The 57,671-nt window shown below is 34.1% G+C and carries 44 protein-coding genes, 1 other RNA gene and 2 pseudogenes (1 of these 47 running past the window's edge); 34 read left to right on the top strand and 13 right to left on the bottom strand.

The window, feature by feature from the left end:
• A protein-coding gene (locus LS81_RS05270) for a dynamin family protein (protein ID WP_052096567.1) crosses the window boundary here: on the bottom strand, positions 1-1,331 show its 5' portion. The gene continues 715 nt to the left of window position 1, outside the view; 1,331 of the gene's 2,046 nt are visible here — the first part of the coding sequence; it begins with the start codon at positions 1,329-1,331; the stop codon falls past the left edge of the window.
• A 592-nt stretch (positions 1,332-1,923) separates the two neighbouring features.
• Between LS81_RS05270 and hemJ the strand changes: the two genes are divergently transcribed.
• From hemJ to LS81_RS05195, 15 genes are all read left to right on the top strand, one after another.
• Entirely contained in the window at positions 1,924-2,361 is a 438-nt protein-coding gene (hemJ, locus tag LS81_RS05265) for a protoporphyrinogen oxidase HemJ (protein WP_034346727.1), read from the top strand.
• A 482-nt stretch (positions 2,362-2,843) separates the two neighbouring features.
• Positions 2,844-6,035 (top strand): DNA polymerase I, encoded by a 3,192-nt coding sequence (gene polA / locus LS81_RS05260; RefSeq protein WP_034346725.1) that lies wholly within the window; start codon positions 2,844-2,846, stop codon positions 6,033-6,035.
• Between the two features lie 237 nt (positions 6,036-6,272).
• Entirely contained in the window at positions 6,273-7,259 is a 987-nt protein-coding gene (gene hemC, locus LS81_RS05255; RefSeq protein ID WP_034346724.1) for a hydroxymethylbilane synthase, read from the top strand.
• Positions 7,260-7,275: 16 nt separating this feature from the next.
• Positions 7,276-7,839, top strand: coding sequence for a CvpA family protein (locus tag LS81_RS05250; RefSeq protein WP_052096566.1), 564 nt, complete (start codon positions 7,276-7,278; stop codon positions 7,837-7,839).
• A 17-nt stretch (positions 7,840-7,856) separates the two neighbouring features.
• Positions 7,857-9,377: a lysine--tRNA ligase gene (gene lysS / locus LS81_RS05245; protein ID WP_034346722.1), complete on the top strand. Its 1,521-nt coding sequence runs from the start codon at positions 7,857-7,859 to the stop codon at positions 9,375-9,377.
• The gene (locus LS81_RS05240) at positions 9,374-10,624 is read left to right on the top strand and encodes a serine hydroxymethyltransferase (RefSeq protein WP_034346721.1); all 1,251 of its coding nucleotides are present in this window, start codon (positions 9,374-9,376) and stop codon (positions 10,622-10,624) included. The genes lysS and LS81_RS05240 overlap by 4 nt, the downstream gene beginning before the upstream one ends.
• 120 nt (positions 10,625-10,744) lie before the next feature.
• Positions 10,745-11,284, top strand: a complete 540-nt coding sequence (locus LS81_RS05235; protein ID WP_034346720.1) for a DUF1882 domain-containing protein — start codon at positions 10,745-10,747, stop codon at positions 11,282-11,284.
• Positions 11,285-11,321: 37 nt separating this feature from the next.
• Positions 11,322-12,398, top strand: a complete 1,077-nt coding sequence (locus LS81_RS05230) for an SPOR domain-containing protein (protein ID WP_104696441.1) — start codon at positions 11,322-11,324, stop codon at positions 12,396-12,398.
• Positions 12,399-12,410: 12 nt separating this feature from the next.
• Positions 12,411-14,270: an ATP-dependent DNA helicase RecG gene (gene recG / locus LS81_RS05225; protein ID WP_034346717.1), complete on the top strand. Its 1,860-nt coding sequence runs from the start codon at positions 12,411-12,413 to the stop codon at positions 14,268-14,270.
• A 150-nt stretch (positions 14,271-14,420) separates the two neighbouring features.
• Complete coding sequence (locus LS81_RS05220; protein ID WP_034316666.1) at positions 14,421-14,990, top strand: hypothetical protein; 570 nt, start codon at positions 14,421-14,423, stop codon at positions 14,988-14,990.
• Positions 14,991-15,295: 305 nt separating this feature from the next.
• Complete coding sequence (locus tag LS81_RS05215; RefSeq protein ID WP_034346715.1) at positions 15,296-16,717, top strand: nicotinamide phosphoribosyltransferase domain-containing protein; 1,422 nt, start codon at positions 15,296-15,298, stop codon at positions 16,715-16,717.
• A gap of 14 nt (positions 16,718-16,731) precedes the next feature.
• Positions 16,732-16,968, top strand: coding sequence for an RNA recognition motif domain-containing protein (locus tag LS81_RS05210; protein ID WP_034346713.1), 237 nt, complete (start codon positions 16,732-16,734; stop codon positions 16,966-16,968).
• A gap of 388 nt (positions 16,969-17,356) precedes the next feature.
• On the top strand, positions 17,357-17,929 hold the full coding sequence (locus tag LS81_RS05205; protein ID WP_034346712.1) for a hypothetical protein: 573 nt from the start codon (positions 17,357-17,359) through the stop codon (positions 17,927-17,929).
• 218 nt (positions 17,930-18,147) lie between these two features.
• Positions 18,148-18,990 (top strand): metal ABC transporter permease, encoded by an 843-nt coding sequence (locus LS81_RS05200; protein WP_052096565.1) that lies wholly within the window; start codon positions 18,148-18,150, stop codon positions 18,988-18,990.
• Positions 18,991-18,992: 2 nt separating this feature from the next.
• Complete coding sequence (locus tag LS81_RS05195; protein ID WP_034346710.1) at positions 18,993-19,241, top strand: hypothetical protein; 249 nt, start codon at positions 18,993-18,995, stop codon at positions 19,239-19,241.
• Positions 19,242-19,343: 102 nt separating this feature from the next.
• Here LS81_RS05195 and LS81_RS05190 read toward each other — a convergent pair whose 3' ends face one another.
• From LS81_RS05190 to LS81_RS11900, 3 genes are all read right to left on the bottom strand, one after another.
• Entirely contained in the window at positions 19,344-20,138 is a 795-nt protein-coding gene (locus tag LS81_RS05190; RefSeq protein ID WP_034346709.1) for a ferritin-like domain-containing protein, read from the bottom strand.
• Positions 20,139-20,311: 173 nt separating this feature from the next.
• A complete protein-coding gene (locus tag LS81_RS11255) occupies positions 20,312-20,464 on the bottom strand; it encodes a hypothetical protein (protein ID WP_158659395.1) in 153 nt (50 codons plus the stop codon).
• Positions 20,465-20,834: 370 nt separating this feature from the next.
• Positions 20,835-21,362, bottom strand: a complete 528-nt coding sequence (locus tag LS81_RS11900; protein WP_034346707.1) for a P-loop NTPase family protein — start codon at positions 21,360-21,362, stop codon at positions 20,835-20,837.
• A 60-nt stretch (positions 21,363-21,422) separates the two neighbouring features.
• Here LS81_RS11900 and LS81_RS05180 point away from each other — a divergent pair, with 60 nt between their 5' ends.
• The 4 genes from LS81_RS05180 (at position 21,423) to LS81_RS05165 (ending at position 26,393) form a co-directional block, all read left to right on the top strand.
• Complete coding sequence (locus tag LS81_RS05180; protein ID WP_034346706.1) at positions 21,423-21,797, top strand: fluoride efflux transporter FluC; 375 nt, start codon at positions 21,423-21,425, stop codon at positions 21,795-21,797.
• Between the two features lie 796 nt (positions 21,798-22,593).
• On the top strand, positions 22,594-23,829 hold the full coding sequence (locus LS81_RS05175) for an ABC transporter permease (protein ID WP_034346704.1): 1,236 nt from the start codon (positions 22,594-22,596) through the stop codon (positions 23,827-23,829).
• 98 nt (positions 23,830-23,927) lie between these two features.
• Positions 23,928-25,358, top strand: coding sequence for a response regulator (locus tag LS81_RS05170; protein WP_034346703.1), 1,431 nt, complete (start codon positions 23,928-23,930; stop codon positions 25,356-25,358).
• A gap of 417 nt (positions 25,359-25,775) precedes the next feature.
• Complete coding sequence (locus LS81_RS05165; RefSeq protein ID WP_034346702.1) at positions 25,776-26,393, top strand: hypothetical protein; 618 nt, start codon at positions 25,776-25,778, stop codon at positions 26,391-26,393.
• Positions 26,394-27,011: 618 nt separating this feature from the next.
• On the opposite strand, the gene LS81_RS05160 is transcribed toward LS81_RS05165, so the two are convergent.
• Positions 27,012-28,556: a flagellin A gene (locus LS81_RS05160; protein ID WP_034316636.1), complete on the bottom strand. Its 1,545-nt coding sequence runs from the start codon at positions 28,554-28,556 to the stop codon at positions 27,012-27,014.
• 809 nt (positions 28,557-29,365) lie between these two features.
• Between LS81_RS05160 and aspA the strand changes: the two genes are divergently transcribed.
• The 4 genes and pseudogenes from aspA (at position 29,366) to ruvA (ending at position 33,653) form a co-directional block, all read left to right on the top strand.
• Positions 29,366-30,805, top strand: coding sequence for an aspartate ammonia-lyase (gene aspA / locus LS81_RS05155; protein WP_034346700.1), 1,440 nt, complete (start codon positions 29,366-29,368; stop codon positions 30,803-30,805).
• Between the two features lie 337 nt (positions 30,806-31,142).
• A pseudogene (locus LS81_RS12415) lies at positions 31,143-31,907 on the top strand (anaerobic C4-dicarboxylate transporter family protein); the annotation flags it as partial.
• 402 nt (positions 31,908-32,309) lie between these two features.
• A pseudogene (locus LS81_RS12410) lies at positions 32,310-32,885 on the top strand (anaerobic C4-dicarboxylate transporter family protein); the annotation flags it as partial.
• A 198-nt stretch (positions 32,886-33,083) separates the two neighbouring features.
• A complete protein-coding gene (gene ruvA, locus LS81_RS05145) occupies positions 33,084-33,653 on the top strand; it encodes a Holliday junction branch migration protein RuvA (RefSeq protein WP_034346699.1) in 570 nt (189 codons plus the stop codon).
• Between the two features lie 315 nt (positions 33,654-33,968).
• Here ruvA and gpmI read toward each other — a convergent pair whose 3' ends face one another.
• The 5 genes from gpmI to LS81_RS05120 form a co-directional block, all read right to left on the bottom strand.
• On the bottom strand, positions 33,969-35,501 hold the full coding sequence (gene gpmI, locus LS81_RS05140) for a 2,3-bisphosphoglycerate-independent phosphoglycerate mutase (RefSeq protein ID WP_034346698.1): 1,533 nt from the start codon (positions 35,499-35,501) through the stop codon (positions 33,969-33,971).
• A 322-nt stretch (positions 35,502-35,823) separates the two neighbouring features.
• Positions 35,824-37,374, bottom strand: coding sequence for a flagellin A (locus LS81_RS05135; RefSeq protein ID WP_104696444.1), 1,551 nt, complete (start codon positions 37,372-37,374; stop codon positions 35,824-35,826).
• Between the two features lie 272 nt (positions 37,375-37,646).
• Positions 37,647-39,677 carry an FUSC family protein gene (locus LS81_RS05130; protein ID WP_237022202.1) on the bottom strand — a complete coding sequence of 677 codons (2,031 nt, stop codon included), beginning with the start codon at positions 39,675-39,677 and terminating at the stop codon, positions 37,647-37,649.
• A 198-nt stretch (positions 39,678-39,875) separates the two neighbouring features.
• Positions 39,876-40,505, bottom strand: a complete 630-nt coding sequence (locus LS81_RS05125) for an NUDIX domain-containing protein (RefSeq protein WP_081955892.1) — start codon at positions 40,503-40,505, stop codon at positions 39,876-39,878.
• A 20-nt stretch (positions 40,506-40,525) separates the two neighbouring features.
• Positions 40,526-41,857: a peptidoglycan DD-metalloendopeptidase family protein gene (locus tag LS81_RS05120; RefSeq protein WP_034345134.1), complete on the bottom strand. Its 1,332-nt coding sequence runs from the start codon at positions 41,855-41,857 to the stop codon at positions 40,526-40,528.
• 185 nt (positions 41,858-42,042) lie between these two features.
• Here LS81_RS05120 and LS81_RS11250 point away from each other — a divergent pair, with 185 nt between their 5' ends.
• The 6 genes from LS81_RS11250 (at position 42,043) to LS81_RS05095 (ending at position 47,625) form a co-directional block, all read left to right on the top strand.
• Positions 42,043-42,210, top strand: a complete 168-nt coding sequence (locus LS81_RS11250) for a hypothetical protein (RefSeq protein WP_158659190.1) — start codon at positions 42,043-42,045, stop codon at positions 42,208-42,210.
• Between the two features lie 62 nt (positions 42,211-42,272).
• A complete protein-coding gene (locus tag LS81_RS05115; RefSeq protein WP_034320610.1) occupies positions 42,273-42,521 on the top strand; it encodes a flagellar biosynthesis anti-sigma factor FlgM in 249 nt (82 codons plus the stop codon).
• 268 nt (positions 42,522-42,789) lie between these two features.
• On the top strand, positions 42,790-43,230 hold the full coding sequence (locus LS81_RS05110; protein ID WP_034345131.1) for a hypothetical protein: 441 nt from the start codon (positions 42,790-42,792) through the stop codon (positions 43,228-43,230).
• 10 nt (positions 43,231-43,240) lie between these two features.
• Entirely contained in the window at positions 43,241-45,061 is a 1,821-nt protein-coding gene (gene flgK, locus LS81_RS05105) for a flagellar hook-associated protein FlgK (RefSeq protein ID WP_034345128.1), read from the top strand.
• 26 nt (positions 45,062-45,087) lie between these two features.
• Positions 45,088-46,344, top strand: a complete 1,257-nt coding sequence (locus LS81_RS05100) for a glycosyltransferase (RefSeq protein ID WP_052096478.1) — start codon at positions 45,088-45,090, stop codon at positions 46,342-46,344.
• A 24-nt stretch (positions 46,345-46,368) separates the two neighbouring features.
• Complete coding sequence (locus LS81_RS05095; RefSeq protein WP_034345127.1) at positions 46,369-47,625, top strand: glycosyltransferase; 1,257 nt, start codon at positions 46,369-46,371, stop codon at positions 47,623-47,625.
• Between the two features lie 148 nt (positions 47,626-47,773).
• Here the strand turns inward: LS81_RS05095 and ssrA are convergent.
• Positions 47,774-48,141: a transfer-messenger RNA gene (ssrA, locus tag LS81_RS05090) on the bottom strand.
• Between the two features lie 521 nt (positions 48,142-48,662).
• Between ssrA and LS81_RS05085 the strand changes: the two genes are divergently transcribed.
• Entirely contained in the window at positions 48,663-50,015 is a 1,353-nt protein-coding gene (locus tag LS81_RS05085) for a TolC family protein (RefSeq protein ID WP_034345125.1), read from the top strand.
• 514 nt (positions 50,016-50,529) lie between these two features.
• Positions 50,530-51,264, top strand: coding sequence for an AzlC family ABC transporter permease (locus LS81_RS05080; protein ID WP_052096477.1), 735 nt, complete (start codon positions 50,530-50,532; stop codon positions 51,262-51,264).
• A 309-nt stretch (positions 51,265-51,573) separates the two neighbouring features.
• On the opposite strand, the gene LS81_RS05075 is transcribed toward LS81_RS05080, so the two are convergent.
• Entirely contained in the window at positions 51,574-52,227 is a 654-nt protein-coding gene (locus tag LS81_RS05075; protein WP_034345121.1) for a metallophosphoesterase family protein, read from the bottom strand.
• A gap of 71 nt (positions 52,228-52,298) precedes the next feature.
• Positions 52,299-53,498: a phospholipase A gene (locus LS81_RS05070; RefSeq protein ID WP_034345117.1), complete on the bottom strand. Its 1,200-nt coding sequence runs from the start codon at positions 53,496-53,498 to the stop codon at positions 52,299-52,301.
• Positions 53,499-53,835: 337 nt separating this feature from the next.
• Between LS81_RS05070 and LS81_RS05065 the strand changes: the two genes are divergently transcribed.
• The 3 genes from LS81_RS05065 to LS81_RS05055 form a co-directional block, all read left to right on the top strand.
• The gene (locus tag LS81_RS05065; RefSeq protein WP_034345114.1) at positions 53,836-54,381 is read left to right on the top strand and encodes a hypothetical protein; all 546 of its coding nucleotides are present in this window, start codon (positions 53,836-53,838) and stop codon (positions 54,379-54,381) included.
• 81 nt (positions 54,382-54,462) lie between these two features.
• Positions 54,463-56,361, top strand: a complete 1,899-nt coding sequence (der, locus tag LS81_RS05060; RefSeq protein WP_052096476.1) for a ribosome biogenesis GTPase Der — start codon at positions 54,463-54,465, stop codon at positions 56,359-56,361.
• A gap of 134 nt (positions 56,362-56,495) precedes the next feature.
• Positions 56,496-57,671, top strand: a 1,176-nt coding sequence (locus LS81_RS05055) for a cache domain-containing protein (protein ID WP_201798949.1), incomplete at its 3' end; no start/stop codon positions are given.

Genomic DNA, 57,671 nt, shown 5'->3' with positions numbered 1-57,671 from the left:
GTTTGTGTAATATGTGATTTCATACCAATAAAGTTCTTTGTCTCACGCACAATTTCAACAGGCTTTAACTCAAAACTATTAAAGATTTTTTGTGCTATAGAATCAAATTGTATTTCTAGGCTCCCAAAAAGCTTATGGAAGCTTTTTTCTAAATCGCTTTGCAGAGCATTAAAATTGAGTTTTTGCGTGAATACATTAAGTAGCGAATACAGCTCTTTATATGCTAGATTTATCTTGTGTAGCTTCCATTTCTCCCGCACGATAAGAGTGCGTAACTCACGTAAGATTCTATATTCTTTGGCCTGAATAGCTTTTGGACGGATAATATTATAAATAAAATCTAAAACTGCGCTGATATTAGAATCTTCAAAGAGCTCTTGTGCTACCTTATTGTCGGTTTGCAGATTATACCTCGTATGTTTATGTTGAGATTCTGCGTTGCAGTTTGATAAAATGCCTACATTAAAGAACGCATTATCTTTATTATCGTTTTGAGTGATATTGATAGAATCAAGTGCTTGTTTTGCTGAGATCGCAATCACTTCTTCAAAGAAGCCTTCAAATGCTCGTTTTGCATATTCTATGCTCGTTTTAATTTCTTCTGCATTTTTTAATCTATCTTTTTGATTCAATACGCAGAGGCTTTTGTGTGCATACCTTTTTACATGATTTTGTAATATTTCTTTTTCACTATTTTTACCAACATTATCAATAAGTGTAAGCCAAATAATACCATCAACAGATTCTAAAATCGCATTTGTAGTTTCTGTATCGCTTTCATTTTGTGAATTAAACCCTGGTGTATCAAGGAAACTAACCTCCTTTAAAAGTTCCAAAGGCACAAATAGCTTATAATATGAAATTTTTAAATTCTCCACCTCATCGACTTCGCTTAAATAATTGATAGGTTTATTTACAATTGTGTTGTTTTTATAATGAATCTCAAGCCCAACTTCTTCACCATAAGTAATCTCACACACTTTTGCAGTAACGGGTGTAATGCCACTAGGCAATATCTCTTTTCCCAAGAGAGCATTTAAAAAAGTGCTTTTTCCGCTGCTAAACTGCCCTATAATAGCTACTTTCATAGGCTTATCAATATCTTGCAAAAGACGATCTATAGTGTTTTTATTTTGTGAGCTTAAAGGTGCACTTTGTGTGAGTGCATATCGTGTTTGTATGACTAATGGATAGAGTGGGTTATTGCTTTGTGAATCTTGCATTTTTGCTTGTAAGCATTCTTGTATAAAACTCTCAAACAAAGAATCATCAAGGGCTATATTATTTATATTAAGATTTTTGTTATTTGGAATGTGCTGTGCGTCGCTCATAATCATGCCTTATGTCTAATTTCCATCTAAATTTCATTGCAATTTTATCAAAAGTTTTTGGTTTTTACTGGGTTTGCTTGTGTTTTATAACTCATTGAGAATCTACCTCATTGTATTTTGATATAATAGATCATTTATTTTTTAGGAGATGTAATGGATATGTTACCCTAGTATAGATAGTGTAGATCGAGAAGAATGTGTCATAACAAGAGATTATAGTGCCAAAAAGATCTCTTAATCTTTGGTGATACAAGATAGATTCTATATAGAAATTCGTTTTATCAGTTTATCTCAATGTTGATATCACAGAATCTGTTGTATCATATCTTGAGCATATGTGAGCCCAAAGCCAATAAGATCAAGCAATTACCTTTTAAAATTCTAATTATTTAGACATACAACTTCCATATATTTACTTTTAGCTAGAGCAAAAGTCTTACTTTTACTTCATTAGATTAGTGTGAAAAAGTTTATAATCATGTTAGAGTAGGTTTTATATTTTCTAATGATTGCTTCTTAATCTAAACCTTAAACTTTTAGGATAGAATAGGCTAATTAAAAACTTTTATGTGCCAAAGAGAGAAGGGAGACTATGCTACAAGACTATTATGACTATATCAAGGTATTTCATATAGCTTCTGTCATTACGTGGATGGCTATGCTGTTTTATTTGCCACGTTTGTTTGTCTATCATGCAGAGCAGTATAACAATGTTGCATTTAGAAATGTTGTGGAGTTGCAGGAGAAGAGGTTGTATTATGCTATTGGCTATCCAGCTATGATTGCTGTTTTAATCAGTGGCTCTTTGATTACATTGGCTGTGCCTGGGATTATGAAAAGTGGTGGTTGGATACATGCAAAGTTCACACTTGTTTTGTTGCTTTTAGTGTATCATTTTTGTTGTGGATTCTATCGTAAAAAGCTTTTAGAATCATGTTATAAAAGTGGGCGATTTTTCCGAATTTTCAATGAGATTCCAACATTATTTATGCTTATTATTGTATATCTTGTTGTGTTAAAACCTTTTTAGATTCTAAATTCCATTCTAATAAGTAATTTTTAAACAAGATTATTTAGGGATATGCCATAAATTATAAGCATATAAGCTTCCTTTATGGCTAATAGCTCATCTAGCTATATCTTCTATTTTTTAATAGATATTCAAACCCAATGTATAATATAAGAAAATATTGTTGGCCACGAGCATATGCAAAAAGTAAGAATTTTTTAGTAAGGCTGTGAGATAAGTAAAAACCAGCAACACACCTAAAAAATTATGTTATATAACACCAGATTCAATTTGATTCTTAAACTTAAAGCTCATGAGATTAAAGGCAAATATCAAGTTACAAGCCCATAAGTTACCATCATTTGATAAAGTGCTTTAAAAACTCATATTTTCATTTATGCTATAATTTAGCTCCGTAGCAATAAAGTCTTACATTATGAAGCATGGATTTACAATCATATGCATCATGATTTCACATTGCAATCTCATACAAAAGGAATGATATGCAAACCAATAATCTAGAAGTTATTCTTGTTGATACTTTTGGCTTCTTTTTTCGTAGCTATTATGCACTGCCACCATTGCATAATTCAAAGCATTTTCCAACTTCACTACTCACAGGTTTTGCAACACTTATTTTTAATCTCTATAAAGAACATAAAAATTCATGTATTATTTTTACACTTGAGGGCAGTGGGATAAATAGACGAAAAGAGTTTTATCCCCAATATAAAGCGAACAGAAAAGAAGCCCCACAAGATCTTTTATTGCAACTACCAGTCGCAATAACATGGCTAGAAAAAATGGGCTTACCCACACTCTCACTACAAGGTTATGAAGCTGATGACTGCATAGCAACCCTTGCTACACTTGCAAAAAAAGATGGCTTCAATGTGCAAATCATCAGCCATGATAAGGACTTATATCAGCTTATTAACGATGGAATCCACATCTTTGATTACGCCAAAAAGCAACCAATCACACAAAAAGAATGTTATGAAAAGTTTGGGGTTTTACCGCATGATTTTATTATGTATCAAAGTATTGTTGGGGATTCTAGTGATAATGTGCCTGGTATTAAGGGTATTGGTCCAAAAGGTGCACAAAATATTCTAACGCATTTTAAAAGCCTAGAAACTTTATATGATACCATAGAGCAAGACTATGAAAGAGTGGTATCACTGCTTGGCAAACGCACAGCAGGACTTATAAAAGAACATAAGGATGAAGCCTTTATAAGCAGGACACTTGTAACCTTATGCACAGATTTATTGCAAGATTATGATTTTTTAAGCAAGAAAAATGAGTTTGAATCTTCACCTTTACTTGCCATTAAAGACGAATTAGAGTCTTATGAGCTACAAAGAATTTTACAAAAAATATTACCAAAACACACGCAGCATAATAATACACAACATACAAACAACACACCTTCAATAATGGATACAAAGAATCTAGATTCTTTAAAAAATACTGACAAAAATACTGCGGCAACAATTACAGATAATTGCCTAGATTATAAAGACTTTGAAGCAAGGAATTATACTAAGAATAATCATGCAACTACAACAATAAATCTCCAAGCAAATGAGGTGGCACAAAATTTAGCAGAGCCAACTTTTCATTACACCCCACATTTAATCACAGATTCTAAAGAGCTTTTTGAATTATTAGAATCTATTCCACAAGAAGGTTTGGTTGCATTTGACTGCGAAACGAATGGATTGGATGTTAGAGTGGCAGACATGGTTGGATTTAGCTTTTGCTTTGATATGAAAAATGCCTATTATGTGCCATTTTTGCATGGTGGGATACAAAGAGAAAGAGGATTGCACACTGCAAAAGAACAAGCACAAAACCTCTTTAATATAACATCACAAACACAACTCTCACTATTTGATAATGTATGCACTGATGAAAACTCACAAGGCACCACACATGACAATTTAGATTCTAAAACATCCACACTCTCTACAAATTCACAACAAAATCTAACTTCTTGTGTTAGTCATGCTAAAGAGTGCAAACCATCTCATCTAGATTCCAATAAAGATTTCTCACTTTTTTCAGACACCCCATGTAAAAGTGATCTAGATTCCACACATACAAATAAGACAAAACAAATCTCACAAAGTGATGCAAAAAAAGCATTAGAAATACTCTTTAAACACCAACTTGTAGGTCATAATATTAAGTTTGATCTACATATAGCATGGCATAATTTTGGTATAAAACCCACGCATATTCCGCACGACTCCATGTTACTTGCATGGCTTGATGATCCAAGTCAAAGTGTAAGCTTAGACAATCTTATGAAAAAGCATTTCAATCACACCATGATAGCATTTAGCGATGTTGTTCCTAAGAAAGCAACCTTTGATTCTATTGATATTGAACTTGCTAGTCGCTATGCTGCAGAGGATGCTGCTGCTACATTGCAACTTTATTATTATCTAAAAAATACCCTTCATTCACAATTATTTCAATTGGCTAAAGATTTAGAGTTTCCTTTCATACATACACTCTGTGCTATGGAAGATTCTGGTATTGCTATAGATCATACATATTTTAAAAATCTAAAAACTACCTTTAGTCATACCCTGCAACAATTACAACAAACAATCTATGAAAAAGCTGGAGTATCCTTTAATCTTAATTCACCAAAACAGGTGGCAGAAATCTTATTTGATACATTAAAGCTTGATGCAAAACGCAAGGGAAAAAGCGGTTATAGCACCGATGAAACAACATTACTTGCTCTAAAAGATTCTCATCCAGTTATACCCTTATTACTTGAATACAGAGAGGTTTTCAAGCTTTTTAGCACCTATATTGAGCCTATATTGAAACTAGGCAAAAATGAGAATAGAATCTATACAACATTTTTGCAAACAGGGACCAACACAGGCAGACTAAGCTCAAAATCTCCAAATCTTCAAAACATCCCCGTGCGTAGCGAGATAGGAAGAAGTATTCGCAAAGGTTTTGTAAGTAGGGATGGTTATAAACTTTTAAGCCTTGATTACTCACAAATAGAGTTGCGATTATTGGCACATTTTAGTTGTGATAAAGTGCTTTTAGAATCTTTTCATCATAATGCGGATATCCATGCAGAAACCGCGAAATTGCTTTTCAAAGACACTCAAAATAAAGATTTTTCACTTTTACGAAGCATTGCAAAATCTATTAATTTCGGTTTAATTTATGGTATGGGTGCAAGAAAGCTATCACAAACTCTAAGTATCACACAAAATGAAGCAAAACACTATATTGAAAACTATTTTGCTACATTTCCAAGCGTAAAGCAATTTTTAGAATCACAAAAAGATGCTATTTTGACAAAGGGATATAGCATGACTTTACTAGGACGGAAAAGGTATTTTGATTTTTTTAATGCAACTGAATTTATGCGTGCAAATTTTTTACGCGAGGGTGTGAATACGATTTTTCAAGGCAGTGCTGCCGACTTAATAAAACTTAGCATGAATGAGATTTATAAGCAAATAGTCATGTTATATAATGGCAATTGTTCTATGCTTTTACAAGTGCATGATGAATTGATTTTTGAAGTCAAAGAGGATATTGCAGAATCTCTAGCCAAAAAAATTAAGGATATTATGGAAAATATCTACACCTTAAATGTGCCTCTTGTGTGTAATCTATCTATAGGAAACACTTGGGCAGAACTCAAATGATGATTTTTGTAAGATGCTTAAATTCTATGTGCAAATCACAAGCATTTAAATACGCAAGATTAAAACCTTCTCTTCATTCTTGAAAGATTCTTGCAACATATACGCATATAAACCTAACTTACAGCACTACTCTTTATATCAAGATTGTAAGGCAATGGCTTTATTTTTGATTTTTAGCAAAAACACTTATTTTTAAAAATTATGTATTATAATATGCGTTTTATTTGGGAGGATAGTATGATAGCACAACGATATAGCGATGTGGTGCAAGAAAAACCCCTTGTGCTTGGCACACGTGGCTCTCTCTTGGCTTTGTGGCAGGCAAATCACATCAAAGAAAAATTAGAACTGCTTGGCTTTCAAGTTGTGCTCAAAGCTATCAAAACAAAAGGTGATAAAATCCTTGATGCACCACTTGCAAAAATAGGTGGCAAAGGACTTTTTACAAAAGAACTAGAAGCTGAACTACTAAGTGGTGAGATTGACTTTGCTGTGCATTCACTAAAAGATGTTCCAATTGCTATTCCACCACAATTAATGCTTGTTTCCATTACACAAAGAGAAGATGCAAGAGATTGCTTTGTGAGTGAAAAATATGCTGATATCGCCTCATTACCGCAAGGTGCAAAAGTAGGGACAACATCGCTTCGTCGTAGTATGCAACTTAAACGTATAAGGCAAGACTTAGACACCCAAAGCTTGAGGGGTAATGTGCAAACAAGGCTAGAAAAATTACGTCAAGGTGAATTTGATGCAATTATTTTGGCTAGTGCAGGATTAAATCGTCTCGATTTAAAAGATGAAATTGGATTTATCTCGCATCTACAAACCGATCAATTTGTCCCTGCTATGGGACAAGGCTCTCTTGGCATTGAGTGTAGAGATCCTAAATATTCATCAGATTTTAGAGATCAGGCTATTATGAAGGTTTTAGAATCACTACATGATTCTAAAAGTGCATTATGTTGCAATATTGAAAGAGCTTTTATACAATTACTTAATGGCGGTTGTCAGTCCCCTATTGGCGTACATGCGCAAATTCTTGATTCAAAAGAAATTCAGATTCAATGCATCGTTGGCAACCTAGAGGCAACACAAGTCCTTACTGAAATGCGAATATGCAATAAAGGTGAGGTTGAATATGCGATTCAAGATATGATTAATACATTAAAGAAAAATGGTGTTATGGCTATTTTAGACGAAGTTCATACGAATTTAAGTTAGAGGGTTGGGGATATATATGGAGACAAAGCATTATGTAGATATTTGCGTTGTTATTATTGTTGCAGTGCTCGGTTTGCGTGGGCTTAAAAATGGGCTTATCCATGAAATTATGGGTGTTATTGGTATTGTGCTTGGAATCTACTTTGCCTCGCGATATTGTGTGGAAGGAGCACGTTATATTGAACTTGCAGGATTAAGCTTTGAGAACAAACATGTATTATTTATGCTTACTTTTATTCTCATTCTTGCATGTGTATGGATTGGCTTTCTTGTTCTTGGTGTGATTATTGCACGTTTTGTTGTGATTTTGCCAGAGATTGCGGTTATAAATTATTTTGGCGGTTATGTATTTTCGGCATTAAAGTATTTTGTGATTTTATGTGTTATTGTATATGGACTTACACAGGTTGGCTTCTTAAAAGAACCCATTAAAAACTTAACGGAAGGTTCAAAAAGCTATCCTATAATGTATGAAGTTGCCGAAAAGATTATGAATATAGAAACCTTAAAAGACTTGCAGAAGCAATATATGCAAGTTGAAGAAACAGCTACAGAAGCCGTGAAGAATATAATAAAATAGTTTTAAAAGGAGAATATATGTTTAATAATGTCTATATTCAACAAAGAATTGAAAAAGCACAAGCATTAAGAACTCAAGATCTCAATCCATACCGCAATGACTGCAAAGTAACCTGCGATAACAAAAGCTTTTTAGAGCAATTTGATACACTAAAAAATATAGAATCTGATGAGAAAAAAGATGAAAATTCTAAGGTATGGGTAAAAGGTAGAGTAAAGTTTCTACGTCTTATGGGTAAAGCAAGCTTTATAAAAATTGAAGATGAATATGCAATTTTGCAGATTTATTTTTCACAAAATGAATTAGGTGAGCTTTTTAAGATTCTAAAGAAAAATTTAGAGGTTGGTGACATTGTAAATGTATATGGGTTTCCTTTTGTTACAAAAACAGGGGAGCTTAGCCTACATGCACTCGAATTTAAGATTCTAACAAAATCTATTGTGCCATTACCAGAGAAATTTCATGGACTAAGTGACATAGAGTTGCGTTATAGGCAACGATATTTGGATTTAATCGTTAATCGTGAGGTAAGAGAGACTTTTCGTATGCGTAGTGCAATAGTTTCTCATGTGCGTAAATTCTTTGAGGGCAAGGGATTCTTAGAGGTTGAAACGCCTATGCTGCACCCAATTCCTGGTGGGGCGAATGCACGTCCCTTTATCACTCATCACAACGCTCTTGACGTGGAGAGATACTTACGCATTGCTCCAGAGTTATATTTAAAACGATTGGTTGTAGGTGGTTTTGAAGCAGTATTTGAGATTAATAGAAATTTCCGTAACGAGGGTATAGATCATAGTCATAATCCAGAATTTAGCATGATTGAATTTTACTGGGCATATCATACCTATGAAGATCTCATTATGCTCACTAAAGAGCTATTCTATTATTTATTGGAATCCTTAGGACTACCAAAGCAGCTACCTTTTGGCGATATGCTCATAGACTTTACACAATTTAATGTCATAACTTATAGAGAATCTTTAGTAAAAATAGGCAAGATTCCACAAGAAATTGTTGAAAATGCGGATAAACTATGTGAGTTTTTAAAACAAAATGATATTAAGATAGCACCAAATCTAAGCCATGATAAGTTGTTAAGCGAAGCGTTTGATAACTTCGTAGAATCCAAACTTATTAATCCAACGTTTATCACAGAATACCCCATTGAAATTAGTCCACTTGCAAGACGAAATGACATAAATGCAAATATTGCCGATAGATTTGAATTTTTTATTGGTGGTCGAGAGCTTGCCAATGGCTTTTCAGAACTCAATGATCCTCTCGATCAACTTGAGCGTTTTAAGGCACAGGTAGCCGAAAAAGAAAAGGGCGATGAAGAAGCGCAGTATATGGATGAAGATTATGTGTGGGCATTGGGGCATGGCATGCCACCCACTGCAGGTGAAGGTATTGGTATTGATAGGCTTGTTATGCTTTTGACAAACAATAAATCTATCAAAGATGTGCTTTTATTCCCTGCAATGAAACCAGTGAGTGAAAATTATAATTCTATTACAAAAGAGGAGCAAATATGAGTTACGCAATGCAGACAGCAGATTCCGAAGTTTTTTCTTTAATACAAAAAGAATTGCAACGACAAAATGAACATTTAGAAATGATTGCTAGTGAAAACTACACTTTTCCAAGTGTCATGGAGGCAATGGGTAGTATTTTGACAAATAAATATGCAGAGGGTTATCCAGGTAAAAGATATTATGGTGGTTGTGAGTTTGTAGATTCTATAGAATCTCTAGCGATTGAACGTGCAAAAAAACTTTTTGGCTGTAAATTCGCTAATGTACAACCACACTCAGGTAGTCAGGCAAATGCAGCAATTTATGGTGCACTACTGAAGCCTTATGACAAGATTTTAGGTATGGATTTAAGTCATGGTGGACATTTAACGCATGGTGCAAAAGTTAGCATGAGCGGCAAAATGTATCAAAGCTTTTTCTATGGTGTTGAACTCGATGGCTACATTAATTATGATAAAGTTATGGAATATGCAAAAGTTGTAAAACCAAATATTATCGTGTGTGGTTTTTCTGCTTATACTCGCACACTTGATTTTGCCAAGTTTAGAGAAATTGCAGATTCTGTAGGTGCTATTCTTATGGCTGACATTGCACATGTGGCAGGACTTGTTGTGGCAGGAGAATATCCAAACCCATTCCCATATTGCGATATTGTTAGCACAACAACACACAAAACATTACGTGGTCCTAGAGGTGGTGTAATTTTGACCAATAATGAAGAAATTGCACAAAAAATTGATAAAATGGTGTTTCCGGGTATGCAAGGTGGTCCACTTATGCATGTTATCGCAGGAAAAGCTATTGGTTTTGGTGAAAACTTAAAACCAGAGTGGAAAACATATGCAAAGCAGGTGAAAGCAAATATTAAAGTCCTAGCAGATGTTCTAGTTAATTCTGGTTTTGATTTAGTTAGTGGTGGTACAGATAATCACTTAGTGCTTATGAGTTTCCTAAATAAAAATTTTAGTGGTAAAGATGCAGATATTGCATTAGGTAATGCGGGTATCACTGTCAATAAAAACACAGTGCCAGGAGAAACTCGTTCACCATTTGTAACAAGTGGCGTTAGAATCGGATCACCCGCACTCACTGCAAGAGGCATGAAAGAAAAAGAGTTTGAATGGATAGCCAATAAGATTGCAGAGATATTAAACGATATCAATAATACTGCACTGCAGCAAAAGATAAAAGCTGAGATCGCAGAGCTTGGCAAGGAATTTCTTGTTTATGACAAGGCAATCTTTTAATTGCATCTAGTTGCAAGGAAAAATTTCGTTGTTATTGCAACTTTATAATGCAAAACTTGCTTAAAGCATGTTACAATTACATGCTTAGATGAAGTAGTTAAACGTAATGAGGAATAGCAAATGACCGAAATGGAACTTAAGTTAATAAAAATTGACACACGCTATTACTATACAAAAGCGAAGGGCTTAGGACAGAAATTCACTCATAATGGGCGCATATTCTATGATAAGTTCGAGCGGGTAGATTCTATGCTTACTTCTCAAGTGATACAAGCACATTTTCGCAAGGAGATTATTGTCGCACATTCCCTTATATTGCGTGGCAATAAGGTAGAAAATATTGTGTTTGATTATAACGGCAGAGATCCGCAGAGATTCTATCATAGAGCACAACTTATGTTGCGTGATGAAGGTTTTATCAACTTTACGGCTTATCATACAAAGACGCCTGGACATTTGCACTTGTACATACATAAGGGACATACAGATTTGGAAGAAGGGAAACGACTAGCAAAGAATCTTTCTATGAAACTTGCATCAAAATGTCCTATTGAATGGCGTATGTTTCCAACCAATGATGTCCCACCGCAGTTTAATATCCTAGCATTGCCTTACGAGGTTTATGCAAAAGAACGTGGTGCATGGGCAAGACATATGTAATATTATGGGATTTAGAATATAATTAAGGACTGGTAAAATGAAGGACAATAATAAACCTGTTAATGATATTTTTCAAAGCGATAGCGGAAATAAAAATAAAACAAAAACGCTACTACTTTTAACTATTGTGGCCATTATCTTAATATCTGTATTTTTGATCATTGCATGGGTGATGACTAGAGATAATCCATTGCAGGACATGCAAAATCAAAATAAGGGTGAATCTACACTGAATGAGCCAAAAAGTGCAACATTACCTTATGCACATAACTTAGATTCTCAAAACCCACTAAATCTAGGTACAAATAAAGCTTCACTACAGCTACAAGAAGATGAAAGTCAAATAAATAACCCAATGTCAAATGTTCCGCCACTAGGCGTACCTGCGACAAATTTTGCTTCTATGTCTGCAACTGATACAAAACCATCAGGAAACGATGATCTTGAAAATGATGCACGTTTTCAGGCAGCCATAAGAGATCTTGAAAAACAACACAACGATAAGAAAAATACAGAATCTAAAAAGCTCGAACCTACAAAACCAGATCCTCTAAAGCAAAAAGAGGGAGTGGCAACTAAGCCAAAGGATTCTGAAAAAACAGATAATAAGAAACAAAATGATAACATCATACCAAAACCTCAAAATAATATGCATCCTCAAGCACCATCAAAAGATCTTGAAAAACAACACAATGATAAGAAAAATACAGAATCTAAAAAGCTCGAACCTACAAAACCAGATCCTCTAAAGCAAAAAGAAGGAGTGTCAACTAAGCCAAAGGATTCTGAAAAAACAGATAATAAGAAACAAAATGATAACATCATACCAAAACCTCAAAATAATGTCATCAGTGCAAATCAAGGTAAAGCACCAGAGCAAGGATATTATTTACAAGTTGGTGTTTTCACCCAAACTCCAGCACAAAGTTTTTTAAATAAGATTGCAAAATATAATTATCGGGTGTTGAAAACAGAGGAAGATGGTGTTGCAAAATCAAAATACCTAATCGGTCCATATATATCAAAGAATAAAGCTAAAGAAGCTGAACAAAAAGTGCGAGAAGAAGTAGAATCAAAAGCTAATGTAATCTTTTATCAAAGACAGGCGAAATAAGAGGGAATCTATTTGCATGCTCTACTTTCTTATTGTTTAGAGAATATTCCAAAATCCTATGATACAACCTACCCTATCACTGAGCTTAAGCAGGGTGAGCGGGGTGTACTCGAAGTTATTATAGAACAGAAGCGGTTGCATAATAATATCCTTTTTATAGAATCTTTTTGCAAGGGTTTTGATTCTATTATACGCATCATTATCTTTAATGCACGTCCATATCACGCACAAATATTTCGAGAGAAAAAAACTCTTTTTGTGTTAGGCACACTTGAATTTCAGTACGATAGAGTGATGAATATACAAATCCCTACTCTTGTAAATCCAAAGATTCCAACAAAAACCCATGCAATTACCATGCAATTTAAAACACGCATGACAAAAAGCATAGAATTACAAAAGCATATCACAAAAGAAGCCCTTGCAAACACACACATACCAAAGCATTATAGTGATAAAATTTATAGTATTTTTCACCCTGATTACGAATTTTTCAAACAATATAATAAAGAAAAAGCTTTACCAAAAAGTTTTCAAGACGCTTTAAAGTTTATTGAGATCTTTGACTATACGCAAAGATTGCGTAAAAAGAAAACACAATTTCGCTCAAAATTTCGTTGTCATGGTGATTTAGAATCTTTCTTGTCTTCTCTACCCTTTACCCTGACAAATGCACAGATGCAAGCCATAAAAACCATACAAGAAGATCTAAAAAGCCAGATTGCATGTAGACGTATTGTCATGGGTGATGTGGGTTGTGGGAAAACAATGGTGATTCTAGCAAGTGTTGTTTTGGCTTATCCACAGAAGTCAATGCTTATGGCACCAACTACCATTCTTGCTAAGCAACTCTTTGAGGAAGCAAAAAAGTATCTGCCAAAACATATAAACATAAGCTATATTGCTTCAAGTAATCCAAAAGAGAGAAAAAACCCGTTACAAGGTGATTTTATCATAGGTACACATGCACTGTTGTATAGAGATGGGGATTTACGGGATTTTGCTTTAGTAATGACAGACGAACAACACAGATTTGGCACTAATGCAAGAAACAAGTTAGAGCAAATGCTAGAAGGAAAAGATGAGTATGGTCGCACAAAACCGCACAATATACAATTTTCAGCCACGCCAATTCCACGCACAATGGCAATGCTAAAAAACAATGTAATCTCCTTTTCATTTATCAAAGAATTGCCATTTAAAAAAGATATTGATACAAGAATTATTGATAAAAATGGCTTCAAGAAACTCTTAGAACACATACAAATAGAACTTACAAAGGGTCATCAAATCGCAATCATTTATCCACGCATTGAAGAAGCTGATGAAAGCAGCGAAAAACCCATAAAAGATTCTCGTTATGCACCTATTCCATACATGTCATTAAAAGATGCTGAAAGCTACTGGACAAAACACTTTCCACGCGTATTTAGTACGCATGGCAAAGATAAGGAAAAAGAAGAAGTGTTGGAACAATTTGCAAATACAGAGAGTGCGATACTTCTTGCTACAACCATGATTGAAGTTGGAATTTCTTTGCCAAAATTAAGCATTGTTGTCATTGTCGGAGCAGAGCGACTAGGACTTGCAAGTCTACATCAACTTCGCGGTCGTGTAAGTCGCAATGGCTTGAAGGGATATTGTTATCTCTACACACATCAAACACAAAATGAAAGGTTGATACGCTTTTCAAAAACTTTGAGTGGCTTTGATATTGCAGAACTTGACTTAAAATATCGCAATAGTGGGGATTTGCTCGATGGAATTTTACAAAGTGGAGCGCAATTTAGGTATTTTGACTTTTCAACAGATAGTAAGTTTTTAGAGGAGGCAAATACTCTGCTTAACACACTAGAATTAAAACGTAACTAGGATGAAATATTGGGCGTCATAGCATAATCTTTACCAGTAGAAAGCAGAAGAAAAGTTATGCCTAATTTTTATTAGCTATTGACTAGTTATTAAAATTATCCTAAAATTCATGCCTACTCTATGGAGTATTTTTTAAAAAAGGGTTAAGTTATGAAGAAAATTATGTTAACTACATTATATGCATGTTCGACTATACTTTTTGCAGCAGGCATTAATATAAACACAGCTAAACTAGAATTTGAAGGCTATAAAACACCTGATATGGTCGGAACCAAAGGTAGTTTTAAAAAGGTTAAGTATAATTTAGGAAAAAATAACAGCACTATTACTGGGCAACTGCAGGGTGCTAGAGCTATAATTTCTCCTAATGATATTGATATGGGGGATGATGTAATTACTACTAATATAATTGAGACATTTTTTAAGGTGTTAAACTCTAAACGTAACTTCAGCGTAGAATTTAAAAATATTACAGAAGGCAATAATATAGGAAGTATTAATGCGATTTTAACTATTGATAAAGAAAGCGTAACATTTCCTCTATTTTATTCTATAGAAGATACGAAAAATGGTAAATTTATTGCTAGAGGGAGATTAAGCTTAGATGGTTTTAGTAATGCACAAAAAGCTCTAAAAGCATTAAGTGAAGTCGCTCCTGGTCATATGAATTTGAGTTGGCCAATTGTTGATGTTGTTTTTAGTGCTGATATGAGCAAGTAATCTGAAAAGACAATAATTATCAATGTATTCATAATGGTGATCAAAACTAAGCGTTACAAAAAAGGCGAGTTTTGATCTCACCACAAAAGTTGTGATAAACAAGAAATCAAAATTTAACTGCAGTTTATGACAACAGACAATAAAAAACGAATTTTTTAGCTAATCTATATTTTAAATGAGTTTTGAATAAAGATTGAGAAATTAAGCATTGCGATATTCTCATGCATGAGGCCTATTTGGGTCATCAATAAATTGAATATGTGGTTATAATTAAAACCCTACCCTAAGATAGACAAGGAGTTTTTATGCACTATCCCCAATTACTTTTTATTTCCGATTGCTACAAATACACGCATGCGGCAATGTATCCGAAAAACGTAGATGAAGTATATAGTCTGCTTTATTGTAGGAAGCCTCGTTTATCTCTAGAATCTTTAAATGGACATATAGTAGCGTTTGGTATGCGACAAGCCATAAACAAACTCAAATCTTTATACAGTGAGTTTATACAATGGGATAAAAAAAAGTTAGAAGATGGGCTAAAGTTGCTCTATGCAGATTTTATGAAACTTAATCCTAATGACGATTCTTATAAATTTCTCATTGATAAATGGCTTGCATTACCAGAAGTTATGCCAATTACCTTTCGAGCAGTCCCAGAGGGAACATTTATAGCAAATGACACACCTATTATCTCAATTCATTGCACTGAAAGTGAGCATTGTTGGTTTGTAAATTTTATCGAAACCTATCTTAACTCTATGTTGTGGAAGACATGTTTTGTAGCGACACAAGCCGCTATCTTTAAACGCATTGAATATGATTGTTTGGGATGTTATCTTGATGAAAGCTTTAATTTCCATGATTTTTCCGCACGTGGGATGAATGGCATTATGGATTGTTATACTTCAGGTGTGGGACATCTTCTCTTTTTCTCAGGAACAGATTCTATAATGGCTTTACAAAATATATATGAAAACTATGGGGCTAACATCAGTATGTTAGGATCAATTCCTGCAAGTGAGCATAGCGTTATGTGTCTAGGCGGACAGGCAAATGAGCTTGAGACTTTCAAGCACATTATGAAGCAATTCCCAAATGATATGGTATCCATCGTTTCTGATACATGGAATCTGTGGGATATAATCGAACGTTTACGCACAGATAACGAAGCCTATAACCTCATCCTTTCACGTCCAAAACCTATCGTGTTACGACCAGATTCTGGTGATCCATTTTTGATCTTAACAGGCGATAAGAAATCACAAGATCCTAGAATACAAAAAGGTGTTATACAGCTTGTTAATGAATATTTTGGTTTTGATAGAGTGCGCATTATTTATGGTGATGCCATTAGCACAGATCGTGCACAAGAGATATATGAATGGTGTAAGCAAAATAACTATAATCCAACAGAGTTTTTATGCTTAGGCGTAGGGAGCTATGCGTACAATTCAGGTATTCGCGATGATGTAGGACTTGTTACAAAAATGACATGGGCAAAGATAGGTGGCAAACCAACACATTTAATAAAAAATCCAATCACAGGCAATGAAAAAATGTCATTATCAGGACAAGTAGCGGTCAATAAAGATACGCGAGAGGTAACTCAATTTCTTGATAGTACGCCAAGTAATGATTTGCTAAACACAGATTTAACATTGCCAGAATTTAGCGATATACGACAATACGCAAAGCAAGAATTTTTACGTGCTATTAATAATTAAAAAAAGGGGGTGATATGAAAAGTATATATATAGGCAATTTAGCTTACAACACAACGCAGCAGCAAGTAAACGACATATTTGCACAATTTGGTGATGTCATTTCAAGCAGAATAATTCTAGACAAAACAACCCGTAAATTTAAAGGGTATGCCTTTGTGGAAATGGATGATGAAAATGCAAAGACAGCGATAAGCATGCTAAATGGCGAAACCTTTAATGGAAGAATTATGCGTGTCAGTATGGCAAATTAACCCAATTGTAAACTATGGTTAAATTACTCCTTGCAATCTCTAGACATGTACACCTGCTTAAAATCTTCAACAACCTATCAAACTCTTTAATCATATAAACATCTGTTTATTTATATATTTTTGATTCTTTGCTAATATCAAAGGCTTAGCATGCCACTCATCACAAACATGCTAGATAAGTAATAAAAACCCTAAGATGATACTACATATCTTGATAAGCCTTGAGAATCTATAACATGCTCCATTCAATGCAAAGTTAAACAAAGTTTGAACTAAGTAAATCCAATGACATACTTATTACTAAGGAAAACACAGATACAAAATTAGCTAGATCATGAAAAAATGTGCTATATTACAATACATTAATTTTATAATTTAGGAATAATATATGATTATTTTTAGTAGTTTTGACAATGATGCAAAGTTTATTGAAGTAAATTGTCTTTCAGATTGTGATTACTTGGAGGCTGACTGCTATGCCTTAATATGCGTAGATAATGGGGCAAAATACTCCTTAGAATCATATTTCACACTTGCTAAAGAGCTACATAAACACAATATTCCTTATGCCGTATTGCTTGATGAATACGCTATATTAAGATACAACCACTATGGGTATCCCCCTAAATTAATCTTAGGCAGTAGTGCTCATCAATCTCAAGATAAGCATTGTCCTACATCTAGCCCCTTGCCACTCAACACATTGCTTTTCATGTTTGCAAAGCATGGTGCAAACTTTTTTATACTCGATAAAAGAAATTATGAATTTCTACCAATGACACAAACCTTAATCAATCATTATTTACTTGATATAAAACTTTTAGGACTTGTGGATTCTTATATAGAACTTGAAGACATTACTTCATGGATACCTCAATTGGAGGGCAATAACTATGGTCAATACATTGGTATTGATGGTATTGTAGAGAAAACCTTGCTTGTCTTTAAAAATAAGATTTAGGGTATATAGGATCTATAGAGTCAAACACATTGTAGAATCTGATTACAACTTTATGTACTTCATAACTTCTTAATTGCGCTTAGACATCAAGTTTTCGTTCTAAAATCTTTTATGTCACAACTCCTTGCAAATGCAATATATATTCTAAAACAAAGAGTTATGAATAAAAATTCGCTTTAAAACACTATAATATCACTATCTTAATAACACAGGACAATATGCTAACTACCTTAGAATCTTTTTTACAAGCCATCGTGCAATATAGCTTTTTACAAAATGCACTGCTTGCTATTGTGCTTATTAGCATTATTGCGGGCGTTATTGGGTCATTACTTGTATCAAATCGCATTGTTTTTGTTGGTGGCGGGGTTGCTCATTGTGCTTATGGCGGTATTGGTATTGCCTTATTTTGTGGTTTTTCTGTGTTACTTGGAGCAAGTCTTAGTGCAATTATTGTAGCATTTAGCCTTGCATTTGTGCAAAAAAAATGGCACACACACATTGATACTTTTAATGCGATATTATGGGCACTTGGCATGTCTGTAGGTGTGGTTTTTATAAATCTTAGTCCAAATGCAAATGCAGATATGGAATCATATCTCTTTGGCTCTCTTATTAGTGTAGATATGGAATCTTTATGGTTTATGGGTGTATTTGATATTGTTTTGCTGCTTTTTGTTAGCACATATTATAGAGAGATTCTAAGTATTAGTTATGATTCTGTATTTTGCCAATTGCGTGGGCTTCATACAGGTATTTTTACGCAAAGCATTTTTGTCTTTATTGCAATTGGAATCATTCTTAGTATGCAAATATCAGGTTTAATCCTTGTATTAGCCATGCTTTCTATCCCTGCGTATATGGGAAATATTTTTGCAAAAACGCTTAAAACGCAAATGCTTTTTGCTGGGATTTTTGCATTATTGTTTATGATTATTGGCTTGTTTCTTGCTTATGCGTATAATATCATGCCTGGTGCAGCTATTACCTTTGTTGGCACAATCTGCATTATTTGTGTACATTTGTGTAAATGGCTTGTAAGATATATACAAAAAGGATAACAATGCAAGACAACTCTCATGAAACAACCTTACTTGAACGTGTGGAAGCCCTACAAAATGAATTGCAAGCACAGAAAAAAACTACAAAAAATGCGTTAAAACTTAGCTTTGGTGTTGGAATCTTGTGTTTTTTCTTTGTTGCCCTCAATCTTAGCATACTATTTACTATTGCAGGTGGCGTAGCAGGGAATGAACGCAAAGTGCAATCATTACAAACGCAAGTGGAAAAACTACAAAATTTTGAGAAATAATAATTCTTAGCAAGGTAATTGACTGCTATAAAAGGCTTATGTAAAAATAAGCAGGTCATAACTTTTTATAATTATATGTAAATTCACAATATGCTTTATTAATTACTTCAAAGATTGCTGCAAGGATTCTATTTCTTGCATACTATATCCTGCCTTTAGCCTTGCCTCTATGTTGGGAATCTTACCTATAACATTAAAGTCATACTCTTGCAAAATCTCACATAAACTACGATTATCATTGTAGAGCTCTTGTGCGTAGGTTAGCCATTTAACTCCCTTTGCAACATGCCCTATCTCATCATGCATAATTCTATCAAGGACTGCGAGAATCTCGTGTTTCAATGGCGTTTGTGCTTGCTCTATCTTTTTTTTCACAAAAGGATTTGCATCAAGCCCCATGGCTTCTAGTCCCTTATGCACAAGTGCCATGCGATCAATTAGCTTTTGTGTATTTTGCATAGCACAAAAAAGATTATCATGCACAGGAAAATCCCCATAACTATAACCAAGCATTTTTAACAAAGACTCTAAAAGCCTAAAATGCAAAACCTCTTCACTGGCAAGAGTAATAAAATCATTGTAATATTCAAGTGGTAGATTCCGAAAACGATAAGCTGCATCAAGCCCTAAATCAATTGCGTTATACTCTATGTGTGCTATTGAATGCAAGATTTTTGCTAGTGATTCTTTTGAGTTTCCACCCTTTGGTCGTTGCAGACGTGTAGGATGTATAACCTTGCAAAAAGAGGCATAAGATGGAGTCATAAGACTTTGAATCTCTGTATCATGTTGCATATCATATGTGTAGAAATTTGTCTGCAAATATTCAACTTTTTGCAGTTTTAGATCAATTTGTGTCGTAGTAAGTGCGTCAAAAACAGCGGTAAAAAATTCCATTTATTCTCCATTTCTATACTCTAAAATCTAGTTATAAGCTTCTATAAAAAATAGCAATGACTATAAATTTACTAGACATATGCCTTATATCTTTGGGTAGATGTGGAATGAAAAAGAATCATATTTTCCTCTTTTTACTCACATTCAATCTATACGCACTACTTATACTTATATTAGATTTCAGAATCCTTTGACTCCGCATTGCTCTCCTTGCCAATATCAGCTCGTTTCTTTGCATAAAAATGCAAAGCAATAGCAGCAAAGATTCCAAACATTATAAAAACAATGGCTTCTACAAGCATACTCTGCCATGCAACATGATACATAAAAGCTCCTATTGTAGATATATGTAATAAATTATTTTATCATGTTTTTATAGAATAGCCATTTGCTTGAATATCTTAATGCGACTCTAAACAAATGGAAATGTCTGGTTCTCACCAATCACATTAATCACTCCGTATTTAACTCAAGTCTTAGTGCATGGCAAATCAAATAGCTTTTGACATTTATGACATAACATTATTTTTGTCAAAAACTACATCAAGTAGCCTTTATACTGATGCAATGAAATATTAAAAACTCTAGATATATAAATCAAGTAAATGCAATACACATCAATAACCTAAAAACACATAAAACCTCATTGTGATTCTATATAAAAGAAACACAACACAAGTGCATTTTGTTCACTGTTTATAGTGTAACTGCTTGTATCTCATGCTCATAGTCTTTATGTATCTCAATAAATGGGAGATGATAACTTTTACATTGTTCTTTCAAGATACTATGCTCTTTTATCATTTGCTCTTTAGAAATACTATCAGTTTCTTTGCGTTTTTCTATAATGTTTTCTTTAGCAATGATTGTATCATAATGTTTTAGAATATATTGCTTTGAAAAGATGAGAAAAAATACCTTTATAGGTGAGAAAGGGTGAGAATCAAGCAAGATTCTCACATCTTTTGGCTTTATATATATGCCCTCCAATATTAGATTTTGTTCATTTTCATTGCAAGTCTCAATAATCCCTAGCACAATATCCCACAAAAACGCAGCAATCTTAGAATCTTCTTCTACGCTAAAGGGTGGATTTTTTAACCCTTTGATAAAACCCATTTTTAAGTGATCCAGACTCATATAAGGGTAATGATAGGTTTCAAGCAATCTTTGTGCTAAAAGTGTTTTGCCTGTGTGACTCTCCCCGCCGATTAAGACTATCATATCTTTCCTTATGTATTTTTTATATTATAATATTAAAAATACATACAAAGGGATGGAAAAATGCTTATTAAGCTCATACTTGTTGGCTTAGGTGGCAGTATAGGTGCGATACTACGATTTTCCTTAGGATATGGTTTTTCTCTTATTCTACCAAGTCAATATCTGCATTATAGCTTTATAGCAACTTTTTGTATCAATATGTTGGCATGTTTTTGCATAGGAATATGTGTCGCAACAATAAAAGAACATGATTCACTTTTGCTTGTATTCCTTACTATCGGAGTGCTTGGAGGATTTAGCACATTTTCTACTTTTAGCCTAGAGGTATTAAAACTCTTACAAACTCATTTTTTTCTCACAGCATTCCTTTATGTTCTACTCTCTAATATATGTGGAATCTTATGCGTATATATGGGCTATTCTCTTAAAGGTTAATGCAGGTTATGCCTTTTAAGGTATGGGCATGTTATTAAATTTTGTAATTCTACATCAAAACAACTTTTCAATAAATCATGTGCAAAATACCATAGATTACACACTTTTAAATTTATTGTTTTTTATTGCCTCCTTATTGACATATTAACATTGCTTATCTTTTGAATGGAGGGGGAGGCAGAATCACAAAAATACCTTTGAAACAATCCATATTATGCAATAAATAGCACTTAATATAACACACTCTTTTAGTTACATTTGCAAACAAGAAGCTCACAAACCTCATCTTATCATAAGTTTTACACAAGATTAACTCCATCTTGCAGATGTTTTTAACAAAATGCAAATTAATTCCAAATCATAAAAACTCTAAGAAGCATATAATTGAAATAAGAATAGATGCAAGCCTATGAGCTGATTTGTTTGGAATCTAAGCTATGATTTTTACATAATTTTAGACATCTTACTTCTATCTCACCTTAATACATCAGTAGTCTCTGACACGAAATATTCCACAAACAACGACATCTCATTTTTTAGATTTATTTAAGATCATATTTATTCAACATTGCTTCACATACTATTTTAAATTATAACTTTATACATTGCAAAAGATGATGGTATTACGCAATCATTTGAGCCACAAACTTGGAGTATAATTATTGAGTAGAGTTAGGTGTCGCACTTACAAATACCTCCTATTCACACACATGCAGTTATATTATATATGGTTATTTAGAAACTTATAGGATTTTGTTATAATACCCAAAATTATGGCTTTACAAAAAGGGATTCTATGCAAAATACACGCCTTATAACCTTTATATTGCGACATTATCTTAAATTCGATAAAACACAACCTTTTATTTCCATCACTGCAATCTTAGCATTTCTTGGTGTGGGCGTGGGTGTTATGGTGCTTTTGGTAACGATGAGTATTATGAATGGCATGATAAAGGAGTTCGAGCACAAGCTCTTCATAATGAATTACCCAATTACAATTTTTTCAACTTCCAATAAGGGGCTCTCTAAGGAACTTTTAGAATACCTTGAAGAGAAATTTCCAAAATTAAAATTTAGTCCATATATGCAAACACAAGCAGTAATCCGCATGAACGCAGAAATCTATCCGCTTGTCGTATATGCCATAGACTTAGAACGAGAGAGGGAGGTTAATAAAGTATTATATGAAAGTCGCACAAAAGAATTTAGCAATACCTTTAATCTCATTATGGGTGAAACATTTTACTATTCACTTGGACTTCATAACGATGAGAAAGTAACATTGATTTTTACAGAACTTGCCCCAACAGGAATAGCTCTTACTCCAAAAATGAAAAAATTTGGTATCGATGGTACTTTTGCAAGTGGCTTAAGAAATTATGATAACTCCATTGTTTATACCACCTTTGAAGCATTACAAGCATTGCGTGGTAGTGTAGGAAATGAAACCTATGAAGGATTTCACATCTTTTCTAATGAACCTATGAAAGACATAGAATCTATTCGCCTTGCAATTGATGCCTACATGCAAGAAAGTGGTAAGATTGTCCATGCGGAGGCACAGGGTTGGTGGGAACAAAATGGTAATTTCTTTGCAGCCATGGAGTTAGAAAAAAAAGCTTTGTTTTTGGTGCTCATGCTTATTATTCTTATGGCAAGTTTAAACATTATTAGCTCATTACTCATGGTTGTTATGAATAGACGAAAAGAGATTGCTCTGCTTATTAGTCTTGGGGCAAGTAAGAAACATGTAAAGCAAATATTCTTTCGTTTAGGCGTAGTGATTGGTGGTAGTGGTATTATTTTTGGTATTATTGGATCATTTATTGTCATGTGGATTTTAAAAACCTTTGATATCATCTCAATTCCTGCTGATGTATACGGTGTATCTAGATTACCTATTGAACTACTTTGGACAGATCTGTTATGGACTGTAATTGGTGCATGTATTATTGTATGCTTATCATCATATTATCCTGCCAAAAAAGCAAGTCAAATAGATGTATTGCAGGTATTGCGTAACGAATAAAATGTATTTTAATATCGTTGTGTTTGAAAATACATGTTTTTGGATATAATATAAAGTTCTATGCTTTGTCATAGTTTTGTCATGATTAAGGAGCAATAATGCTAGAAGGACAAATTATCAGTTTAGATACCGCGAATAAAGAAGGTAAAATAGAGCAAACATTAAATAAACGCATTTATCCATTCACCTTTGATGTGTGGCAGGGCGAAGAAGAAGAATTAGCACCAAATATCGCAGTTGAGTTTGTAGTAGAAGATCGCATTGTTGTAAAAATGCAGTTAAAAATGTCATTAGAAGATGAAGAAGCAATACCTGTTACCAAATCCCCAGAAGATTGCATTAATGAATATTTTGCACGAGAAAAAAATATTTTAAGTCATCATCACGATTTTATAGAAGGTAGCAAAGAGCTTGATTTCATGCGTATGAAACGCTTTTTATTTACCGCCTACAATGATTTGTGTGATTTAGATTCTATGCTTGAAAATAAAGAGTTAAAGGCGGTTAAACATGAGGTTGCTTCATTGTATAGAGACTTTGAAGAGTATAATAAAAAAACACAATATCCATTACCATACGCTTTTGAGCGAATCTTTTTAGTGCGTCAAGTTGCATATACACATTTAGAGCAATATATTGAAGATGTGAAGATAGGTATGGCAGGTGCAAAGGCAGAATCTGAGCCACTTGGTAGAAGGCTGGAAGAAGAAGAGCGAACCCTAAGGCTTATGCCTGATAAGAAAAGTAAGGAATATTTGGAGTTTGAGAAAGAAGTTAAGGTCTTGCGTCGTAGGTTTGTGGATTTGATAGATTACATCGCAAAGCAAAAAGACATCATAACAAAAGAAAGTGCGCGTTTGCAGGTGTTTAAAGAAAAGCATTTCCAAACATTTGCTAATGTGTTTGCACCTATGACTGCCGAGATAAAAACACGTTTTATAAAGCTGCTCAACACAAAAGGATATGAGCTTGATAAGGCAATGTGGGCACGTGCAAAGACAAATCAATATGTAAAAAAATTCTTTCGTGATGCAGATATCCATGGGGGTTATAACTCAAAAACATATCTACGTTATTTCCTCAAAGGACTTGATAAAAATAAGGTTGTATCGACTAAAACAAAGGAGCTCTTTGGATTATTGAGAGATTTAGAAAAAATCAGTATACAAAATGTCATGGTAATACAAGAAAATGATACAAAGTCATTTAAATCCCAGCAGCTTATTGAACGTGTAGATTCTAGTCTTAAAGTGACTGTTGAACACAATCCTTTTGAAGCCCTCACAAAATTAGGCACAAAACCACAAGATATAGTTATACTTGATTATAAAAATATGGGACTATTAGCTTTTGACTTTATAAAAGAATACAAAGCAACACCAAATGCTAAAAATCCAGTATTTATCGTAGTTACACCCACACCTCTTGACTACAATACAATGGAAGAAGGAAGAGAAATAGGTGTGGAATACTATGTATTAGCAAATGATGCGGAGGGCTTCTCTGATGTCATACGAATGGTTATTTAATCTTTGATTCATAGATCCATTAATACAACCTAAAATTTCTAAGCATATACATATAGCTTAAGCAAATGATTTTGATACTTAAAGGTATACCTAGCCTATATCCACTAAATCCTATAGAATTAAAGATTGCTAGATTCTAAATAAGTATTTGCTGTAACAATACAATAACCATTATGTTAGTAATCTGATTGAAAACCTCGAAATACAATCAACAAGCAAAGATATAAGCACTTAGATTCTCACAAAATGGCTTTTAAACCCCAAATGTGTCAATGCCTAACTCTCCCAATGACTATTATATTAAAGAAGAGAGAAGGCCATCTCTATAGATTGAAAAACCCAAAACAATAAGAATCTAAAAGCGTGTTTGTGTCAAAAACTTGCTATAATCTAGGTATTTTATTTCAAAGGAAAGAGATGCGTGTTATAGAGAGCGAAAGTAAACAAGGTGCCTACATTATTATTATAATTGGGTTAATTACTGCATATTTTGGATTCTATATTCTTACAGGGATTGTATTGCTTGTTTTACTTGCATGGCTATTCTTTTGTAGCTCAAAACTTATCAATCCAACAATGCCAGATGCTATAGTATCGCCAATTAATGGCGTAATTGAGCATATTACGTGCAATCAAGATTGTGTCGAGTTTAGCATAAAAGCACAAATGAATGGCAGAATCTATTCTCCAAGTGATTTATACAATATAAGCATAAAAAAACATCATGGTTTTTACTTTTTACGAACAAGCGAGCTATCAAATCAACTTGGTGTGAGAGAGTTTATGAGTGCAGAAACAACGCTAGATGGCGAAAAGCTTTCCATAAAAATTGAAGTGTTGCCTAGAATGTTGCGTTTTTGCGGCTTATATGATGGTAAGTTAGAATCTTTATTTTTAGAAAAAATAGGTTTTTTAAATGTCGGTCTCTTGCGTATAAGTATCAAAGGACAAAATCTAAAAGTGCTTGCTAAAGAACATGAAAAGGTATTTGGTGGAAGCTCCTCGCTTGTTGCTATTGAAAAGATAAGTGAATAATTACTATTTAGCATAATCATTTATTGCGTACGCAGATATTCTTGTGCTCTATCACAAGATAATACCATGATCCCTCTATAGCCAATCACATAACTTTATTCCTAGAATTCTAAAGGGAAAATACCTAATCTACACCCTACTCACCATAACGCTCATAATGTATGAACAAGATATTAAACAGATTATTTATTAACAAAGATTCAAATTATTCTAACAAGATTAATCCCTGAAAATACATTATAGAATTAGTGCTACTACCAAAAAGTAGTCATGCAATTAAGCATAAATGAGTATAGAATCTAAATTTATAATTCCCAATACAATAAAAGGGGCAAATAAGCCAACATGTATTGTAGAAATGCAATCTAAATTTTATCTTTTTTGATCAAGGGGTTAAAGTGTGAGCATCCATTGGAAAGACTACGTTTGCAATGATTGCATGTCTGCATAGATTCTATAAGCATACCTAATACGATTGTCAATATATATCATCATAACAAAACGCAGCTAAATTACAGAATCAAAAAAGCCACATTCACCATATAGGCAAATGTGGCATGATTTATCGTTTTGAAATAGAGTTTAATAATATAAACTTGTTTATTTCAAAAGTTTTTACTATTGCAAAAGTCTTAAAACATTTTGTTGTACTGCGTTAGCTTGAGCCATAGCAAAGCTACCAGATTGTGCCAAAATATTATGCTTAGAAAATGTTGCAGACTCTTGTGCAAAATCCACATCTCTAATTTGACTTTCAGCTGCTTTAACATTAACTTGTGTAATAGAAATGTTATTAATCGTAGCAACAAGTTGCATTTGCACAGAACCCATATCTGCACGAATTTTATCAAGTTGTCGTATAGCAGATTCAGCCATATCCATAACAACCATCGCACCACGCAATGAAGTAACACCTGCACCAATACCATCAATATTTTGTTGTGCTTGAGCCGCATTCGCATTAGCACCACTTGCACTTGCAATATTGGCATCCATATTACCACGAACAGAGCGTAAATTCACAGTATATTGTGCAACACCTTGTGCAGAGTGGAATCCAACACTACTAAAGTTTGTCCCAGATACAATGATATCTCTTGCATCTGTTCTCACAAGACTAATACGACCAACAATAGCGTGGTTTGTACCAGATACTCCAGCAAAGCTACCGCCACCAAGCACTTCACCAGTTTTACCTTCGGTATGTACAGATATAGCACGTCCATCAAGACTTCTAAGGTTTAATCTACCTTCAATATCCACATATGCTTCCACACCTGTTCTTTCTTTAATTGAGTTAAAGGCATTAATCAATCTACCATCAGCATCATTTTTGCGCACATCATTGATCGTCCCAATAGTCGTTCCATTTACAACCAAGCCATGCACTGTTCCAGACTGCACTGGCACACCACCAGTCCCAAGCACTGTTGCATACGCACGCACACCTAAGGTATCAGAGAATTTATTGATAGTATCTGCTAATACACCAATACCTGTGCCAGCACTTGTAGAAATGACTGCAGTTTCAAGTTTGTAATCTTTCTTGCCATCAACTTGACGGAATTTCAATGCTACTTCTTTAAGATTTTTGGCACCAGCACTTGCAAGCATACCAATACCTGTTACAGACGAACTCTCAAGTCTTACATGTCCAATTTTATCTGAACTTGTCGGACCGATCGAAGCTTTTACTGTTGTATTAGAATACGCACCAATTTGGAACTCTTTATTTGAGAAAGCACCAGATAGCATTTGCTGTCCATTATAACTTGTTGTATTAGCAATGTTATCAAGCTCTTCTAAAAGTCGTACAATATCATTTTGCAACGCACGTCTTGATTCAGTAGTTTGTCCATCTTGGGCAGCTTGAATTGCCTTAACCTTTACGGTATCAAGAATCTTTAGCTGCTCATCCATTGCTTTATCAGCAATCTGAATCATACCAATCGCATCATTTGCATTGCCAATTGCTTGTCCTAGTGAGCTTGCCTGACTACGCAAACTATCTGCAATTGACATACCCGAAGCATCGTCTGCTGCCTTATTAATCCTCAAACCAGAACTTAACTTCTCTAACGAGTTAGCTATTGCCCTATTGTTTTGCACACCGATTGTATGTGCATTGAGTGCTGCGATATTTGTATTTATCCTAAAACTCATGTTTGCATCCTTTGCGAAAAATTTGAATACACACCCCTTTAAGCAAAATGTGTTCCCAAGAATAAACAAACAATTTAGATTATATAGAAAATTAACTTTTAATCCCCATAATCATTGCCGCACTCATAAATCTACAAGCTCTTACCTAAGACACTAAAGTTAATGCTAATCTACTTAAATTATTATAATAATCCTAAATACAAAGCAGATTCTATTGACTAAACGATATGCGAAGTAATGTAAAAGAAAAATTGCTTATCTAAGATTTTTATAACAAACAATTTGCCCAAATATATCTATAGTCATCACAGATATAAGCCAAGCAACCACTAAGCCTCAAAGAAATATGCAAAATCGCTCAACCTATCTGCAACCCCAAAATAAGAGTTTTATTTAAAGCTTAAGAATAAGTCACTTATAAACACATTATTATCGCTTATCTAAATTTTGCACTACACCAAATACTTGCTGATGCTGTGCAATGTGCAAATAAAGAAAAACTCCTCATTGTATAGAAATTGTTGTAATTATGCTTCCATTATAAATTATAAACCAAGAGAATATAATTAAAAATCCTGCTTACACTTTAGTTATAAAAAGTAATACAAAATTTGCCATAAGATAAGGATAGTCATAAGTTGTATGACAAATCATTGCAATACTAAAAACACCGTAGAAATACAATGTAAAAATGAAAATATGGCATTATATTTAAATGTTAGCAAAAACATAGATACTTGTTCTTTTTGTGCTATAATCCGAGTGAAGCAGTAACATTTATTGCGAAATTCATTTTTTGGAGTTTACTCATGGAAAAACGTGTAGAACATGACTTTATCGGAGAATTAGAGATCTCTAATGATGTGTATTATGGTGTGCAAACTTTTAGGGCGTTGCAAAACTTCAATATTACAGGCGATAAACTCAGTAGCTATCCAAGCTTTATTAAAGCATTTGCTCAAGTAAAAAAAGCAGCTGCTTTGGCAAACAATGAGCTTCAATTGCTTGATGATAAGAAGAAAGATGCTATCTGCAAAGCATGCGATAGAATCATTGATGGCGAACTAAGAGATCAATTTGTCGTAGATATGATTCAAGGCGGAGCTGGAACTAGCACAAATATGAACACCAACGAAGTAGTAGCAAACCTTGCACTAGAAATTATGGGATACAAAAAAGGTGAGTATCAATACTGCCATCCAAATGATCATGTTAATCTCTCACAATCCACTAATGACTCCTACCCTACCGCTATCCATGTAGCTCTTTATGATGAGCTTTCAGCTCTCGCAAAAGATATGGAAGTGCTTCAAAAATCTTTTGAGAAAAAGGCTCAAGAATTTAAAAATGTACTTAAAATGGGGCGTACACAGCTTCAAGATGCTGTGCCTATGACTCTAGGGCAAGAGTTTCACACATTTGCGGTAATGATGGGCGAAGACATTGCACGTGTGCTTGAAGCACGATCTCTTGTTACAGAAATTAATATGGGTGGTACAGCAATTGGTACAGGTATAAACTCTCATCCAGATTATCCAAAGATTGTACAAAAGAAGCTTTGTGAAGTAACAGGACATCCATTCAAGACAGCTGATGATTTGATAGAGGCAACACAAGACACTGGTGCATACGTGCAAGTAAGCGGTGTTTTAAAAAGAGTAGCAGTAAAACTCTCTAAGGTATGTAATGACTTGCGTCTTTTAAGCTCTGGACCGCGTGCAGGACTAAATGAGATTAATCTTCCCAAAATGCAACCTGGAAGTTCTATCATGCCTGGTAAAGTCAACCCTGTAATTCCAGAAGTAGTCAATCAAGTGTGCTATGCAGTTATTGGTAATGATGTAACCGTAAGTTTTGCGAGTGAAGGCGGACAACTACAGCTTAATGTATTTGAACCTGTAATTGCTTATGGATTATTTAACTCTATCTCTATGATGAGAAACGCAATGCTTACTTTAGCAAGCAAATGTGTCGATGGAATCACAGCAAATGAAAAAGTATGCAGTGATTTTGTATACAACAGCATAGGCATTGTTACTGCATTAAACCCTTATATTGGTTACGAAAACTCAGCTTCCATCGCCAAAGAATCTTTACAAACTGGCAAACCCGTTAAAGACATTGCACTTGAACGCAAACTCTTAAGCAAAGAGCAGCTTGATGAAATCTTTCAACCACAAAATATGCTTAATCCTCATATGAGTGCTGAAGATAAGGCAAAGTTCCAAAAAAATTCGCCTTTTGCATAAGGCTGTATTAGTCTTTTAGTGTTTTTTATGCGATTGTTTGGCGTGGCTTATTCTTGATCACTCAAGACATCGCCCTACCCCAAACATTCCAAAATAAACAAAAATCACCCAAAAGGCTTTTGTAAGTTAGATTGGTATTTTAGATTCAATAACACGAAATAATGCAGCAGTATCTTTAAAGCGATTTTATGTGGATCTCAAACACAGAGCAGAGAAATTGCTTAGAAACGTGATAGCAACCTACCTGCCCTTAGGCAACTCGTGGCAACAAGACCGCCCAATACCTGTAAATCCACTGAAATCACCAGAAGGATAGTGCAAATTTTAAAGGATTAATATGGAAATATTAGTGCTTATACTTCAAGTTGCCGTATTACTTGGAGCTATTTTTATCGGAATTCGGCTTGGTGGCATGGCGATTGGCTATGCTGGTGGATTTGGTGTAGTCGTGCTTTGTCTCTTATTGGGCATGAAGCCAGGTGCTATTCCTTGGGATGTTATTCTTATTATTATGTCTGTTATTGCAGCGATTGCAGCGATGCAACTTGCTGGTGGGCTAGACTATATGGTACAGGTAGCAGAAAAGATTCTAAGAAAAAATCCAAAATATATTAATTATCTTGCTCCAACTGTTACCTACTTCTTGACGTTTTTAGCAGGGACTGGACATACTGCATTCTCTATGATTCCTGTGATTGTAGAGGTAGCAAAGGAGCAAAATGTTAAGCCTTCAGCGCCTCTCTCAATTGCTGTTGTTTCAAGTCAAATTGCCATTACTGCAAGTCCAGTAAGTGCAGCTGTGGTATATATGACTGGAGTATTAGAACCATTTGGTTGGAGTTACCCCACTTTACTTTTAGTATGGCTTATCACAACTTTTAGTGCGTGTATGTTAACTGCTTTTGTGGTGAGCAAATTTTTTCCGCTTGATTTAAGCAAAGATCCTGTATATCAAGAGCGATTGAAAGCTGGGCTTGTTAAACCAACAAATGGAGCAGCACATATTGAGCTAAGAAAAGGAGCGAAATTAAGTGTTGGGATTTTCCTTGCAGGTGTGCTTTGCGTGGTTGTTTATGCAACTTCAATATCTGATGTTGTGCGACAACCAATGTTAAATTTTGTGAGCAAAAATATCCCTGTATATGTGGATAAAGAGCTAGATTTGATCACACGTGATGCCAATAATCTTCTTGCAATAACAGATGTTGAGCAACTCAAAGCAGAAAAGCAAAACCTTGCTGCACCACTAGAAATGGTAAAAAAAGTCTATATCGATTCTATCCCGGCAATTAAGGCAAATCCAAATGAAATACAAAAACTTCAGAGCGCCTTTACTACTGCAAAGGTCGAGATTGAGTCTATTGCTAAAAATGAGCAAAACAAAAAAGCCATTGAGCTAATAGAATCTCGACTAGATTCACTAAGCAAGAATCTTGTTAGCATCTTGCCCGATTTTGCAAAAAAAGATGGGGTCTTGGCTGATCTCTCCGTAATGGTAAAAAGCTACATTGACCCAGTGCGGTTACCACGCGATGGAGCAATTATGAGTTTTATGCTAATGATTGCAACTCTAATTGTGATTTTCTGTAAAGTAGAAACAGGCAAATTGCTTGATGCAAGCACTTTTAAGGCTGGTATGACAGCATGTGTGTGCGTTTTAGGCGTGGCTTGGCTTGGCAACACTTTTGTTGATGGTTACAAGGAAGAGATTGGGAATCTAGCTGGTAAGCTAGTAGGTGATTATCCTGCACTTTTAGCGGTAGCACTTTTCTTTGCAAGCATGCTGCTTTACTCTCAAGCAGCTACAGCTAAGGCAATTATGCCTGTCGTTATTGCTGCGCTTGGCATTAATGCTACAAATGCAGATTCTGCATATATATTGGTAGCGAGCTTTGCTGCTGTTTCAGCGTTATTTGTGCTTCCTACCTATCCAACACTTCTTGGTGCAGTGCAGATGGATGACACTGGTTCGACGCGTATTGGTAAGTTTGTTTTCAACCACAGCTTCATACTGCCTGGTATTATTGCAGTTGCATTTGCAGTTGCTTTGGGCTTTATTGTTGCACCAATGTTTGCTTAAAATGGACTATCTCCATAATAATACAGCATAATTTAATTTTTTGGGTTTATACAAAATAAACCCACTTAAAAGTGCTTTATTGCATTGCTTTTATTTGAACATGTAACCCAAACATTGATAACATACATCTTGTATGAGATATATCCGCTTCCATCATATATAGCGATTTATATTTATACTAAAAGCTAAGGACACATAATGATTGTAAGATTAAAGGGAAATATAGAGAAACTTTTACCAACAAGTGTAGAGTTAGAAGTCTCTGGTATTACTTATATGATTGAGATTTCATTGCTTACAAGTGTTGCACTACAAAATAAAACACATGTAACACTTGAAATTGCTGAAGTTATCCGAGAAGATTCCCATTTATTATATGGATTTGAAACGCGTAGTGAACGAGAGATATTTTTGCAGCTATTGAAAGTAAATGGCGTTGGTGCAAAGATTGCCCTAATGATTCTATCAAACTATTCTGCGGATCAATTTCTTGCTATTGTGCAAACAAACAATCTTGCTGCACTTAAAAGTGTAAAAGGCGTTGGTGCAAAAGTTGCTGGAAAAATTATGCTCGAATTGGCTAATTATACGCAAAATATACAAGCACCAAACAATGTAAATGTACAGTTGGCTCATGAAGCCTTAAATGCACTGGGTTTCAAAGATACACAAATTACACAAGCTTTACAGACACTAAGCGAAGATATATTGCAAATGCAGCCAAATGACATGGTAAAAGCCCTCTTGCAAACATTAGGTAAAAGTTAATTTTTAGCATGGCTACATAAAACTAAATAATGCAAATCATTTATGCCTCATATTTATCTATTATAAAAGATAACTCCTTAGGCCTACTCTGTCATTTGCATATATAAAAATTTAACTCACATTGCCTAAGCCCTTGACACAAATATAAAACATCATAAATGTCTATGTAATAAACCGCCAATGCAAGGGCTTATATATTATATCCTTGATGCAAATAAAATCTAAGCAAATTGTAATAAAATATCTGCGATACAGCTTTATTAACCTTCTAGAGTCACGGAAAAACAATAAACTATTTTTCACAAAGATCATAAATTAAAATAATGGCTTGTCCATTTCACTTGGGATAGGAATTTCCATAAGCTTTAATATAGTGGGAGCAATGTTACTTAATGCGCCATTATCTATTGAATCCACACCACTAGAATCTACAAAACAAAATACATCACCAATTGTATGATTTGTCAAAGGTTTGAGATTAGAATCTTTCATTTCTTCGCAATTACCATGATCACTTGTCATTATAATGCTATATCCCTTTTGCTTTGCAAGATTCCATATCTTTGCGATTTCACTATCCACTGCTTCAACGGCTTTAATTGCAGCTTCAAAATTACCTGTATGCCCCACCATATCGCCATTAGCAAAATTCACCACAATAAAATCATATCCTTGAGTGATAAACTCACATACACCATCACCCACTTCTCTAGCACTCATCTCTGGCTTCAAATCATAGGTTTTTACCTTTGGAGATTCTATTAGCAGCCGTGTTTCCCCTTCCCATTCTTCTTCTCTACCACCATTAAAAAAGAAGGTTACATGCGCATATTTCTCTGTTTCTGCAATATGAGCTTGTTTTAACCCTTGTTTACTTAGAATCTCAGCAATTGTATTTTGCACTTTATCTTTTGGAAAAAGAATAGGGAAAGGAAAACTTTCATCATACTCGCACATACATCCTACAAAAAGATTTGGGAAAAACTTCCTAGGAAATTCGCTAAAGCTTTTTAAACCCAAACTTGCAACAATCTCTCTTGCTCTATCACTGCGATAATTCACAAAGATAAATCCCTCTGTGCTTGAATCTAAGTTTGATACATTAATAAAATCTTGGTCATCTTGACTTTCATATGCCTTAAAACCAGTATAACCATTAAAGCTAGCAGGCTTTATAAACTCATCAAAGATTCCTTCATCATAATGCCTCTGTATATAAGACTCTATACTGCAAGTCTGTGGATTCTCTCCATAAGCAAGCACATCAAATGCACATTGCACCCTATCCCACCGCTTATCTCTATCCATAGCATAGAATCTCCCGCAAATACTGCCAATTTGGATATGATCACATAAAATATCTTGTAATGTTTCTAAATGAGAAAGAAAACTTTGGGGTTTTACATCTCTGCCATCCGTGATTAAATGCAACCATACTTTCTTTTGTCGCTCTTTTGCTAATAATGCTAAAGATTTCAAATGATTAATATGCGAATGCACACCGCCATCACTTGCCAATACACATAGATGTAATGTCTGCACAGAATCTATTATTGTATTAAATGCTTTATTAGATTTAATGCTTTGATCCTGCAAAGCGGTATTAATTTTTACCAAATCTTGATAGAGGATACGCCCACTTCCTAAACTCATATGCCCCACCTCAGAGTTTCCCATCTGCCCTTCTGGTAATCCAACACTTAACCCATAGGTGCTAATAAGTGAATGTGGAACGTGTTGAAAAAGATAATCATAATGTGGCTTTTTAGCATGAAAAAAAGCATTATATTCTGTCTTCTCGCTATATCCAATGCCATCTGTAATAATAAGGACAACTTTTTGCACTATTTTTCCTTTTTATATAATATAAATATCATTTCGAACAATAAAGTAAGATTATAACAAAAAATATAATATCTTATAGGCTTCTACTTTACATTATCTGATTTTTTACCTACAAAACACATAGAACAGATTACAAGCAAAAATATTTATAAAAAATAGTGTGTGATTATAAAAATAGAACATATAGATGAAAGTAGATTGTAAATTAAAGAGTTGCTAGGCACCCCCATATCCATTAAGATATGGGGAGAGCAAGGAGATGTAAACTTGGAATTACTGCCTATTGTAAATAGGCGACATCATTAAAACTTGTTACCAGTCAAGACTAGCTTAAAAGTCTCAAGATGTTTTGTTGCACAGCGTTTGCCTGACTCAATGCATAGCTACCAGATTGTGCAAGAATATTGAGTTTATTAAAGTTTGCAGATTCTTGAGCAAAATCTACCTCTCTAATATTGCTTTCAGCTGCTTTAACATTTACTTGTGTTACAGAAATGTTATTCACAGTTGAAATCATTTGTCCTTGAACAGAACCTAAATCCGCACGAATTCTATCTAGAATCTTAGTTGCAGATTCAGCAATATCCATAACAACCATAGCTCCTCTTAAAGTAGTAACACCAGCACCAAGCTCTGCACCACCACTTGCTACAACAGCATTGAAGTTCGCACCAGCAGCACTTTTAACATCTTTGTTAAACGCACCCATAGTATCACGCAAATTCACAACTGTTTTTGCAACGCTCTTGTTGTCAAAACCTAAAGCCTTATAAGTGTTTTTCGCATCAGCACCAGACATTACAATAATATCTCTAGAATCTAGTCTGCTAAGAGATAAGCGTCCATAGTTTTCAGAGCCCTTACCTTCAAGCTTTTGACCACCATTCATAGATTTCACTGCCACATCAGGCACTTTGCCACTTTGACCTTTTTCGTTTTTACCAATAGAAATCTTGATACCACGACCATCAGTGCTTCGCAATGTTAATCGCCCTCTCTCATCGGTAAAAGCCTCAACACCTGTTTGGTTTGTTGCTGCATTAAATGCTTGCACCAAACGACCATCGGAGTCACCAGCTTTAATGTCATTAATATCACCAAGTGTAATACCATTAATAATAACATTTGACATTGTTCCAGACTTTACCGCCTCATCAGAAGTTGAGATAACATTTGCTACTGCTCTGATACCTGTTTTATCTGAACTTTTATTGATAACTTCAGCTAATACACCAATACCTGTGCCAACGCTTGTAGAAATCTTAACAGATTGCAATTTCACATCATTCACACCATCCACGTTTTTGAAAACTGTGCTTACTGTTCCAGATGCTGTAATTAGCCCACCTGTCATAATTCTTACTTGCCCGATTTTATCACTTGTTGTTGCACCAATTGAAGCTTTAATAGATTCATTTGAATAAGCACCAACTTGGAATTCTTTGTTTGTAAAAGAACCAGATAGTAACTTCTGACCATTGAAAGAAGTAGTGTTTCCAATCATATCAAGACCTTGGATAAGGCGTACAATATCTGATTGAATCGCTCTTCTTGATTCAGTAGTCTGTCCATCTTGTGCTGCTTGTGTAGCTTTCACTTTCACAGTATCAAGAATTTTAAGTTGCTCATCCATTGCTTTATCAGCAATTTGAATAATCCCCATAGCATCATTTGTGTTTGCAATAGCTTGACCTAATGCACTTGCTTGACCTCTCAAGCTATCTGCAATGATCATGCCAGAAGCATCATCTGCTGCCTTGTTGATTCTCAAACCTGAACTTAACTTTTCCAAAGAATCTTTCAAACCTCTTTGGGTAACAACATTCTGCACATGCGCATTTAACGCATTAATATTAGTATTGACTTGAAAAGCCATTTTTCACTCCTTGTGAATAATATTGTAAAAATATCCCAAGCATCCTTGCTTGTTACTCTCATATCGACATAATTTTGAGTTTTTAAAATATTTTTTTAAAACTAATTTAAATCAAGAATAGATGTAATTTATTGCACATAAACCCTACTTTAAAATTACTTCAAACATACCTCACGCAGCCCTTCTATCCATTATTTTTACGCAGCTTCATGACACTTCTATATAGTTGTATACTTTCTTTGAGAGATAAAATCTTATGTATTCCCAAATAATTATTCTGGCGCACTAATATGCTTTTCATTTAAAAGATTATAGAGTTTATTTTGGCTTTGAAATATTTCATGTGTGGTCCAGGAGAAATGGGTGTGCTGTTTGCCTAGAAATACATTGTTTTCTTCGAAGTTAAAGTGAGTGGGTTTATTTGTTAAAAGATTCTCAATCATTAAAAATCTTTCTTGTAACACACAAATATCATTTGCATAGATCTCTTTCATATCTTTGTCATAGGTGCTTGATGAATAAATTTGTGCAATTTCATTCACTTTAATAATCAAGGATTCTAAAACATTAATCAAGTCAAAACCATATACAACAATTTGATTGCTAGCCTCTGCCCTCTCGGTCTTAGAATCTCTTAAATGATTTTTTAATTCCTCGACATTATGTAAAAATTCTGCATGCTTTGTTTGAATTGCATGACTATCAAGCGGCTTTATCTCTCTATTGGAATCTATTATAATCGTGCATATATCTTTTAATAGCCCAGCTTGTTTTACCAGTAAAGGTTTTAGAAGATTGTGTGCAAAACGTGGGAATACGACACGAAAAACAACCATTGCAAACACAACTCCAATGCCAATATCAACCAATCTATCAAACACATAAAGCAAAAAGTCTTCATACATAATAGAATACATCATGACAAAAAGACACATCATAAAGCCAGACCATAACCAAAATGGAAATACACGTAAATATACTACCAAGAAAACAAGTAGCCCAAAAAGCAAATAAAACACATATGTGTTTGAAAAAACAGAGATTGCAACCCCAACGCCAATACCTATAACAGCGCTAAAAAAATACTCAAAGCTTACCTTTTGCATACCACCAATCGATGGACGAACCACACTTACAACCCCCATACTAATCCAAATCCCGCGATTAATATGTAAAAGTGTAGCAAAGATAAGCGACATTCCAATCGCAATAGAATATTTGACACTAAATCGAAAAGTAACATTATTATAATCAAATGCTTTAAGAATATTTTTAAAGCTCTTTTTTGCAGGGGGATTAAACGCTGGATCAGGATTCTTCCCCACACGACAAAAAGATTCCATTTTATAATATAAAACCCTTAAAATATTTTGCAATGCTTTTTCAGTTTCATTTGCATTTTCTATATTAAGTATTTTATCTGCTTGTTGTCTTTCTATTTTTGGAATCTTACCGCTAAAGATTTTACTTAAGCTGTTAATATTCTCAATGATTTCATGCTGAAGCAATGGATATTTTTTTGCAATGTGATAATTTGGCAAAAGATTGACTATAAAATAAATATCCTCTATTCTATAAATATAAAATATAGCTCGTTTAATGTTTTTAATCATGTAGCTATCATTATAAAGATTTGATTTTGTATGCAATGTTTGTTTGATATTATGAATGAGTGAAAAGGTCAAATCTCTATAACGATTAAATTCATTTTGCAAATTAATATTTCTCACCATATTTTGTAAATGGCTTAGCACAGCAGGATAATACACCTGCGTATATTTACCATAATTTCCAGGGTTATTTAAAAGCAAAAAGCCTATCACAATGCCAATGATGGCTCCGCTAAATACCACAAACATGCTTTGGTAAATAGGTAAAATCACATGAGAATCTACATATACAGCTGCAACCAATGAATTCACTACAACTGGAATAAACATGCGATATAAGTCAATAGAGTGTGCCCTAGACATACCAACACCAAAACTTAAAAGCAACACAGGACAAGCAAGCCATAAAATATCAAGTAAGCTATGCTCACCATTTAATGCTTTTTCCGCAAGTATAGTAAAAAAACCAACTGCAATGGCAGAGCATACTGCAAAACCCAATAAATGCGTTTTTCTGTCGGCTTGTTGGCTTAGTGTTGCATTGAGCAAAAACACTTGAATTGGTGTCATGGTTGCCCAAATTAAAACTTGTTGTCCAAAAAGCATGTAATGTGTAAAGGCGCTTATACTAATAGCTACCATAGCTTTTAGAGCATACACAAAGCTAAGATAGCCAGGATCATATATTTGCATATACTTTTTTATATAATTACGGTAAAAATTCAATTTCTTTCCTTTTTACATAGTGTTTCATTTTAATAAAGAATCTTATTATACTAGTTTATTATTATGATAGATGAAGCAATTTATGCAAAATTACATATTGACGATGTGGCGTAATTATTTGGTAATGTGTCTTTGTGGGTCATAGAGTTTATATTACTCTGCATATTACACAATAAAATTTTGTCGCTCAAACCATAAAATAGCATATACAAAAGATTGTGTTGTGGGGCATTTAGAATCTTGCAAAAATTCATGTATAAGCTTTCTTGGTACAAATATAATATCAATATATTCTTGCTCATCTTTGTTTCCACCGCCATTACTCTTTTTGTCTTGTTCACACACCTCAGCATAAAATAAATACTGACGTGATCCATTCATACCCACGCTACTATAAAATTGGTTGATTAATTGCAATTTTTGCGCTTGTATATGATATCCGCACTCTTCTTGTATCTCTTGTGCTGCAATCTCTTGTGGACTTATATCCTTGTCGCATAATCCTGCACATAATTCATACATGTATCCATGCAATGGATTTTTTAAAAACACACTTACTCGAAATTGTCGCACAAGGATAAAGCCATCTTTATCTCTATTGTAGAGCAAAACTGCAACGCTATCATGAGCGTTTGCAATGTCCCATACTTTTATATCATCATTTTCTTTAAATCTTACCTGTTGCAATTGCAGATATTTAGAGGTTGTAAGTGGGCTTATGTCGATAATTTCGGGTGTTTTTGGGAGCGGAAGCGGTGTATTTTGCCCCTTATAGCAAAGCATATTGGTTAGCATAGCATTCCTTATATTACATATTATATATTATTATCGCCTGTGGTGTCACTATATTCAATCTCATCAGAATCTTCATTTATAAAATCATCATGGATGAGCGTTTTTTGCACAACAAAAGTGCTATTATCAAACACTGCATTTTTTATGAAAGAATCAAGTGTCCTTTTTGCATCTTGTGCGAACTCTATAAACGCCTTTTTGTCTTTTCCACTCAATTCGCTGCGTGCAGTTTTAATCTGTCCTAGCGGATTAATTGGTTTATTATTTTTATATACACCAAAATGTAAATGTGGTCCCGTACTAAGCCCTGTGCTGCCAACATTGCCAATATATGTGCCTTGTCTTACATAAGTACCAACACGACTGCTTCCAGCAATTTTACTCATATGTGCATATAAGGTTTTGACACCACCAGGATGACTAATCTCCACAACCTTACCATATCCACCTTTTATCCCAGAAAAAGTAATGCGTCCTTCACCTGCTGCATAAATTGGTGTGCCTGTAATAGCTGCATAATCAACTCCATAATGTGGACGAACATAACCTAAAACAGGGTGTCTTCGCCCAGATGAGAATCTAGAACTTATCCTACGATATTTAACTGGTGTAATCAAGAAAAAATTTGCCATTTCTTTCCCATCTAAATCATAGTAGCGGTTTTTATATCCAAATAGGTATTGAAAAGTTTTGTTAGATTCTACAGCGATGGATTTTATATCTGGTGAGCCAATTGGTTTTCCTAGCCTATACTGCCTTAGATATATTATTGCTATCCTATCGCCTTTTTGCACAACCTGACGTATTTTATATGCAGCAATAAATTCTTGGTTTAATTTTGGATCTTGTGTTGCTCCATATAATGCTTTTGATGGTCCACCACCATCTTGAATCTGCGCTACAACTTTTTGCTCTAATTGTATTGATATGATAGGAATAATTTCAAGACTATATTGCTCTTTTGCAAAATCATAGAAAATATGCACCTGTGTATCTGCGTTTAAAGAAAGAAAGGCTTGCAAAAGTGCCCCCAAAGAATCACGCACAACAAATACATCACTATCTGTTTTTACATCAGCAACAAGCTCTTTATCTTCTGGGCTAAGATTATAATATGTTTTTTCAGAAATATTATTTTTTGCCAAAAAACCTAAAAAGGTTGAACCATATTCCCATTTGTACTGCTCTGTATATGTCGCATGGAAACCATTTGTTTTAACTGGTTTTAAGGCTTTGGCTTCTGCTTCTTTTTTGTTGCTATCCATATTTTGTGAATGTGTTGTTTCTATGCCAAATACTGCTATACTCGCAATGATGCAATATAGAAATGTAATTTTATAAAAAATATTCATTGTTCTTTAACTTTCCTTTTCTAAAATACTTCACAAAAAAAGTAAAATATGTTAGAATTTTGGTATTATATTTGCTAACACTATTTTTGAAATACTCTCTGCGAGTGTTATAAGTGGAATTGAAGATTAGATTATATCTTTTTTTTGTATATAAATCTTAATTTCATAAGTTTAAAGGCTAGAATGTGAGAAATTGGATTTATCCTACCATAGTTTTTGTATGTTTTCTTTACGCAATGGCTTTTATTCTCTTTTATACATACAAGGGTGCAAGCTCATATAGTGGCGGAAAATCACAAGGTGTTACAACGGTAGAGAGCTTTCAGTCAGAAATGAATAAGAAAATTCAATAGGAAACTTGATTTTTTTGCATTTTAGTCGATTTTGTGAGAAAATCTTTTGTAAGGAGACAAATATGAGAATTGCTAGCAGCATAGCGGCTTCCGTTCAACAAACTCAAGCAAGAGAACGAAATGATATAAACCGCAATTATGAAAAGAGTGTTGAAAATAAGCAGCAAGGGAATGGGTTGTTTTCAAATGTTGATGATAGGAAGCATAGCGACAGAATAGCCCAGCTCAAAGAAGACATTAAAAATGGTAATTATAAAATTAATTTAGCTGCAACTTCAGAAAAAATGGCACAAAGTTTGCTTAACCTCTAGCATAAGGACAGATTCTACATTGTGCTAGACTACCTAAAGGATTTTATTACTTTATGGTCTCCTTGTTTGGGTCGCTTAGGGATCTAGGGGAATCTAGCAGATTAGGGAGTAGGCTTTTTGGCTTTACTAAAAGTTTTTGACATTCTGTTATCTTGGCTTTTTGCAAGTTTCTCTTTGCTTAAAGTTTTAGCAATGTTTGCAAACTTTGAACCCTGTAAATCTCTACAAAATCATTGAGTTTCTGTCTGTTTATTACTAGGGTTGAATCATGATAAAAACAGAAACACTACATACATATCTCCTTGACGCAATCACTAAATTGCAGTCACTCATTGCTTACACACAAAGCGATATTGAAGATGTAAAAGCAGCAAATCATGAAGTGGTTTTTGAGCGTGGTGCGTTAAAAGCCTCAACAATCAGAGAATTTGAACTCGCAAAAAGCATGATTGACCAGGAAATGCTGCAACTCACACAAAATAATCCACATTTGAAATTGACAGAAATTTTAGATGAAAAGGCAAATATGCTTCTAGCAGACATGCGTAAAACACTAGAAGAACTTAAAAGTATTAATACGCATTATGCACGTATGGTTTTTGCTGTAAGTGAATTTTATACTTCTATTGCTGACAAACTTATTCCACGCGAAAAAGCAGATTACAAAAGTCGCGTAGAACAAAGTCAGTTGCTTAAAATCCAAGCTTAAGGAGGGTATTATGGGTGGTATTTTATCGTCATTACATACAAGCACAACAGGCTTACATGCACATCAGCTTATGGTTGATGTAACAGGTAACAACATTGCAAATGCAAGTGATGAATTTTACACAAGACAAAGAGTCATAGTTCATCCAGAAACACCGCTCTACTTTCCTGATTATAATCTTGGACGCGGAGTTAATGTTGATTCTATACAGAGGTTGCATGATGAATTTGTGTTTTCTCGCTACTCAAAGGCTGCAACAGAACATAACTTTTTTGATACAGAGTTTGTTACTTTGCGTGAAGCAAGCACATTTTTTCCTGACGTAGAGGGTGTTGGAATCTATAATGATTTGGAGGAATATTTTAACTCGTGGAAGGATATCGCTCAAAATCCAAATGACACAGCACAAAAACAAGTATTAGCAAAAAATGCAATGATTCTTACACGCAATTTAAATGACACAAAGGAAAAGCTTTTAATTTTGCAACGCAAAAAAAGCGAAGAAATGGAAGCACAAATTAATGATGCCAATAAGCTTGGAGCACAAATTGCTGAGATCAATAAAAAAATGAAAGAGATGGAAGATAGTCTTACTCTAAAACAAGCCAACGAGTTACGTGATAGACGCGATGAGTTAGAATTTCGTTTAAAAGAAATTTTAGGCGGCAATGTTTTTAAAGGAAAGTTAAAAGCAAATAATCTTGTAGGCTCTCAAGCAGCAGACTTTGATGAGGATTATAATTTTAGCATAGGGCATGGCTTTAGCTTTATTGATGGGGCAAATTTCCACCCCATTGTGCTCAATAAAAGCAATAATGCAGCTGGATTAAACAGACTTTATATACGCGGATATGATTTTAAAGATGTGGATATCACTGATCGTATGGATGAGGGGAAGGTTGGCGCACTTATTGATCTGTATAATAATGGCTATGAGGGCACAAAAGTTGGTAAATTGCAATATTACATGAACCTATTAGATAGCTTTGCTAGAGGGCTTATAGAAGCTACAAATACAATATATGCACAAAGTGGTACAGATTCCATAAAAAGTGATATTTTGGAAATAGGCAAGAATGAAGCCTTGCGTGATACAAACTATAATATTAAAATGGGTAAATTTACGTTATATGCATATAATGCAAATGGTGAAGTATTAGCAAAAAAAGACATTCATATTGATGTGCCAACAACTATGCGCGACATAGTCAATCAAATAAATGCAAATACTGATGACAATAACAATAATAATGCTTTAGATGATTTTGATGACTATTTTCAAGCATATTACGATGATGATGCAAGACAATTTAAAATCACATCCAAATATCCCACAAAAGGACTTTATGTTGGTTTAAAGGATGAGGGTACAAATTTTACAGGTGCATTTGGGATAAATCGCTTTTTCTCTGGAAACGATGCTTCTAGTATTAATCTTGAAAGAGAATACAGGAAAGACCCAACAAAGATTCGTCCATGGCTTATGCCAGTTAGTGGTAACTTCGATATAGCAAACATGATGCAGCAACTTCAGTATGATGAAGTTGAATTTTATCAAAATAAGCTTGATAAAAAACACATGAAGCTCAATGAGTTTTATCAATATACAACAGGTGCAGTTGCTAATCAAACACAAGAAGTAAAAATTACACTTGACACAAAAAAAAGTGTAGTGGAAGCAGTCAAGAAGGAGCATTTGGCAATTTCACAGGTAAGTGTTGATGAAGAAATGGTAAATCTGATTAAATTTCAAGGTGGATATGCAGCAAATGCAAAGGTAATCACTACTATTGACAGAATGATTGAAACATTGCTTGGTATTAAGCAATAAGACTTACAATAATAACTAGGGTAGATATGCGAATTCTATTTACGCTTCATAATATTGCATGTAGAGGTGGAAGTGAAAGAGTTGTAATTAATCTTTGCAACGAGCTTTGCGAGATTGTAGATTATGAAGTAAGCATTGTGTCATATTATACAGACAAGAGTGCAAAGGAGCCCTATGCTTATCCTATCAATCCAAAAGTTAACATAGATTATTTATATAATTTTTATGATATACACACGCAATTCCGTGGACTAAAGCGAATTATATGGCGGTGGATAAAACCTTTGGTTATTAACTACCGCATGAATAAAGCTTATAAAGGTTATGATATTATCATAGAATCTGACTTTGCTTTTTTCTACCCAAGATTTCGGATTAAAAACACGAAATATATTAAAATCATACATTCTATTATCAATAAATGGAAAGCAAAAAATAGGTTTTTTGATTGTATTGTCTTTTTGAATGAAAAGGAACTCTCACGTTGGCAATCCCGCGGTAATCATGTTGTAAAAATACCAAACTTTATTCCAACACTCCCATTTGAAGATTTGTTGGCAAAAGCGTTACAACACTTTGATTCTACACCACATAAAGATGAGAATATGCAAACCATGTTGTATGAGTATCGCAAATCATGTTCTGATGCATCAGTGTATACAGACATAAAAACTTTCACACAAGCACACGCTATCTTAAAAACTTTTGTAGAAAGCTTTACACAACAACATAAAGCGACACATAAACTTATAGCAGTTGGACGCATGGATGCACTAAATAACCATAAGGGATTTCCACGATTAATTGCTGCTTACAGTAAAATTGCCACATTGTTTCCAAATTGGCAACTAGAGATTATTGGCGAAGATCAGGGGCAAAAAGCTTTATTGGAAAAACAGATTCTTGCCTTACAGATGCAAGATTTTATCCATTTGAAACCCTTTACAAGCAATATGGAATCCGTATACTTGGGTGCTGATATTTTTGTAATGAGTAGCCATTCAGAATCTCTACCTATGGTACTTATTGAAGCAGCAAGTTATGGTTTGCCCATTGTTGCATACGATATAGGAACAATTAGAGATTGTTTTGATAAAAATGGCATCTTAGTAAAAGATCATGATGAACAAGCATTTTGTGAAGCTCTTTGTAATCTTATGAATAATCGAGAAAAAAGAATATCCATGGGGCATAATGGTATAAAGTTGGCAAAAAATAAGTTTTCAAAAGACCAAGTTGTAAAACAATGGCTAGAGCTATTTCAAAACCTTACGCACACCTAAAAGAACAAAAAATAAAGGTGAAATATGAAAGTTGTTATGAGCATAAGAAATCTTGCTGCGACAAGCGGAGTTGAACGTGTAGTTATAAATCTTGCGAGTGCATTTTGTGATTTAGGGCATGAGGTAGAAATTGCATGTTATTATAAGGATGAATTAAACAGAATCTCTACTTTTCCTGTTGATGAGCGAGTAAAAATTAGCTATATTTATCCGCATGCAGATAATCATACGCAGGATAAAGGCTTAAGAAAGATATTGTGGAAATGGTTTCGACACCTCATTGTAAATTTAGCTATTAATGCCAAATACACTGATGCTGATATTTTTATAGAATCTGATTTTTTTCTTTTATTTCCATATTTTAAACGCAAGAATATGAAATATATTAGAATCATTCACGTAGAAATTGAAAAATGGAAAAGAAAAAATAGCCTGTTTGATAGCGTTGTTGTTTTAAGTTCAAGTGAATATGAGAAATGGCAACACAAAACAACTAAGCTTACTAAAATTTTTAATTTCATTCCCATGCCATTTGACATGAAATTACCACAGATTCTCCATACAGATTCTCTTGAGGCATGCGATCCTTACAAGAGTGTAGAAAATCTCATTCATGCAAAAAAGATTTTGCTATCACACAATATGCAAATACATGCAGCTTCAACGCAGACTATTCCCCAGCACAAGACACAAGATTTCAAAACAATTCAATCTTGCAAGATAATTGCAGTCGGACAAATGCAATCACATCAAAAAGGCTTTCCACGTATGGTGAGTGCATATAGTAAAATTGCTAGAGATTTTCCTCATTGCACACTTGAAATCACGGGCAAAGGACATAAAGAAAGCCCTATGAATGACACAATAAAAGAGCTTGGTTTACAGGATTTTATTAAACTCAACGCCTTTACAACAAATATAGAATCTGTATATTTACAAGGTGATATTTATGTAATGACAAGCTATTTTGAGGGCTTACCTATGGCTTTAATTGAGGCAATGAGCTATGGATTGCCCATTGTTGCATACGATATAGGGACAATTAGAGATTGTTTTGCTCTGAATCCAGAGATTAAAAATGGTATAGCTTATCATAAGAATGGAATCCTTGTGCCAAATGGTAATGAAGAGCTTTTATGTGAAGCAATGAGAGAGCTTTTAAGTAATGAAGCTATGCGATTAGAAATGGGTAGGCAAAGTCTTATTTTAGCACGAGATAAATTTAGCAAGGAAGTAATTATGCAAGAGTGGCAAAGTTTGCTTACCAAATTACAAAATTAACGTATTAAGTTGCCTTAAATATATGCGGAACAATTTGATTGATTGTTGAAAAACTTACTTATATGTTGCGAAATAATGTGTAAATAAAAAGATCTATTGATAAAGCAATTAGATGACATTTGGAATCTAAAATATTATACGATAATAATGGTGGAGCTGTGGGGAATTGAACCCCAGTCCGAAAATCCTATCCCACAGAGATTTCTACATACTTAGCAATGTTTTATTATCTTGATATATTCCTTAAAACATGCAAAATGGAATATATCAAAAGCCCATAATCTTTTTGAATGCCTCTAGGCACAAGCACCCAAGCAATCGGATTAATGACAGATTCTAAAACCTCCCGATAAAGATAAAAGAATCTGGCTCCAAAAGGAGGTTAAACTTACGCTACTTTTGCGTAAGCTGGAGCGTAATTCGCGTTGTTTGCGTTTATTGTTTGTTGATAGTTACAGATATCAGCTGGTATGCTTAAACTGCTATAAAACTTCCGTCGAAAGCCAAAACAGCCCCAAATGCAGACTGCAATTATAGCAAAATATTCTTAAATTATATATTTTTCTACATGTTGCCCATAAACCTAAAATTATATATCCCATATAAGTTCTAAAACTTAAATTACCTTTATAATCCTCATCATCATACAAACAAATATCTCTCAACAATCACTCATATATAAATTCAACTTTCTTACTCGCATTTGCATATTATTTATATACACCAACTACTCTGCTATTATACATACATTGGGCAACCTATTCATATTTATAATACACTTAATAATTTTTCTATCTTAATTGGATACAAACCTAAATATATTGCCTCATACAACTCTTATATTATCGCTTTAACCCTAACGCCATAATCAATATAGTTTTTGTAAAGCACAATTCAACAACGAGGCAATGTGTTTAATTGTGTAAAACTAACATAGCATTACATCTAAAACAAAGTTATATAACAAACTTATTTACCTTGAGAGAATAAAATATGGATTTTAATTGCGTATGCAAATAATTTTAAAAGGAGTTTGTGTGATTAAAAAAATTGCAATGAGTCTTTGCTGTATATTTGCATGCATACATGCAAAGCCTTTTGGGGACAACACATTTACTGCAACGCCACAAAATAATACACAGGAGAATGGGATTAGTTTGCGTTTGGAGAATATTTTACGCAGCAATTCTGATGGTTTAACACTCAAAGAACTATTAAATAGTGCAAATAATAACTATGCGTTACAAGCACAAGATTTACTTGCTAAACAGGCAGATAAAGATCATTTGGTGCAAATCATGGCACTAATCCCAACGCTTGATGCAAGATATAATTTTAACCACTCAAGTGCAAGTGTGCCAATAAGCTATACCACACAGAATGCACAACTTGCATTTAATATGAAGATTGATTATGCTGATTATAATGCAATTAAAGAAAAGGGTGCAACTGCAATAAAGGCAAATTATGATAGCAAATATACAAAACAAAACATTTATTTGCAGGTAGTGCAACAATACTATACCTACTTCAGTAACGAATCAAAGCTTCTGACGTTAAAGCAAAAGTTAGAACAAATAAATTCAGATGTGGATAGAGTGCAAAAACTTTACAATCAAGGTTTAAAAACAATTGCGGATCTAGAGTCACTCAAGTCACAAGCAGCATTAACGCAATATCAAATTGATGATGCAAAACTTGCTCTAGAACAAAGCAAACTTATGCTTGAGTATCTTACAAATACAAAGATAGAATCTCTTAAAAGAGTAAATATAGAATCTCCAAGCTTCAAACTCCAAGATAGGGATGATATCAAATCGCTTGAATATCAAGTGCAAGCACAAAAATATTTAAACAAACAACTACATTACTTCCCTGTATTAAACATTCAAGATAGTTATACATATAACATTCAGATTCCAGATTTTGCAAAGAGTTTAATGAATGGTGGACTGCCACCAAGCTTTCTTATGCAGTTTGCTGATCATCAAAACACACTAAGCGTTGTGGTGAGTTATGGTCTATTTGCAAAAATTGGACAAAGTATGCAAAAACAATCTTTCCGTCTAGCCCAACTCGCAACGGAAAAAAATCTTGCTTACAAAAAAAATGAGCAAAAAAAAGATGAAGAGCTATACAGAAAAGCTATTGAAGTAGCACAGAACCAAATAAAGAGTGCAAAGGCAAGTCTTATATCTGCTAATCTTTCATATGACAACATGAAAAAACGATATGATGCAAACTTGGTTACTTTTACAGAATATTTACAGGCTTTAAGCACAAAATATGATGCAGAATCTACCTTTATTCAAGCATTAAATAACTATGAGATTCAGAAGGCAAATTATATCTTTTATAGCGGTCAGGAATTAGAGCAATATGTTCAATAAATACTAAAGTAGTGCCATTGAAATAAGAATTAGATTGCAAAGATTGCCAATCTTAAAACTAATCCTAGTATTAACAAAATGATAAAAGATAGGTTTTTAGCACAAACCTATTTAGATAGGTGTAAAAATAAATTTTGACATCAAGCCGTTTAGAGGTTGCAAGATTGTTGAGACAAGATGGCAAAAGTAGTCTCTAAATGCATTTAGATAATATTTGTCTTTAGTCTTTTGAATAGCAAGTTGCTTCCATATCATACTATTATTATGTTGGGTCTTGCGATACACAACCCAACAATGCTTGGCTCTTATCAATATAGATTCACATCTTTTTTATGTGAAGCAAAGAGAATATAGAAAGCCAAATGAAGCTTAGAATTAGCCATAGAGTTTGCAATGCACAAGACAATATATTTTTGTCCTAACAATGGTTTTTAAGTTTGACTATAAGGCTATGATTTGTTGTATTATTGCATATATTTTTGTATCTACTTTATGATACGTGAAAGGAATGATATTGTCTTACAATGAAACTAAGGCATTAAAAGAGGCTTTTCCATATAGCCTTCCTATTATGGCAACCTATCTGTTAATGGGTGGTGTATTTGGTATTATGATGGCAAACGCTGGTTATAGTCCATGGATTAGTCTTTTTATCTCTATTATTATTTATGCTGGAGCATTACAATATCTTGCAGTAGCATGGCTTGCTGGTGGGGTTGGCTTTGTAAGCATTGCTTTAATTACCTTGAGTGTAAATGCACGTCAATTCTTTTATGCCATAGCTTGTCTTAGGCGATATAGCTTGGGTGGTTGGCGTAAATGGTATCTTATATTCAGCGTGACAGATGAAACCTTTGCAATACTTAACCTTAGAGAACAAAAAAGCATGCAAGGAAAAGTTGCATTAGATTCTATGCAACAAATTTATAATCAAAAAGTAATGTTTTATATCTCCTTACTTAATCATTGCTATTGGATTATTGGTTGCGTGTGTGGGACTATACTTGGCAATAAAATTGGTTTTATCCGTGATATACAGGGGCTTGACTTCATTGTAGTTGCAACTTTTTGTGTTCTTCTGTATGAAAATATGCGTGTGAAGGACAATAGAATACCTATTGCTGTTGGTATTTTTAGCACTCTGTTTTGCTTTATATTGGACAAAGAGCATTTTCTCTCTTATGCTTTAGTTATGATTGTATGCGTATTACTTGCCATTAGACACTATATTCAAAAGAGATGCATATAAGATTTATGTTGCTTATAGATAAGAATTAAAATGTCTAGATTCTACAACCATATCCTAGCCCTGCAATTTTACTGCGATTCGTATAAGAATCTATGAGCTTATATTTATTATATTAAAGTCTCATGTCTCACATGATTAAAAAAGACTTAGGTAGCACACTTTGTCATTTAGAAAAGTCTAATACAACGAGTATGACATCTTAATTCTAACTTAGATGGATATGAGGCTTAAAGATGTTGAAATTTGAAAGCTTATTTGCAGTTTAATAGAATTATGAAAAAGATATATAAGATTCCATGCAGCAAGAGATTAAACATGTGCCCATGAAGCAAGAATATCGCGTAATTTTTTTGGACGAAATGACAATCTTTCCGTGCTGGCATTAATGCAATAATCTTGGACACTATTTCTTGAATGTATATGCCCATGGATATTAACTTCGCATTTTGCTAGATGATAGGCATAGTCAATAATATCACGTGCTTTATGGTATTTATCATTTTTCTTTCTCTCTCCAACGGGAAAATGGCTAAACATGACACGCACATTATTGACATCAACGATTAAGCCCGTTGCATAAGGATTCTTTAGTTCATCGCCCCATTTTTTTTTCATTGCTTTTTTGAGCATATCTTTTTCTGGAATTTTGAATTTAATTTTTTTAACTACACGCCAATCTCTTAGCTTTTGATATTTTCCTATATCATTGTTGCCTACAATAAGCATTTTTTCACCATTGAGTTTTGATAGCACACTATCACCATCACCAAAGTATAGATCGCCCAAATGCAGCACACTATCACTCTCTCCAACTACTTCATTCCACCAACTCAGGCTCAAATCATCAAACGTTTTATAGTGTGTATTATTGAGTGTAATCGCCCTCAAAGGCTCTTTTACAAGCACATGTTTATGCCCAAAATGTGTATCAGAAATAATAAATGTATCAAGTGATATTTGCATATTTTACCCTTATTGTTCTTTCTCTAATCTTAACATATTTTAGAAACTAAGCCATAACTCCACACTACTATTTATCTTATAAAACGCACACCAATGCCTATCCTATGTCCCAATCTATCATACTCATAAAGATAATCACCATAGCCAATAAAATATTGCATATAAATACCATAATATGGATTAAGCTTATAGGTATAACTTAGTCTTAAACCACCATGTATCCTTTTATTAAGCCTTTCTCCAGGTTGAAGAACTCTCAACAAACCTGTTATGGTTGCATCGGCCAAATGCTTGTTGTAACGCATAAAGATTTTTACATCAAGGCTTCCCAAGTATTTATATATAAATGGATTTTCTGGATAGAATCTTGCAGGAAAAAACATCTCCATATCAACACCCCAATGCTTTGTTGTCCATCTTCCCTTAAAAATCCATCGATCGCTACCCCGACTTTTATCAGTTACTCCACCATGCTCTATATTTATCTCACCATTACTAATGTGTCTCCAACCAGTTGTAAGTTCTGTAAGTGTGCCACCCCAAAATGTTACATTCATAGGATAGGTAAAGAGAAATTCTGGTTGAAAGTCATTGTCTCTAACAGGTGAGCTTGCTGCCTCATTAAACACTTGAAAAAAGAAAGTATCTGTAAAAGCAAAATAAAAGATTCCCCCACTTTTAAAAATATTTCTCACGATAGGAACTCTAAAACTTATTTGTCCCTTAAGTTCATTTGGTATATAGTTTGGATTTTCCATAGGACTAAAGTTATAGATATACATAAAGTAGGTATCACGCCAATCTTCAACACTTAAAAGAGCCTTTGTGGTTAGCGGTGCTGGAATTGCATCAGGAACTTCTGCGGTGCTAATTGTGCCAAATAATTCATCCTTTGACTCTTTATGTAAAAGCGGGTATTCAGTAGTCTTTTCTGTTTTGATGTCAGTATTTTGCTTTGTGTTTGTGGGATCTAAATCGTTATTACTCTGAATATTTTTTGAGGCTAAAACATCTTGATTTGACTCCTTTTTAGAATCTGCATTATGCGTTTTGTATTGCTCAAAAGACCAACTATTAAGATCTATATTCTTATCATTTTTAGCAATAGTAAAGAATTTTTTTTTGCCAAAATTCATTTGAGATGCTTCATTGTATGCGACACAACAAGTTGTTGCATTAGAATCTAGATTTTGCTTAAAATCTGCCTTTGCATTTAAGGTGGTTGATACGTAAGCAGCAAAAAAAACAATATAAAACACCATATTTCTCATCACTTACCCTTCCTAAAATATTAATTATTTTGAGATTTAGTTTCTATCATAAAGATTATTAAATATGATAAATTACATAAAAAATAACATATGAAATATGATAAGATGTTACAGCATACTACCCTAAATACCTATTAATACAATTTCAGATTTTTAGCATTTTCAATGCTTTTTAACCTATAAAGCATACAAACAGATACACATTGTTGAGACTAGCACTTTTTGACATTTACTTTACATTTGCTTTAATGATACGATATGGTTGTATAATTCGTGCACTTGTGCATTCAAAGTTAAGTGTTGAATGAATTTTACACAATGTTGAAAGGACAAAACGATGAAGATCGGAAAATACGTAAAAACAGCAGTTTTAGCAAGCGTACTTATGGCAGGTAGTGCACAGGCACTACCATTTATATCACCAGAAGTTGGCGGTATCGTAGGAACTAGCATTGATGTGCTAAAAAGCGGAAAAATTGGCGATGATACAAATCTCACTTATGGTGCATATGGAAGATTATGGTTGAAACCTGGCTCATTCCGCATCGCACCTTTTGTGAAATGGGAAAATATTACCGGCTTCACTACAAACAACTTGGTTAATACAATAATTAGCGGTGGTGATAGAAATAATAATATTCAGTATGGTGCGGTAGTAGGGCTTGAATTTTTCTACATCACTCCTTACGTAGGTGTTGCGTATTCTCAATTCACAAATGAAACGATAGCAGATACTTGGGCGTTAAATTATGGTTTGAAATTTAAGATCCCGGTTCTTCCTTTAGCAATTGGTGTTGATGCTTCTTGGCAAAAACCAAAAGTGCTAAATAGCTTTGAAGTAGATATGCACAGAATAGGTGTTACATTGGGTCTTCATTTCTAATCTGATAACACCTTATTAATAACCAAATGTAGTCCCAATCTTGGGGCTACCCACACAAACTCCACAACTAAGATTATTAACATGAAAGAAGATATAGGTAATAAAAATAAACATTATAAAAAAAATCAGACTGCTCTCTTAGGGCTTGGTAAAAAATACACAAAAGATTCCTACACTCTTACACAAAAGCCACGCACAAAACAACAATATACAAAATACACAGAAACTGAAAAAAAGAATACACAAGATCCTATGCAAATAGATCTAAAGCCGATTGCAAACGTGGCAATCATGGGTAGACCAAATGTCGGCAAAAGTTCGCTTTTTAATAGATTAAATCAGAAAAATATTGCCATTACCTCACATATAAGTGGCAGCACAAGAGATATTAATAAGAGAGATTTGCGACTAAATAACTTTGATATTACACTCATTGATACAGGTGGGCTTGAAGTTTTAGCGCACAGGCTAAAAGAGTTTTATAAACAAAGTGCACGAATACAACACACAAAGAAATCTCGAGTAATTGAGCAAAACAAAATCGATTTGCACAGTATCAATCGCAGCAATAAAAGAGAACAAGCAGCAATTGCAGCACAACTAAAAGAGCATATTGCCTTTCACTCATACAAAGTGGTTGCAACAAGTGATATCATTTTGTATATGGTTGATGGGAGTAGCATTGTAGCTGATGAAGATATTAGAATCTTTAGAGAACTTAGCAAACAAAAGCCACTTTTGCTTGTGCTCAATAAGGTAGATAATGACAAAATTGCATTACAAACAAATGATTTTATGTCATTTGGTGTGCCCTACATAACAATCTCTGTCGCACATAATCGAGGCATTACAAAGCTTTTATCAAGTCTTGAAGACATGATACAAGAGCTTATAGATTCTAAAAAAATAAAAGTAAAAAAATCTATAAAAACACTTGATTTCTTAGACTACTTTGATGATACAGAAAGCATACTTACTTTTGATGATGATAAAAATATAGATTCGCCAACTCAAACAACAAAAGATTTTAAGCATCACAGCCACGCCAATCAACATGAAATGTCAGATTTAGATTCCACAAAAGATTTTCATCAAGAATCTCTAGAGGAAGTTCTCAATGCAACAGATATTCAGAACACAAAGCAAGACAACAATATCGCAATAGGTATTATTGGACGACCAAATGTCGGTAAAAGTTCGCTATTAAATGCACTAACAAATACAAACCGCTCTCTTGTGTCAGACATCGCAGGCACGACTATTGATCCAGTTGATGAGCATATTATGTATAATGGCTATAAACTTACATTCGTCGATACTGCAGGTATTCGCAAACGTAGTAAGATTGAAGGAATAGAAAAGTATGCTCTTGATAGAACACAAAAAATGTTGCAAGAGTGCGATATTGCCTTACTTGTGCTTGATTGCAGCACAGAATTTGTGGAGCTTGATGAAAAAATTAGCTCTGTTGCGAGCAATAACGGATTGGGTGTTATTGTAGTATTTCACAAGTGGGATATACGTAGCAAGGAGTTTGATAGCCGCCTTGAAGTCTATAAGCGAAAGTTTAAATTTTTGGAGTACGCTCCAATTATTACTGCATCAAGCACAACACATAGACACATCAAAGAGTTAAAACAAAAAATTATAGAAGTATATCAACACTTCAGTTTTAGAATCCCAACTGCAAAACTTAACGAATGCATACAAAATGCCCTCAAAAAACATCCAATACCAAGCGATCATGGTAAGATTGTGAGAATCTATTATGCAACACAATTTGATTCTAAACCACCAAAAATTGCACTTATTATGAATCGACCAAATGCTCTGCACTTTAGCTATAAACGTTACCTTATCAATACGCTGCGTCAAACTTTTGGTTTTCTTGGCACACCAATCATTATTGAAGCAAGGGGCAAAAAGACGAAAGATTTAAGTGAAACTACGGAAATACCAAGCAAAGAAGACAATGATTAAATCTTGATTGTTTTTTATAATATATATTCTAAACTCATCCTTTGTGAATCTTACTTAATCCGCTTACATAGGACTCATAAAGTATCTACATGTATGCCGCATACATTTATTCCGCACACCATTAAGGAGCATTTATGATAACAAGTATTAAAACGAAAATTGCGTGTTTAGTAGGTACGTTAATGATAATTTCGCTACTCATTATTGGATTAATTACCTTTATTGTTACCCGTAGAAACACTCTAGAATTAACCGCCCATACGCAAATAAATAATGTAAAAATAGCAGATACAATTATTGCTAATTTTATGATAACGCATCTCAAGGCTGCACAAGAATTTGGCAATATTATTTTAGAAATGCCTTATGAAAAGTTAGCTACACAAGAAGCAATAATGGAAAATGTAGGTCCCTTGCTCCGTTCCTTTCGTATTGGTGGCAATTTTACTAGTGCTGGTGTAGGCAGAGAAAATGGAGAACTTGTAGCCAGTGATACAGAATCAGATCAAGAAAAAATTGACTACTACTCCTATGGCAAAGCATATAATTATGATGTTCGGACACGTGATTGGTATATTAAGGCTAAACAACAAAATGGTGTATATATTAGCCCAGCTTATGAAGATGCTTTAACTCATCTTCCATGTTTTACTTTTGCATATCCGCTTTATAAAGATGGTAAGTTTATTGGTGTGCTCTCACTTGATCTTATGTTAGACCAATTGCAAGAATCTTTTGATGTTCTTCCTGTAAATGTGTTTGCCCTTGATACTGCGCAGATACCTTTTGCAGCCACAGATAAAGAGCTTTTGTTAAAAGAAAATGCAAACTTTAAAGTCCTTTATGCAGAATCTTTGAAACAAGGCAACTATAAAAATATTGTTTTTGACTATGTAAGCAACAATACGACAAAACGTAAAATGGCAACCTGTAGCCACACAAATATGCATGGGCAGACATATTCTGTATGCACACTCGAAGACTTGAGTGCACTGCAAAAACCAATTTGGGATATGGCAACACTACAAAGCATATTGGTTGCTTTGATGTCAATAATAAGTGTAATTATATTGTTTGTGGTGCTCTATTTTTATCTTAAGCCAATTGAAACTATCAAGAAAAGCCTATTAACATTTTTTGCATTTTTAAATCACGAAACAAAGATGGCACCAAAACCCCTCTATATTACAACTCGTGATGAGCTTGGAGAAATGGCACGAGCCATCAATGACAATATTGAAAAAACAAAGCTTGGATTAGAATCTGATAAAGCTCTTGTAGCAGAATCTCTTCAAGTCATAGATAGAGCA

Source organism: Helicobacter trogontum, from assembly GCF_000765905.2.
In the GTDB taxonomy this organism is placed as follows: domain Bacteria; phylum Campylobacterota; class Campylobacteria; order Campylobacterales; family Helicobacteraceae; genus Helicobacter_A; species Helicobacter_A trogontum.
Note: the sequence above shows the minus strand (reverse complement) of the source record. Positions and strands in the feature narration are given on the sequence as shown.

Coding starts and splice junctions, on each gene's coding strand:
- LS81_RS05070 (WP_034345117.1), bottom strand. CDS start 53,498: ATGAGAAATATGGTGTTTTATATTGTTTTTTTTGCTGCTTACGTATCA.
- LS81_RS05160 (WP_034316636.1), bottom strand. CDS start 28,556: ATGAGTTTTAGGATAAATACAAATATCGCAGCACTCAATGCACATACA.
- LS81_RS05230 (WP_104696441.1), top strand. CDS start 11,322: ATGAAGGACAATAATAAACCTGTTAATGATATTTTTCAAAGCGATAGC.
- der (WP_052096476.1), top strand. CDS start 54,463: ATGAAAGAAGATATAGGTAATAAAAATAAACATTATAAAAAAAATCAG.
- flgK (WP_034345128.1), top strand. CDS start 43,241: ATGGGTGGTATTTTATCGTCATTACATACAAGCACAACAGGCTTACAT.
- LS81_RS05240 (WP_034346721.1), top strand. CDS start 9,374: ATGAGTTACGCAATGCAGACAGCAGATTCCGAAGTTTTTTCTTTAATA.
- LS81_RS05125 (WP_081955892.1), bottom strand. CDS start 40,505: ATGCTAACCAATATGCTTTGCTATAAGGGGCAAAATACACCGCTTCCG.
- LS81_RS05065 (WP_034345114.1), top strand. CDS start 53,836: ATGAAGATCGGAAAATACGTAAAAACAGCAGTTTTAGCAAGCGTACTT.
- LS81_RS05205 (WP_034346712.1), top strand. CDS start 17,357: ATGATTATTTTTAGTAGTTTTGACAATGATGCAAAGTTTATTGAAGTA.
- lysS (WP_034346722.1), top strand. CDS start 7,857: ATGTTTAATAATGTCTATATTCAACAAAGAATTGAAAAAGCACAAGCA.
- LS81_RS05215 (WP_034346715.1), top strand. CDS start 15,296: ATGCACTATCCCCAATTACTTTTTATTTCCGATTGCTACAAATACACG.
- hemC (WP_034346724.1), top strand. CDS start 6,273: ATGATAGCACAACGATATAGCGATGTGGTGCAAGAAAAACCCCTTGTG.
- LS81_RS05135 (WP_104696444.1), bottom strand. CDS start 37,374: ATGGCTTTTCAAGTCAATACTAATATTAATGCGTTAAATGCGCATGTG.
- LS81_RS05120 (WP_034345134.1), bottom strand. CDS start 41,857: ATGAATATTTTTTATAAAATTACATTTCTATATTGCATCATTGCGAGT.
- aspA (WP_034346700.1), top strand. CDS start 29,366: ATGGAAAAACGTGTAGAACATGACTTTATCGGAGAATTAGAGATCTCT.
- LS81_RS05165 (WP_034346702.1), top strand. CDS start 25,776: ATGCGTGTTATAGAGAGCGAAAGTAAACAAGGTGCCTACATTATTATT.
- LS81_RS11255 (WP_158659395.1), bottom strand. CDS start 20,464: ATGTATCATGTTGCATGGCAGAGTATGCTTGTAGAAGCCATTGTTTTT.
- LS81_RS05075 (WP_034345121.1), bottom strand. CDS start 52,227: ATGCAAATATCACTTGATACATTTATTATTTCTGATACACATTTTGGG.
- LS81_RS11900 (WP_034346707.1), bottom strand. CDS start 21,362: ATGATAGTCTTAATCGGCGGGGAGAGTCACACAGGCAAAACACTTTTA.
- LS81_RS05195 (WP_034346710.1), top strand. CDS start 18,993: ATGCAAGACAACTCTCATGAAACAACCTTACTTGAACGTGTGGAAGCC.
- LS81_RS05100 (WP_052096478.1), top strand. CDS start 45,088: ATGCGAATTCTATTTACGCTTCATAATATTGCATGTAGAGGTGGAAGT.
- LS81_RS05130 (WP_237022202.1), bottom strand. CDS start 39,677: ATGCAAATATATGATCCTGGCTATCTTAGCTTTGTGTATGCTCTAAAA.
- LS81_RS05115 (WP_034320610.1), top strand. CDS start 42,273: ATGAGAATTGCTAGCAGCATAGCGGCTTCCGTTCAACAAACTCAAGCA.
- LS81_RS05170 (WP_034346703.1), top strand. CDS start 23,928: ATGCTAGAAGGACAAATTATCAGTTTAGATACCGCGAATAAAGAAGGT.
- hemJ (WP_034346727.1), top strand. CDS start 1,924: ATGCTACAAGACTATTATGACTATATCAAGGTATTTCATATAGCTTCT.
- LS81_RS05175 (WP_034346704.1), top strand. CDS start 22,594: ATGCAAAATACACGCCTTATAACCTTTATATTGCGACATTATCTTAAA.
- LS81_RS05190 (WP_034346709.1), bottom strand. CDS start 20,138: ATGGAATTTTTTACCGCTGTTTTTGACGCACTTACTACGACACAAATT.
- LS81_RS05210 (WP_034346713.1), top strand. CDS start 16,732: ATGAAAAGTATATATATAGGCAATTTAGCTTACAACACAACGCAGCAG.
- LS81_RS05235 (WP_034346720.1), top strand. CDS start 10,745: ATGACCGAAATGGAACTTAAGTTAATAAAAATTGACACACGCTATTAC.
- ruvA (WP_034346699.1), top strand. CDS start 33,084: ATGATTGTAAGATTAAAGGGAAATATAGAGAAACTTTTACCAACAAGT.
- LS81_RS05180 (WP_034346706.1), top strand. CDS start 21,423: ATGCTTATTAAGCTCATACTTGTTGGCTTAGGTGGCAGTATAGGTGCG.
- polA (WP_034346725.1), top strand. CDS start 2,844: ATGCAAACCAATAATCTAGAAGTTATTCTTGTTGATACTTTTGGCTTC.
- LS81_RS05250 (WP_052096566.1), top strand. CDS start 7,276: ATGGAGACAAAGCATTATGTAGATATTTGCGTTGTTATTATTGTTGCA.
- LS81_RS05110 (WP_034345131.1), top strand. CDS start 42,790: ATGATAAAAACAGAAACACTACATACATATCTCCTTGACGCAATCACT.
- LS81_RS05220 (WP_034316666.1), top strand. CDS start 14,421: ATGAAGAAAATTATGTTAACTACATTATATGCATGTTCGACTATACTT.
- LS81_RS05095 (WP_034345127.1), top strand. CDS start 46,369: ATGAAAGTTGTTATGAGCATAAGAAATCTTGCTGCGACAAGCGGAGTT.
- LS81_RS05200 (WP_052096565.1), top strand. CDS start 18,148: ATGCTAACTACCTTAGAATCTTTTTTACAAGCCATCGTGCAATATAGC.